Consider the following 56,264-nt stretch of genomic DNA (forward strand, 5'->3'; position numbering starts at 1 on the left):
AACCAACTCTGATACACACACAACTGAAAAAACTCAGCTGTGTCTCACATACAGACCATCGGGCTGTGAGATAACAACATAGGACAAGGAGCTATTTATATCCACCGCATTCAAAATCCAACTCAGAAAAACTGCGTCACAAGACTACCCAATGCAACAATCGCAAGACCAACAATGCACAAAACAATCAGTGCAACCGCAACAATCTTCAGAAAATTATGCTGTTTCCTCACTCTTCGTTGAACAACCATCGGAAATCACCACCCATAGATCACCAAAGAACTCATCCTGCTCCAGATCAACAAGACCATCCAGCATCAGAAACAAGCACGGAATATACACCTGATACAGCGGCCAGTGCAAAGCAGAAACAAGTTCATACAGCGAAACACCCGGATCCCGCGCATCAGGATGCTCGCACACAATTGCATAAATCTGCTGCGCCATCGCATCGTACGCCTCATCATGCGCAATACCCACCACATCCTCTGCATCCGGCTCCGGAAACACCTCATCCTCAGCGCTCACAAACCTCCGCCGCCGCTGACGGCGGCGTTCCGCCTTCTCCGCCAGCTTCAGCTGTGTAATCAGCTCATACAGCGTAACCGGTCTCTTGCGCGCATCCTTGCGCTTAATCCGGCGATCAATCTCGCGTTCCAGCATCTCAATCGGACCAAGGGCACGAGCAGTAACCACATCCTCCGCAAACGGATCCGCATCCCCTGCAAACGGATCCTCATCCGAAAACTCCCCCTCATCTCCATCCTCCTGCGGCACATCCAGATACTCCGACTTCATTCGCAGAAGCACCGACGAATAAAACAGCGTTCTCCCCGAAACACGAAGATCCAGTTCACGGCGCCGCTCTAGCTCCGCAAGGAACCGGTCTGTCACCTCAACAATATCAATATTCCACGGATCAATCTCTCCGCGCTCCGCCATCTGCACCAGAATCTCAACCGGTTCCTCAGACATTCGTCTTCACGCCCGTGACAAGAGTACTCTTATCCGGCCGGATAGTCACCCCCATAATTCTATCCGCAGCCTCAATCATCGGCTTACGAAGCGACACAATCACAAACTGACTCGAAGAACACAACTCCCGCACCATCTGCGAAATACGCTCCACATTCGCCCCGTCCAGCGACATATCAACCTCATCAAACGCATAGAATGGAGCCGGCATATACCGTTGAATCGCAAAAATAAACGACAATGTCGTCAGAGACTTTTCACCGCCCGACATCATATTCAGTCGATGCACCTCCTTATCGCGCGGCCGCACCTCAAACGTCATACCACCAAGGAACGGATCCTCCGAATTATCCAGCACAAGATGACCTGACCCCATCGTCAGCCGTGCAAAAATATCCTGGAAATTCGTGTTAATCGCGGTGTACGCCTCCATAAACGCATCAAACTTCATCTGCGCAAAACTCTCGATCCGCTCAAGCAGCGCCTCGCGCTCGCGGGAAAGCACATCCTTGCGAGCCGTCCGCTCCTCAGACTTCGCAACCGCCTCATCGTACTGCTCAATCGCCAACATATTCACCGCACCGAGTTTCCGGATTGCGCGCTCCGTCGTCGCAATACCCTCCTCAATCTCATCCACCGACAGAGTACACTCAACCTCGTTCGTCACACTGCCGCGAATTTCCTCAATTTCCGCCGCAACCGCAGACGCCTTCTCATCCAAAGCCGCAATCTGCACACGGCATCGCTCAATTTCCGACGACAGAGACAACAGCCGTGCCTGCGACTCATCCACTCGCGCCTGCATCGCTGCGCGTTCATTACGCAGAATCTCAAGCTCACCCGTAAACGACTTCTGCCGCTCCTCAAGAGCGGCAATCGCCGCAGTCGCATCAGCAATCTGCTGGTTACACACCGCAATCTCCTCATCCAGTCTCGCATTTTTCGCCGCAAGAGCATCCTTATCAGCAGTCCGTTCCTCCAGACGCTTCTTGAAATACTGACGCTCGCGATTCACATCTGCGAGATCCGCTTCCTTCGTATCAAGACGGCGCTTAATATCATCAGCATCACGGCGGGCCTTCTGCAGTTTTTCCGTCAGAAGCGTGAACTCCGACTCATCCAGAACACTCCGGATCTCCGCAATCCGCGAGTTCATCCCCGAAATAATATCCGTCAGTTCGTCCTGTCGAACTTCAAGCTCCGCAACCTTTGCCGAAACCTCCTGTGCATCATGCTCCATGCCGGACAGTGACTCAGTAATCGACATCTCCTCATCAGCAATCGCATCAAGACGCCGGTTACACTCCGCAATCGTCAGCTCAAGTTTCGTAATCACAGCATCAACCCCGCTCTTCTCAGCGCGCAGGCTATCCGCAACCGCCTTGTTCCGTGACTCGGCCGCAACCAGATCGCTCTCCTCACTCTTCAATTCCGAAAGCTTCGCCGTAATCTGTGCCGACTCCTTATCAACCGCCGCACCAAACCCGCGAATATCTTTCCGGATAGAACCGCCCGTCATCGCACCAGCTTTCTCCAGCAGTTCGCCGTCCAGCGTCACCATCCGGAACCGTCCCATCAGCCGCCTGCCCGCCTCCAGCGTTTCAACCACTACCGTCTGACCAAACACCAGACTAAACGCATTACGATACTCCTCATCAAACTCCACCAGATTCAGCGCGTAATCGATCACACCGTTCCCCGCAACCGGCGGTAACGGCGCCGCAGGCTTAATTTTATTCAGCGGCAAAAACGTTACCCGTCCAAGCCGCTCCTCCTTCAGATATCGGATAGCATCCGACGCAGTCTGATCCGTATCAACAACCACATTCTGCAAACGGCCACCAGCCGCAATATTCAGTGCCGTCGTATACTCCGATGGCACCTTCCCGAGACGCGCAACCGTACCGAACACCCCGTCCATCTCAAGAACCGCAGAGATCGCACGATTCGACTCGGCAGACACCTGCTGCTGTGCCTCAAGCCGCATCATTCTCTGGGTCAGTCGGCCGATCTCTTCACGGATCGGTTCAAGAGACCGGCGGCACGACATCATCGATCGATCAGCCTCACCGATCTGTTTATCGAACACCAACTTCTCCTTCTCCTTCTCGGAAAGTTCCTTTTCCAGAGTATCAATCTCCGCCTGTTTCTCGGCGCGTTCCTCCACCAACTGACTCTGCTGACGCTTCATCCGTTCGGATTCCTGCGCACGGATACGGCTGCGCTCAATAATACCGTCCCGCTCGGAAAGAATAGATGACCGCTCCGCTTTCTTCCCTTCAATCTGCCCCATAAGAGCAATGAGTTCCGTCTGAGCACCTTCAGAGTCCTTGCTCTTCTTGTCCATCAGCTCCTGAACCTGATCAAGCACCTTTTTCTGCGACTCATACTCCATCGCAAGATTCGCCCGATCAATCTGAAGCTGACGGAAATCCTTGTTTTTATCCGCAATAGAGTTCTCAAACTTCTTCATATCAATGAAGATATCATTCATCGAACTCAGATTGCCTTCCTTCTCCTTCTTCAGACGGCCGATTGTCTGCTCGGCCACGCGGATATTGCCGCGCTCCGCCTCAAGATCCGCCAAGAGCTTGATGTACTCTGGTCCGCTCTTCTCCGAAATCTGCCGGTCAATATCCTTGACCTCCTCTGCCCTGCACTCGCGCTCATGTGTCTCAAGGGCAATCGAATCATTGATGCGGGAAAGTTCGGTCTCCTGATCAGCCTTTGCAAGAGCAATCGTGGAGAGTTCGCGTTCAAACTCCCGCAGCTGGGCAACCTGTCGGGCTGCACGGAAATAATCAAGCTCTCCCTGCAGTTTCTGATATTTGACCGCCCCCTCACGAGCATCCTTCAGTTCCTCAATCCGAACCGCAAGGTCTGCCAGGAGCAATTCCTCGCGCTCAATTCTCGCCCGCACCTGTTCAAGTTCGGTCAGTGCCTGTTCCTTCTTCGAGTCGAACTCAGCAACACCGGCAATCTCATCGATCATCTTCCGGCGGTCAAGATCGCTCATCTCCATAATGCGGGTCACATCACCCTGCATCACCACATTATATCCATGAGGTTTGATACCGTATTTGGAAAGATAAGCAAGCACATCCGTCTGGGTACAGAGGCGTTCATTCAGATAATAATAGCTGTAGTAGCCGCTCGCCGTCCGCTTGATTCTCCGACGTATTTTTGTCTCATCAGAAAATGTCAGGGTGACTTCTGCAGTGTGTTTACCAGAGATGTTATTGATAAGATCCGTCAGTTTTTCTGCACGGAGAGAGCGTGCGCTTGAAAGGGACAAGACAAAGAGTATGGAATCGATAATATTGCTTTTCCCCGAACCATTTGGACCGGAAATTACCGTAAATCCCTCATAAAAAGGGATTTTTGTCTTTCGGGAAAAAGACTTGAAATTATCGATATCAACCTGAACAATATGCACGGGTTCTCCCGGGGTTAGCGGCGTTTCTTGGAGTCGTCCATTACAGTGTCGTCTTCAGCAGCTTCAATAACCGCATCGGAATCGGCGCGGATCGCCATGGATCGGGAAGTGTGACCGGGGTTATATCCGGTTCCGGCAATGATAACACTGTGATCCGTCGTCTTCTTGCGCTTCTGAATCGTACCGTCAGGCTGCATCACGTACTCAAACTCGCCGGCCTTCAGCTGCTCAACAGGAACCTCCGGTTCAGGTACGGGGACCGGTTCTGGTGCAGGAGATGAAATTGCATGGCGTGAAGTCCCTGCGCGCACAGGAGTTGCCGGATGTGCCGTGCGTTGGGGAACAGCACGCGGAGTCGGAGCGCGGACAGGTTCATCCTCAACATCTGCCACAGGACGACGGCCGGGAACTGCACGAACCGGTACCGAGCGCGAGGGAACCGCCTGCACAGGGCGGCCAGTTTCGGAAACGGATTCAGGTTTTTTCTGACCAAATCTGGATTCTGCGTGAACTCTTGACTGACCACCACGCATCTCCTCAAACTGCATCGCAAGCTTGCGGGTCACGGACTTGAGATCAAGCATCTCCTCAGTGAGACCTTTCACCATCGCCTCAAGTTCGCGAACCTTTCTCTCAAGAGCATCGGTATTTTCGGATTTTGCAGGAGTTGCTACGGAATCTGCACCTGCTTCATGCTTAATATTCATTTCACGCTCCTGCTCAGCAAGTTCGTGTTCTAAAAATTTCATTCTGGTATCCATGAGCGCATTTTTCCTTGTAAATTAATTAATAGGTTTTTCTGTGCCTATTCTATAAGAGATTTGCGGCCCCGACATGGAGATACCACGAAAAGATTTCGTTGAATTCTCCAGGAATACTTTTCAGAAAATAACCAGCCGAACCGTATCAGCGTTCCACAGAACAGATCTACGTCTGCACCTGCAGCTAACATCCCGTGAAAAAAACGAGTGAAAAGAAATTATGTTGTTCCCCAGGAGACAAGGGCTTTGGCAAGCTCTGCATGGGTTTTTGCATACTCCTCAGCAGAGACACCGGAAAGGAACGCATCAACCGCCTGGCGCATAGCCATGGCTCCCGCACGGGTACCGTCCGGATGACCGTGAATACCACCACCTGCCTGAAGAATGATCTCCGTACCGAGAGTGGCAAGCTCTGCATGGACCTTGCCCGGATGCAGACCGCCGGACGCAACCGGGAATACCGGGGCAATCGGTCCCCAAGATTCGGTGAGAATCGTATTGTCACCGAGAATCTCCGCAGCGCTACCGCCCATCTTTCCGGATACTGTGCCCGTGTGAAGTTGATCTCCTCCGCAGAGACGAACAAGTTTGGCAATCGGCCGCATAGCAATACCGTGATGCAGATTTCGGGTAAGAGCACCATGCATCGTGCGATGAACATGAATCGGAACAGTGATTGCAGGATCAGCAGCAAGTGCCTGAACCGCGGAAAATCCTGCGGTCAGGACATCAACCATCAGCATGTTTGCCCCGGCTTTCACGGCTTTTTCGCCGATCTCAACAATCTTATCTCCTCCATTGGTGATGTTTAACGCGTAGAGGACCTTATGCCCGGTTTCCTGTTCGACTTTATCAAGTACATCCATAACCGCACAAAGCCGGTCCATCAGCGGACAAAACTGCTGGTTGGTCAGCGTCTCATCGTCCTTGATCAGATCCACACCGCCAACAGCCGCCTCATAAGCAACCGCCGCGGTGTCCTTCGGATTCAGACCGACCTTCGGTTTAATAATAGTACCTACATGCGGACGGCGGGACGTCTCGGTTCCCACAATCTTTCTGACGCCCTCAACACCGAACTTCGGACCGGTGTGAACCGCCCGGAATGCATCGGGAAGATCAATATCCAAAAGCCTGACAGCCTCAAGCTTGCCAAGACCAAACAGGTTTCCGGCAATAACGGAAAGATACTGCGGGATATTACCTGGTTCAAAGATCTCGTAGGGATAGCGGATTCTCGTAATATATCCGCCGTCGCCCATGGAAGCAATATCCATAACCTCTCCATCATAGGCGTGAACGTAGGCAGTGTGGTCGTTAACGGTAGAAAGATGAGTCCAGGTACCGGTGGTCTGCTCCTCCGAGATTGCCTGCGCGGCAAAATCAGCAGTGACACCATCCTTGGGCCGGAAATAGTAAATTGCAATTAAATCATCCATGAATATTGACTCCTTGTTATCTGAACTCAGAACCGGTAAGTGTCCCGAGGAACTGGTTCTGCAGCTCATCGAATCCCCAGCCGAGATATTCCCGCATAATCGTATAGGCAAGATGCGGAGGGAGAGCTCCCGCTTCGGTAATGATCATGTCGATGTACTCGGCAGGAGTCACATCAAAGACCGGATTTTTAACGCGGACGAACGGGAGAGTTGCTGCAATTTCATCGGGCAGCACCTCACTCTGTGCCCGCTCTTCGATCCGGATCAGTTCGCCGAGGATAGTCCGCGGAGCGAACTTATACGTCTCGGCAGTAACAATAACATTCTTGCGCGCCTCATTAGCACAGAGAGCAATTTGTGAGGTACCGATTTTATTGACAACCGCACCGTTCACGGTGATTGCATCAGCACCGACAATGACGAGGTCAACCTCTTTCATCATACTGCGAACCGCAGAGTCAACAATGTAGGTCGTAGGAATCTCATTGTCGTTTAAGGTTTTGATGGTCAGTCTTCCCTGGTTCCATGGCCTGACCTCGGTTGCATACACCTCAATGTCCTTTCCCTGACGTTTTGCCTCAAGGATGCAGCCAAGAGCTGCTTTGGAGTTGCAATGGGTCATGATAACACTGCCGTCCGGGATGTGATTTGCACCCATGGCCGCAATACGGTCAATGGCAGTACGGGACGACCAGATAAACGAGTCCGCCTTTTCACGAAGGATCCGGCGTGCGGCATCCTCTGTTCTGGCAAGACGGACGTCACGCATCACCATCTGGATAGCGTTCGGGAGGGAGACCGCGGTTGGGCGGGTTGCGAGAAGAATGCCGGCCGCATGTTCCATTTCTCGGATAAACAGAGAAGCGTCACCGGTATGCGGAAGTGTTTCGGCGTGATCGCGAAGGGCAGATACTGCTTCACGTGCGATTTTTCCAGCGCCGCGGATCTGCATGGTTTGGATCTGCTCAGCTGTCTGGAGAAGAGTCATATGTAAAAAATGGGGGTGCTACATTATATATGTGCGGGTACCGGAAACAGGGTTGTAACGTATGAAACGTCCCAGGCATTCCGACGAAAGAATATATGAGTATTCACAGCGGATGTAGCAGTAGAGTATGACAGTTGCAGCGGTTTTTGACAGTGCAGGAACACTCCTCAGAACCTATCGGAGTGTTCTGAACGTCGAAGAGCACAGGATGGCAGATGCAAGCATCGAAACAACAACGCTGACCTTCCAGGACCCGGACAGGATACTGGTTCTCCTCAATCTGCACTCCCGCGACATCATGGACAAAAATCCCGAGGGTCTTCTTTCCACATATCTGACGGAGGCAGGGGTTCGTTTCGGTATAAGCTGCGGACGGCGGGTAATCGTATCCGATGTTGTCAGGGATATTTTGTACGAAGATAGTACCGCAAAAATCTCGGACATGCAGGCAGTAATTCGGGACTGCTGGATGAAGGTCTCTCAGAGAAGCGACAACTTCGCGCTCAATGCAGGTGCAATCATCAATCTGCGGACGAAAAAGATTGAGTTCACCATCACAGCCGCCGGATATCCATTTCCAGGGGTACGGGAGATGATTACCATGCTGCATGGTTTGGGCGTCGCCGTGTTCATCGCATCCGGAGACAGAACGGAAAAACTTGCACTAATCGCCGATCAGATCGGCATCCCGCGAAACCGTGTGCACGGCATTGCAACGCCGGTCACCAAAGCGCAGATTGTCCAAAACCTGAAGACCGAGTACGATGTCGTGGTCATGACCGGTGACGGCATCAACGACCTCTCCGCAATGAAGGCCGCAGACGTTGCCATCCTCACCGTGCAGCAGGAAGGAGCGCGGCCTGAAATTCTGTTTGAGACAGCGGACTATGTCATAGAAAATATTTGTCAGGCTGCACGGATTATCCGGGAAATGATACTGAATTCAGAAACAGGATAGGCGTTACCGATCCATCACCCCGTCGCCTGTAATCACAAAATCCCAATAATCCCCTTCCGGCCGGGAGCGGTGCTTTGCCACCACCGCACGCCGGAACCCTTCCCGCTTTTCCACCCGGATAATCGCCTTGGAGATATGTGCAAGCGCTGTTCCCCCAAGCCCGCTCAGCCGGTGGCGGTCCACATCCATAAACACCTGATTCGTAATCACTGCCGGAACATCAAACCGTTTTGCAAGCGCAAGCAGTACCATCATCTGATGAGACAGCATGGACAGTGCTTCTCTGGTTTCCATCTGTTCCAGACGATACAGAGCAGTCGCCGAATCAACCACGATCAGCTGCACCTTTCCCGCACGCAAAAGTGCCTCGCATTCGGCAATCATGCTTCCCTGTTCCGCAAACGTCAACGGCTCTTCAATATAGATACGTTTTGCAAAATCTTCGGTGTTTTCTCCTGCAATCTGCGAAAAGCGCTCCACTGAAAATCCTTCGGAATCAATATACACCACCCCGCCACCGGCCCGCAGTACCGCAACCGCAGCAACAAGGCAGAGAGTACTCTTTCCCGATCCAGCCTCACCCACAAACTGCGTAATCATCCGCGGCTCAAGCCCTCCGCCCAGCAGTCGATCGAATCCCGGAACTGTCGTGGAAACTTTCCCGGCTACTCCTTCTTCCATGCCTCCTCCTCAACAACCCGCTTCATATCCCGGACAGAAACCCCTGCCGCATTCGCCGCATCCCGCACCTGATCAAACTCTGCCTTGCGCAAATAGGGTTTTCCATCCATAAACGCCGCTTTCACGTCAACCGTGAACGTATTCCCGTTTACCACCACCGTCTCGGACGAGATGCGGCGGTCAGCCACAAACCGATGAACCATCGGCATGCACCGGACGCCAAGACTGCCCGTTTCCCGGGCGAGCAGACGTGCCAGCCGTTCGGAGTCCTCCGGCATTGCAATCACCCGGACAATATAGCCGGGCCGTCCCTTCTTCATCACAACCGGTACCAGACACGCATCTCTGGCACCCGCATCCATCAGGGTAGATATCGTATCTGAGAGCAGTTCTCCTGACACATCATCTACATTTGTTTCCAGTACATCAACCGCAGGGGCAAAAAACCGAGTTGCCGCATCAATCACTATCGCCCGCAGTACATTCGGATGATCAGCCGGATCACGGGTCCCAGCCCCGCATCCGGTCGAAACAATCTTACCGGTATGCTCACTCGTTCCAAACGATGCCGAAAACTCCGCAAGAAGTGCAGCCCCCGTCGGCGTGCACAGCTCGCCGGCGAACTCGCCTACCGATACCTGCAAATCCGAATTCCGTAAAATCTCTGCGGTTGCAGGAGCCGGAACCGGCATTGTTCCGTGAGCACAGACCGTTGTCCCAAACCCGACCGACAGCGGCAGAATATGCACCGCGTCCACCCCAAGTGTCACAAGTGCCGTACATGTGCCGAGCACATCCGCAATCGCATCATCAGCGCCTACCTCATGGAAATGCACATGATGTGTCCTGTGCACCTTCTCCTCAGCAGCTGCAATCCGGGAAAAGACCCGTTCGGCCAGATCAATTGCAGCTTCTGGAGCGTCTGCAGCGCGGACAATCTCCAGCACCTCGGCAAGCGTCCGGTGCGCAGGTCCTGCATGTGTCCTGACGTACCACGCAGGTATCCCGCACCGTACCACCTGCGAAACCGACAGTTCCGGCGCTGTCGACCGCATTGCACTGAGAACCGTGTCGCGGTCCGCACCTGCGGCAAGAAGCGCGCCGCACATCATATCGCCCGCAGCACCAAACCCGGGATCAATCACCAACAGACGCATAGAATAACCTTGAATAATACTCTTGCGTTCACGGGATAAATTTCTCCCCATTAGACGGACAAAAACCCTGCATCCTCCAGAATATTATTAATCAATTCCAGAGCATTGTACTACTCAATCATGCCGGAAATATCACTCAAAGTCGACAGTGCCTATCCTGAAGATCAGGGATCAGGAAAAGCACGGCTTGACCCGGACACTATGCAGCAGCTCGGCATCGTCCCCGGCCAGCTCATCATCATCGAGGGCAAAACAAAAACCATCGCCAAAGTCTGGCGCGCCATGACCGCCGACTGGAAACAGGGAAAAATACGCATCGACAAGTTCACGCGGATAAACGCGGGCGTCAACCCGGGAGACCGCGTTGTTGTCCGGCCGGTTGAGGAACAGATTGAAGCTGAATGCGTTTACCTCATTCCACCGGTACACATGCCCCAGAACTTTGATGCCGAACCAGAAGAGATCACCGAGTCCCTGATCAACTTCCCGGTAACGGCAGGAGACATTCTGCCGATCATAACCCGCCTCCCAAATACCTATCTTGAGTTCAAAATAGCAGCAATCGAACCGGAAGGCGCGTGTATCATCTCCCGCAACACCGATATTGAGATCTCCGAAGAAGGAGAACAGGAAGGATTTGAAGGGGCAAAACAGATCAGCTACGAGGACATCGGCGGTCTCAAAGGAGAACTCCGCCGCGTTCGCGAAATGATTGAACTGCCAATCCGCCACCCGGAATTGTTTGAAACAATGGGCATCGATCCGCCAAAGGGAGTGCTGCTCTACGGACCGCCAGGAACAGGAAAGACCCTGATCGCAAAGGCAGTGGCAAACGAAAGCGGTGCACATTTCATCTCAATCGCAGGTCCCGAGATCATCTCCAAGTACTACGGAGAGTCCGAACAGCGGCTTCGCGAGGTTTTTGAAGAAGCCGAGGCAAACGCTCCGGCAATCATCTTCATAGATGAGCTTGACTCGATTGCCCCGCGCCGCGAGGATGTCTCGGGTGAAGTGGAGCGTCGTGTAGTTGCCCAGCTTCTGACCATGATGGACGGCATCGCCGATCGCGGACAGGTTGTCGTCGTAGGCGCAACGAACCGGCCCGACGCAATCGATCCCGCACTCCGCCGGCCCGGCAGATTCGACCGGGAGATAGAGATTGGGGTGCCCTCCGAGGCCGACAGGCAGGAAATTCTGCAGATTCACACACGCGGCATGCCGTTCGAAGGTGCTGCAGAGGTCAAAGAGCTGAAACTTCGCGGAACAGAGAAAAAAATCGAGGCAGCAGAGGCGGAGTACAACCACAACCGGGAGAAACTTCTTGCACGACTCGCCATTCTATCCCGGGGATTCGTCGGTGCGGATCTGGCATCCCTCGCCCGTGAGGCTGCCATCCGTGCGCTTCGCCGTCAGATGAGCGTGATCGATCTTGATACCGACCGCATCCCGGACAGTGTGCTCAGGACTCTTGAGGTAACGGCAAAGGACTTTGCCGAGGCGTCCCGTGAGATTATGCCCTCTGCCATGCGGGAGATCTCCATTGAATCGGTTGAAACCCGGTGGGCCGATGTCGGCGGATGCGGGACAGCACTAAACGAAGTCCGAGAGGCGGTTGAGTATCCTTTCACCCGCAAAGAGTCGTTTGCACAGCTTGGTATCCGCCCCCCGAAGGGTATCCTGCTCTACGGACCGCCAGGAACAGGAAAGACCCTGATTGCAAAGGCAGTGGCGAATGAAAGCGGTGCGAACTTCATCGCAGTCAAAGGCCCGCAACTGCTCTCCAAATGGGTCGGGGAATCGGAACGGGCTGTCCGGGAAATATTCCGGAAAGCCCGGCAGGTTGCGCCTGCAATCATCTTCTTTGATGAGATCGATTCCCTTACGCCGGCCCGAAGCGCAGGCGGTGACGGAAATCAGGTTGTAGAAAACGTTTTAAATCAGATACTGACAGAAATGGACGGCATTGAACCGCTGAACGATGTGGTGATTCTCGCCGCATCCAACCGACCGGACATCATTGATCCAGCGCTTCTCCGTTCCGGCCGATTCGACCGCCTCGTCTATATCCCTGAGCCGACAGCAGCAGACCGCCGTGCAATCCTTGCGGTACACATGCGGAATATGCCGCTTGAGAACTCCTCCCTTGATGAGGCGGCAGAAGCACTCGCAGGATGCAGTGAGGAGGGGGTGCGTACCCTTGTGGAAAAATACGCAGGAAAGACCGTGACACTCCGGCAGATCAAAACCGCGGCCAAAAAGATCGAAACTGAAGAAGATGGACCCTCCGTATCACAGCTTCGCTGCATTCTCGCAGATGCGTTTGCCGCACAGAACGTAACGTTTGAGGATCCTGTTCGGGCAGCGTTCATCGAAAAGATCGCCGGAGCAACAGACGGGTTTGTCGGTTCTGATCTTGAAAGCCTCTGTCGCGAAGCGGCAATGGAGGCGCTTCGCCGGAATGGTCCAGCAGTCACTGACGCAGACTTTACCGCGGCAAAACTCCGGATACATCCGACCATGAACGATCGTGTCCGTGAGTATTATGAGGGAATCCGTCTCCGGTTCAAAGGCGGGCTGCCCAAACAGGTTCAGAGTCTGGTGGAATATCAATAAAATAATTCCCTCTTTTTTTCACGGATTCTTCCGGGAGGTTTCCGGCTCTTGGAAACAACCCCCACATTAAAATGGAAGCATGCCGAAATAAAAGTACTAATGTACTTCCACGCCCTGATTCCTTACAAACCGGTCAATCCCAAGACCCGTCTTGCCTCTGTTATGACACAGGAGGAACGCGAAGAGTTTGCAGAGGTAATGCTCGGCGATGTCATCTCTGCAGTCCGCAAGACCGGCTGCACGGCAACCCTCCTCTGTACCTCCAAATACACCTGCAGAGAAGCACTGGTTGCAATTCGCAAAGAGGGACTAAACGAAGCAATTAACTGGGCACTTCCCCAGTTCCACTGCCCGGCACTTATTATCATGTCCGATCTGCCGATGACCACGCCCGGCAGCCTTCAGCGGGTACTTTCCACCAAAGCTGACATGGCCATTGTACCGGGACTCGGCGGCGGTACCAACGTCATCTTTGTCAAACATCCGGAAACCTTCCATGTGGAGTACTACGGGTTTTCCTACCGTCGTCATCTTCAGATCGCAGAAGAACTTGGTCTCACGGTTGAGATCATCGACTCCATGCGAATGTCAACCGACGTGGATGAACCCTCGGACCTCGTGGAGCTGATGATTCACGGGCACGGCAATGCCCGTGAATGGCTGTATGAACACGGCTTTGCTCTTTCGATGGAGAACGGCCGGGTAAGTGTCACGCGCAACGGTGAGAAAATTGCCTGAAACCGCCGACCTCACCATGCAGGCCGAAGAGCTTGCGCTCACCGGAAAACTCGACGAGGCGCTCCGCATGTATGACGCGGCAGTTGCAGCTGATCATACAAACCCCCTGGCATGGATAGGGAAAGCTTCGATTCTCAAGGCACAGGGAAAATACACCGAGTCCGCCGAATGCTTTGATGCGGCGCTTGCAGGAATTCCCGAGTGGGAACATGCGGCGGCAGGTGAAGAGGAGCGGATGGCGGCGTTCGTATCCATGCTCTCGGTTCTGAAAGCCGAAGCACTCCTGTATGCAGAAAAACCAAACGAAGCTCTTGCAGCAGTTGACGCTGCCGATGCTGTCCGGGGTGCAGACGCCGCGTCTCTTGTGATCAGAGGACAGGCGCTGGTCCAGAAGAAGGAGTATGAAGCAGCAGGCGACTGTTTCTATCGTGCGGAGGAGTGGTGCAACACGCATGAAGACACCATGCTCACCCAGGTCTGGCATTGTAAGATCCAGCTCGCAAAGGAGATCGACGGAGTTCTTGCCCCGCCGTATGCAGCGGAGATGTATGCCGGAGGGGTTGGTTTTCGCCCGCCTCAGGGAACACCCGATGCGATTCTTGAACGGGGAAATAATCTCAGAAGCGCGGGGCTCCTGTATGATGCCCTCCGATATTATGACGCGGCAGTTACCGCAGGCCATCAGAACAAAGCCCTCATACTGTTCCTGAAAGGAGTTGTCTTTGAACAGCTCAAGCGAAGCACTGATGCACTTGAGGCCTACAGCGACGCCCTCAAAGCAGATCCGGCGCCAGACGATGCGTTCCGCATCCGCATGCGGTGGGCAGCCCTTCGGGCGGAGCGGAAATAGACACGCCCTCACAAAACCCTTATGCCTTTTTTTCACCCATATATATGGAATACCTATGGACGCAACTGCTACTGAATTCGGACTGCTGCAGCTCACAGAGATCGTTCTGACAGCAGAGGTGGTAAATGGAAACCCTGTGCTCGGTGTAAACGATCTCCCCGTAGCGCTGCGTCCCCTCTTCTGCCCGGACGTACCCGGTGTCATTGCACGGCCGGTTGCCATCAAAGAAGGACAACTGAAAACCTACTTCCCGAATCTTGCCGCACGCAGCCTCATTGCCGACGGTAAAAACTCCTATCTCGTGGTAAACGATCTCGGACAGTTCGCTGTAACCACCTTTGCACCTGCAATGAAATGGTATCTGCGCCATGCAGGGGCGGAAGCGGTTATGAAAAATCCTGCACTTTCCCTCTCACTGGAGACTGCGGGAGAGACATGCGTCTCCTACAAAAAAGCGCGGGAAGAAATCCCGCTGTTTGAGGACACCGCTGCATCCCTTACAGGAAAGATAGGTGCACTCACCGCGAAATCCGATGCCTACCGCGAAGCAGCCGATCTGATAGTTGCATACGCTCCCGAAGAGATCGAGTTCTCCTTGGATGACCTTGTCTGCACACCTGACCAGCTTGCAATCGTCCGGAAGGTTCAGATTTCCCTGGAGAATCAGGAATTCCTGCGCAGCCACAGAATTTATGAATTGGGAAGAATTCTTCTCGTCGGCCCCCCGGGAACCGGCAAAACCTCCTTTGCACTCGCACTGTCACGCTCCGTACATATGCCGGTGCTGGAAGTCAGGCTGTCCATGCTGACCTCACAGTATCTGGGAGAAACCTCCAAGAACATCGACAGAGTCTTCGATCTCGCCAAAAAGATTGCGCCCTGCATCCTCTTCATTGACGAGTTTGACTACATTGCAAAGACCCGCATCTCCGACGACAACGGTACTATGAAGCGTGCGGTGAACACACTCCTCAAAAGTATCGATCACATCAATCTGATCAAAGATCAGGTGCTTCTCATTGGTGCAACAAATCATGCAGGAATGCTGGATGAAGCAGCCTGGCGGCGGTTTGACGAAGTCGTTACCTTCACCCTGCCGGACGCAACCATGCGCGAAGCAATTCTCCGGCACGTCGCATCCGATATCCCCTGTACGATGGACTTTGCAACCCTTGCAGAGCGGACAGACGGATTTTCCGGAGCGGATCTCCGCATGATGCTGACGGAGGCAATCGTCTCGGCACTTCTTGCAGGCCGTAAAGAAATTAACGAAGAGGACGTGAACGCCGGAATGGATCTGGTAAACCGCCGGAACATTGCCCGGAGCGGCTGCCTGTAACCATCATGAAGATAACAGCACTTGGTACCGGCGATGTGGTTGGAACACCGAAAATCGGCTGTGATTGTGATGTCTGCCGCGAGGCGCGGCAGACCGGAAAGCAACGGCTCCGCACCTCAATCCTCGTTGAACACGAAGACAAACATCTGCTGATCGATACCGGCCCGGACATGCGCGCTCAGCTGCTTGCCGCAGGTTCCCCGCATATCGACGCAGTTATCTGGACACACGGCCACTATGACCACTTCATGGGATTCGGCGATTTCTATCGTGTACAGCGTGAACTTATCCCTGTCTATGGTGCAGCCGAAGTTCTCACCTACTGCGGCGGCATCTTTTCATTTATGCGCCACCGTAAGGTGGTTATGACCCCGTATGAACCAATGGAGATCTGCGGAATGTCGGTAACCCTCTTTCCGGTGATGCACGATACCCCCACCTATGGTGTGCGGATTGAAGCGGACGGGGCGGTGTTTGTCTATTCCTGCGACACAACCGATCAGTTATCTGTGCAAACCCTCGAAACAATGAAAGGTGCAGACCTTTTACTGCTTGACGGCATCTTCCCCCCGGAAGTACACATCTCCAAACACATGAACATCCGTGAAGCCGAACAGCTGGCAGAACGGCTTGCGCCAAAAGAGTTCTGGTGTGTGCACATGAGCCACAAAATCCAATGGAGCTACAGATACGGGGCACGGGATATGCAGACTTGGAATATTTCCAAAAACCACAGATAACTTTTTTTAGACATCGCAGACGAAACTTACTACACACTCCCGCACCAATACATACGCAAAGGATGAAAAGGGACATCTACTATCGTGTGGACAGACGGGTACAGAACGGTGTCGTAAAATATTATCTGATGCGGGAGGTCAACAGCGACTCGCACAAGTTCCGCGCATCCAAACTCATCAAAGCCGGAACACCACCGACAGATCCGGAAATTACACGCGCAATTCTTCTCTACGGATTTGATCTTGAGATGAAATGCTGCGAAAAAGTTGTTTCATATCGGGTAAAAAACTTCAAATATGAGCATGAAGAAAACGAAAAAAATCTACTATCATCTGGAAAAATACCGATACCTTGATCTGCGCTACCATGACTACCTTACCGAGGAGGAGTATACCAGACATGTAAACGAGCGTGAATACCACTACATTCACGAATCCGCAAAAACCGTCGGATGTACGTTCACCTTTCCCGAAGTTGTCCAGATGATTGAAACCGGGAAAATCCCAAACGGAAAGTATCTGCGCGATGTAAATGAGATTCAAAATCTTTATCGCTGTGTTGTTCTCCGCAATAAAAATCCCCGCAAAGTCACACTTGCCCTCGTGCTCCAGATCAGAAGGATCATCCTCCAGAATCTGGAGGAGCCCGAGACTATCAGCCGCGAAAAAGAGATAGCGATTCAAAAACTGCTCAATACCTATTATCAGAAGATTGGTGACGGATACCATCCTGTGGAACAGATTATCTCCCTGCACAAAAACTTCCGCAAACTCAAACCCTTCAAAATCGGATCCAAGCGAACGATCCGTGAGGTCGTGCAGTACCTGGTCATGCCGCTCGGCTATCCGCTCAGTTCCCAGTCAAGCCAGCAGATAGTACATACCTCCGAGATACTGGCCGAACAGCAGACTAAAAACAGTATTCCCCAGGTTATTGAACAGTATACAGGATGTAAAATATCAAATCTGGAAGATCAGCTTCGTAAAAAAATTGCCGAACATTGGGATATTCAGAAAAATAAGAGTCAGAAACAGCTGGACCTCTACCTTCCCGCCAGCCGCTGATTTTTTACCGTCTATGTTATGTATTTATATCATTGTGTGTGAAATACATAACATGCAACTATGATAAACAAACTCAGTCTCATGGGCCTGGTCGGATTACTCGGCTTTCTTGCTGTACCGACCGGTGAAGTACGCTACTGCGCCTTCTTTGCATTCTTCGTGTTCTTCGGCTACCTCTTCACTGTTGAGGATGAACTGTTCACCGCCTACGTCAGAAAAGCAGCAACCGCCGCATTCTTTCTTCAGACCGTGCTCTTCTGCATCGTGTATGCAGCAGTCGTTCTCATCGGGGATGCAGCAGTATTTACCGCCGCATTCCCGCTGACATTTGCCGCTGGCATGATTGTCTTCATCTGCATGCTGGTCATCCATGAATTCCGTGAACTACAGGGAGTGGAGAGTGGCGCTTAAGACAAAGATTCGCGAATACCGCGCAAAACACAACATCACCCAGGAAGAACTTGCCAAAGCTGTCGGTGTCCGGCGTGAGACCATCGGCCATCTGGAAAACGGAAAGTACAATCCGTCGCTAAAACTCGGATTTGATATTGCAAAAGTTCTGAGAGTGCCCGTTGAGGAACTCTTCGAGTTCACCGACGACTAACACTTTTTTCTTGTTTTCAGCAGCACCAGATGCAGCGTCACGAGAACCCCTACCACGCAGAGAATCACAATGACAAACGATTTCTGCACGATCACCATGGAGACGCCAAGCATCACCCACAGAAAGAGGATGCCGCCAATTTTTTGCCGGAGAGGAATACCTGTTTTGTTCCGGTAATGGTCAATATAGGGCCCGAAGTACCGGTTTTGTTCCAGCCACGCGGCAAGATGCGGGGAACCTGCCGAAAAACAGAGTGCGGCAGCAATGACAAACGGTGTGGTCGGAAGAACCGGGAGAACAACACCTGCCGCACCAAAGGCAAGGCAGATGATGCCGAGAACCTTCAGACACCACCGTTTCCCGGGCATCTCAGCACTTCACCGTATCGCGCGCAAGCCGGGACGTGATCAGGGCAATCACCGCAACCGCAAATCCTGCAGCGCAGGCAATCGCAACACCCGCCGGAGTATAGACATCGGCACTGCCGGAACCGGCTGCCGCCGCAACCGAGAACAGGGCAACACCCAGCACGCATCCTACGTTCATCACCGTGAAAATCAGACCGCCGGAAGAACCCTGCAGCTCAGGCGGACTGTGAATGGTGATCCGCTGAATACTGGGCCCCTCGTTTAAGCCCATACCAAGACCGACCAGCACAAGACCTGCAAAGATCAGAAATATGTTCGACAGAATAACGGCGGCACCCAGAAGTGCCATCCCTGCAGCAAGGAGATACGATGCACTGTTACAGAGGAACATGCAGCCGTATCTGCGCACAAATGCTCCTGCAGGGATGCCTATCAAGGCCATTGCGACCGGTGGAAGAAGCATGATACCGCCAGCGACCGCGGTCGGCAGCAGATACTCTTCGGTCAAGAGGAACGGCATCACATAGATAACACCAAGATACACGAGCGTGATGCACAGCGTTGAAACTGCTGCCCACATGACCGTCCGGTTATAAAGCAGACGGGCGGAAAGGATAGGATCGGGATGTCGGAGCTCACGGTGCAGAAACAGATAACCGAAGATCGGCGAGAGTACAATCAGCAGGATGACCGGACCAGTCCAGCCTTCGGAGACACCAAGCTCAAGTCCGGCAAGAAGGGACACAAGCGTGACGGCAAGATATACCGCGCCAAGCGAATCAAACGGTTTGGGCCGCGCGGGAAGATCCGCAGGATCCGGTTTTGGAATCAGAAACAGGGCAACCAAAATCCCCACAATACCCACCGGGATGTTAATGAAGAAGATCCAGTGCCAGCTGATGAACTGGGTAAGAACCCCGCCGATTCCGGGACCGAGTGCGAGTGCTGCACCGCCGGCGGTGGCGATAACACCCATGCCGATGGGCTGAATCTGTTTGGGGAGATGCAGGGTAATCAGCATGGTAGCCGTTGCAACCATCATGGCGGCGGCCACCCCCTGGAAAACCCGGAATCCGATCAGAGAGACGATGTCTGTTGCAATACCGCAGAGGAAAGAGGCAAAGGTAAACAGTACAAATCCTCCGGTAAAAATTACCCGCTGCAGACCGGTACGGTCAGCAAGTTTGCCGAAAAGAAGAAGGGTACTGCCGAGTGCAAGCAGATACGAGGTCATCACCCATGACGACAGGGACGAACCGGAACCGAAATTCTCGGAGATCGCAGGCAGTGCAATGGACACAATACTTGTGTCAAGATAATCCATGAAAACAGCCGCAGCTGCCAGAATCATCAGAAGCTTTTGAGAGAGAGGACGTTCAATCAGCATCAGTACACACCGAACAGAGGGGGAAAACAGAGGAGGAATACGGCAGGTATCTCACCCCTGTTTCGGCAGGATAAGAGTTTATTGGGACGGCAGACACGTATCGGCCGCAGTCCCCCTTTTCAAGGGTACGAGGTGGCGGGAGAGTTCGGACAGCGGATGACCTTTGCAGGTAACGGTGAACTTTTTGTAGTATCCAAACGGCGCACGCCGGACTTCCAGAGAAGAATCAGCCGCAAGCACACGGGTAACCTCTTTCAGAACGGACACGGCGGCGGCAGGCCGGGCAAGATCGTTTGAGAGATGGGCATACGGATAGATCATGACCCGGACAGCCCCGACTTTTGCGGCAACCGCGAGGATCTCCGCGGCAGTTTGAGCAACAATGTCCTCCGGGTCCGTTTCGTCCGCAGACTCAACAGCACAGAACGCCACAAGCGCATCCTGCATAGCATCCTTTGCTACAATATCCGTCTCCGCCATCTTTGTCCCGGAGAGAGTCTCATACGCAATGATATCTGCATGAATAAGGAGAAGCCGCATAACTACTCAGTCTCTTCTGTTTTTTCATCCGGTACCCGGGTGAATTCTGTGTACATGGGTGTTAAACCCATATTAAGGTAAAGCAAGAAGCGACGTTGTACCTTTATTCCTGAGCATCCCATGGAAAACACAGAACACGCAGAAATTCTCAACATCATGGAATAAACAAGAAACCCACGGAAACAGATTAATTTGGGATTCCATGATGTTCAAGAACTGTTTCGTATCTTCTCGCAGAGCGGCGAGCACGGCTCTGCCATGAGAATCGCGGGATGAAATTCGATCGATGACGATCATTCATAGGTAAGCAACGAATTCAGATGCAACACCGTAAGAGGCAGCGCTGGGAAAAAGCCAGGGTTCAGACCAGAAACATCGTCAGCCCGAGAAGGACGACGACCTGAATCAGCCAGATAAGCGATGCAAACGGAAGCAGAGTTTTACCGATGGAAAGTGTCTCCCGCAGGTTCATGGAAAGGCCGACTCCGGCCATTGCAATGGTGAGGATGGTCACAGAGATATTGACGAATACCGACTGCACGGCATGTCCGAGATCCGGCCATACAGTGATAAACGCAGTCATACCAATGGCCATAAGCACGAAGAGAATCAGGAACCCCTGTACTTTCGCCTTCACACGGTCTGCGGGGCAGGAAGCATGCGCTGCTTCCTGACGTCTGCACCACAGCCAGCCGAACATCGATGCAACCACGACCAGCATGGCGACCCGTATCATTTTGTACGCAAGGGCAAGAGCACCGACATCCTCGCCGCCGGAGATTGCAGTGTAGAGATCCGCTGCCGGAATGACATTGCCGATTTCATGCAGCGTTCCGCCGATGAACACCTCCGCCTGCGCATCGGTCATGCCGACACCGAACGCGATTGCAGGAATGAGAAACACGCCGACGATTCCCAGGAGACTGATAACACCGACAACTGCATGAACATACTTCTGATCCGCTTTGATCACCGGGGCAACAGAGAGCGTGGCAGACACACCACAGATGCCGTTGCCGGTGCCCGTCAGTGCGGAAGTTTCCCAGTTGTGGCCAAGTTTTTTGCCGAGCAGCATTGCAAGAACAATCGTCATTGCAAGAACAGCGAGTATAATTACAAGACCACTCGCAGATGCGCTCATCAGCACGTCTGCTGTTACCCGGGCACCCATCAGGATAATTGCAATGCGCAGAATGTATTTTCCGGCGTAGGAACCCCCCGCATCAAAGAATTTGTAGTTGATGAAAAGACAAATCACCAGAGCAAGAACAATGGGACCTATCTTGGAAAGCAGGGAGAAAACCGGAATATCCTCAAACAGATCGTGAGGAAGCAGTGCAACCCCGCCGTCCCAAAGGGTCCCCCTGGTCAGCAGGAAAGAAAGCAGCGTTACGGCAACACACACAAGAAAACCTGGAATCACTGCACGATCCGCTGACTTCACGTAATCAAAAAAATCCTCACGATAGGTAGTCATAGGATATCTGTTAGTGAACTGTCAAATAAAGCATATTGATCCAAACACATTCCGCACGTGAGACAGATTGAATATGGCAGACACCCAATGTACTTAGCATATTCCCAAAAGTGGAGAACTACATTAATGACAGATACACCATCAGCCGGAGGAAAGGGTACGATTGTTCTCGCCTTTTCCGGAGGACTTGATACCTCCGTCTGTGTGCCGATCTTAAAAAACATGTACGGCTATGATCGTGTGGTCACGGTTGCCGTGGATGTCGGTCAGCCCGCAGCCGAAGTTAAAATGGCGGATGACAAAGGAAAACTCATCGCCGACAAGCACTACACCATCGATGCAAAGGATGCGTTTGTGCAGCAGCACGTGTTCCCCGCAATCAAGGCAAATGCTCTCTATGAGGGGTACCCGATGGGTACTTCCCTTGCACGTCCGCTGATTGCTGAGGAGATTGTCAAGATCGCAAAAGCCGAGGGAGCAACAGCCATCGGTCACGGCTGTACCGGCAAAGGAAACGACCAGCTGCGTTTTGACTTCATCTTCCGGATGCACGGCTTTGACATCGTCGCACCGATGCGCGAACACAACATGACCCGTGACTGGGAGATCGACTACGCCGAGCAGCACGGAATTCCGATTCCGGTCAAGAAGTCCACCCCGTGGAGTGTTGACGAGAACATCTGGTCCCGCAGTATTGAAGGCGGCAGACTCGAAGAGACGGATTATCACCCGCCGGAGGAAATTTACCACTGGACAACCTCGCCAGAAGCAGCTCCCGATAAACCGGAGATCGTCTCCATCACCTTTGAAAACGGTGTTCCGACTGCACTGAATGGTAAACAGATGAACGGTGTTGATTTAATCGTTGAACTGAACACGATTGCAGGTCGCAACGGTGTTGGCAGAAACGATATGGTGGAAGACCGTGTCCTTGGTCTGAAGGCCCGCGAAAACTACGAACACCCGGCGGCAACCGTCCTGATCGCAGCACATGCAGACCTTGAAAAACTGGTGCTTTCCCGCTTTGAACTGAAATTCAAGCACATCGTTGACGACCAGTGGTCCGAACTTGCCTACATGGGTCTTGTGCACGAACCGCTCTACCATGATCTGAACGCATTCATCGACGAGACACAGAAACGCGTGACCGGAACGGTGGACGTCCAGCTGTTCAAAGGCGGGCTGCACATCCTCGGCAGAAAATCACCGAATGCGATTTACTCACAGGACATGGTCTCGTTTGATACAACGACCATCGACCAGCGCGATGCCATTGGATTTTCCAAATACTTCGGACTGCAGGGCAGAATGGTCTGGCAGCTCCAGAACAAATAATCTTTTTTTCTCCTTCAGACCTGCAAGACTGATTACAGAGAACATCCAAAGAATATCATAGAATGGACTTTTCCAAAGACGACGTCTGTGTGTTGATCCCGACACTCAACGAAAAAGCTACCATCGGGTCTGTCATTGAGGAGTTGCAAAGAGAGGGCTATCACCAGATACTCGTCGTGGACGGCCACAGTACAGACGGAACACCTGAGATAGCAGAAAAACTCGGCGCAACCGTCATGACACAGGAAGGAAAAGGAAAAGGCGCCGCCATGATCGAGGCGTTTGAAAAGATCACCTCACCCTACATCCTGATGCTGGACGGAGACGGTACCAACCCGCCGGAGTATGCAGACGCTATGATCGAACCGCTTGCAAGCGGCCGGGCAGACCATGTCATCGGCAACCGGCTCAACCAGTACGAACGCGGTGCCTTAACCCGCCTCAACCTCTGGGGAAACCGCCTCATGAACACACTGTTCAAATGGGCACACGGCGTTTACATGACTGATATCCTCTCCGGATACCGGGCATTCACCTTAGATTCCATCCGGCAGATGAACCTCAAGGAAGCAGGATTTGAGATCGAGACCGAGATCAGCTCCGCAGTCATCCATCGCGGTCTCCGCTTCGAGGTCGTTCCGACCTTCTACAAGAAACGTCCGGGATCCCCGACAAAACTGCACCCTGTTCGGGACGGATACAAAATTCTCCGGGCAATCAACAAATACGGCAAGATGAACAATCCGCTCTTCCACTTCAGTGTCATCGGCGTTCTGATGGGTATCTCAGGATTCTGTCTCGGACTCTACGTGCTCTTTGAATGGCTCGCAGGAATCGAGCATCTCTTCATGGGAATTCTGACCATGCTTCTCATCATTGCGGGAATTCTTACCTTCATGATCGGATTCATCAGCGATATGATCCTCGGCTACCACCGCGAAGTGATGCGGGAGATGCGCATTCTCCGCACAAAACTCGACGAGATGGAAAAGAAAGAGTAAACGGTTTTTTCTGAGGAAGAAAATCCTCACATTCAAATTTTTGCGGGTTGATTATTATACACTATGACCACCCCCCGGATCGAAAAAGTACTCCATGCCTCGATAGATAATCTGTATGTCGGCAGTGAAGAGTTTTTGGCAGAAATCGAAGCGGGGCTTGGTGCCGCAGCAATATCCGCGCCAAAGGTAGGCTACCAGGGGGTTGCCGGCTCGTTTGGCGAACAGGCGGCACATGAGTACTTCGGGGGAAACGCATCAGCAATCACCAATTACAAAGAGTTCGACGATGTCTTTACAGCGCTCGAACATGGCGAGATCGATTACGGTGTCCTGCCGATAGAAAACTCTACCGCCGGAGACGTGCTTGAGGTTGCCGATCTCATCACGCGGTGCAGTCTGTATGTGGTCGGCGAACACATCATCCGCGTCCGCCATAATCTGCTCGGGGTATCCGGCGCATCAACCGGAATGATCCGCGAAGTGTACTCCCATCCGCAGGCCATCAGTCAGTGCCGCGACTTTTTCCGGCATCATGACCGGATCAACGCCTACCCGTACGCAAATACCGCCCTTGCCGCGAAATTTATCGCAGAGACAAACGATCCCGCAAAAGCATCTATTGGCAGCCTACGGGCCGCAGAACTTTACGGCCTTGAAGTTCTGGAAAAAAACATCCAGACCGCAAAAAACAACTATACACGGTTCGTCATTCTCTCACGGCATATGGAGATCACCAGACAGTCCGACAAGATCAGTCTCGTCTTCTCCACAGCCCACAAAAGCGGAGCACTCTACAGCGTGCTTGCCCACTTCGCCTACAACGGCCTGAACCTCCTGAAAATCCAGTCACGTCCCAAACTTGACACTCCCTGGGAGTATATCTTTTTCCTTGATGTTGCGGGAAATCTTGAGGATGCAAACGTTCTGATTGCCCTTGGAAAAGTCCGTGAGCAGAGCAGCTGGTTCAAACTGATCGGAAACTACCCGCACTGCCACCACACCGACCGGCAATGAACCACTTCCTGCACCGCACACCTCTGCCGCTCTCCGGCGTTGCCCTCGGAGTCGCAGCACTCGGGAATCTTCTGCAGAACTACTCGGATATCATCCCTCCCTTGTGCGGAGCGCTAGCTGCCGTGCTCCTCTCGTTCGTCTTTCTGAAATATCTCTGTTTCCCCGCAGAATTCCAAAAGGACATGAACGATCCTGTGCTTGCAGGTGTTGCAGGTACATTCACCATGGCACTGATGATCCTGAGCACATACCTTGAACCATACAGCAGCGCAGCGCTCGGCATGTGGCTTGCCGCAATTCTTTTGCACAGTGCACTTATGGTGTATTACACCCTGAGATTTGTTAGATACGCCGGGTTGCGGGACGTCCTTGCAAACTACTTCATCGTGTACGTAGGAATCGCTGCAGCAGCGGTTACCGCCCCAGTTTTTGGTTCACAGGAGATTGCAGCCGCGGCGTTCTGGATCGGCTTTGCCGCATTCCTCATCGTGATCATCCCGATAACCATGCGCTATGCGCGGCTGCCCGATGTACCCGAACCGGTAAAACCCCTGATCTGTATCTACGCAGCACCGGCAAGTCTGTGTCTCACCGCTTATATCGAGACCATAACGCCGGTATCCCCGGAATTTTTGATTGGGCTGTATATTGTTGCCTGCCTGTTCTACCTCTTTGCTCTGTACAAGGTCATCAGCTACCGCAATCTCCCCTTTTATCCAAGTTATGCCGCATTCACCTTCCCGTTCGTCATCGCAGCGACCGCGTCCACGCAGGTCACCAGCTATCTGGAAACCTTTACGGGATGCGCACTACCGCTGATGGAAGGGATTGTGCTGATGCAGACGGGAGTTGCCGTCGTGCTGGTGGGGTATGTGCTGCTGCGCTACCTGCAGTTCTTTTTGAAACGAACACCGGTCGGGAACAAATAACGCAGTGCCAATCCAGGTTTTTTGCGGATGCAAAAATCTGTTACCGGTCTATCAGTTACAAAAATACCATCTAAAACCACCTAAATGCGAAATAACGGGATATCCACAGATATCCGGAATTTTGTTACCTCTGTTACCTCAAAATCAGTACTCTGTACAAAAACAAAACAAAAAACAGGAACAGAATGTCAAACCACCGGTAACAAAAATAAAATACCTCGGAAAACAGTTTTAAACACAAAACAAATCTCAGAAATCGAATGGTTTTGTTACCTCACCCATCGGTAACAAAATCACCGATCCTCGCCAAGACGCCCAGTTCATCTCAGTACCAAAAAAAGTTAGAGCGGAATCTCGCCGACAAACACCGTCTCGGCAGGCCCCGTCATTGTTGCACGCTCGCCGACCCCGATATCCAGCGGACCGCCAACCGTCTCAACATGCACCACATCACCCGATACCTTACCGATCTTTGCCGAGATCAGGGCCGATGCCGTGGAACCGGTTCCGCAGGAGAGTGTTTCTCCCTCAACACCGCGCTCAAATGTCCGGATGGTAATTGCAGACGGTCCGGTCACCTGCACAAAGTTCACATTCGTTCCCTTCGGGAACAGGGCATTGTGGCGGATCTTCGGCGCAACAGCATCAAGGTCAACCGCCTCGACATCCTCCACAAAAATAACCGCATGCGGAACACCGGTGTTTGCCGCATACACCGTCATGCCCTCAATTTCGGCGGAGAAATCGCCGGAGCCAATTGCAGGAATCGCCGCAGAATCATAGGCCGGAACACCCATATCGATCGTGGCGGAGAAGTCGCCTTCACTGTCGTATCCGGCACGGACAGTCAGAACACCGGCAAGCGTTTCTACCGAAAACGACTTCGTCTTTGCGTAGTTGTTGTCAAACGCATACTTTGCCAGACACCGGATACCGTTGCCGCACATCTCCGCCTCGCTTGCGTCCGGCTGGAACAGGCGCATCCGCACGTCGGCCTTCTCCGACGGTGAGATAAACAGAACGCCGTCACCACCGATACCAAACCGGCGATCGCAGTAGCTCACCGCAAACTGCGCTTTCATATCGTCCGGGATAACCGTGCCCGCCATCTCATCAATCAGAATGAAATCATTCCCGTTGCCGTGAAGCTTCGTAAACGCGATCGTCATTGTACTTACAGTATTAACCTTCAGAAAACTTGAAGATCACACATCAGCGCCGGCGGACGAGAGGCGGGCGGCAAGCCATGACGCGCCTTCCGGCGTTTTGAAAAGCGGCAGATCCTCATCAATCACCGACACACGGCGATGTACGCGCACCGCCTCCTGAGACACCGGATTGTATCCGTCCTTCTCCACAACCAACCGGTACACCGCCGTCCCGCGCCGCTGCCATGCCGGAGTCTCCGCAAGGTTCACACCAAAGGAAAAAGCAAGTTCATGCAGATCACAGGACTTCATGCCGTCCAGTTTCCGCTGGGCGGCGGTCGCGGACAATCCCGTATCCATCAGCAATTTATGCGCATAGCCGTTGATGTGATTCCGCCATGCCTCAGCCTGCCTCCAGGCAAAATATGCCGCAAGCCGGCTTTCATCGATTGGGACAACGCGGCAGTCAAACGAAAGTGGATTTTGTACATCGGAAAACAACGTAAATGCTGACGAGGCGAAACCCGCTGCAATCGAGACAAGCTTTTCGACCCGGCAGTCAAAGACCGGGGATGTGATGTAGAGACTGATTTCATCCGAAAATGTATAGGCAAAGGACGGCGCAAGACCGCTGTTCTCAAGCAGCGCCTGCGTAGTCTTTGTCATACTCCTGGAAAACGCCGGATCATAGGGTTTTGCATATCCGGCGTCCCGGGACAAGTGGTGGAAGGATCTCCCGTCCAGCCGCAGAACAAAAGGAACGGTGGTGATAAGGCCGGAAAAAATCTCGCGATCCTTCATTATTCTATTGTAGATTATTCTCCAAAGAGCGGCTCGGACATCTTGAAGGCTCCGGGAATATGGCGGACAAGAATTATGTCTCCTACCTCTTTTACAATACGGTAGGGTATGACAACACCCTGATAGTTCTTAATGTCGAGCACGTTCTGATTCACACCGGTCAGTGCAAGGCCGCTGATTTTCTTATTGGTAACATCCAGAACAACATCCTCGACCTTACCAAGGAAAATTGCTTTGTCTGAATAGACGTTCATTCCAAAGAGATCCGAGATCTGCCACTTCATCATACTTTTGAAAATTATACTCTCGCAAGCATAAGTATGTTTGCATGTCTCACGGCATGCCTTGAGATATGTTCAACATCTCCAAACCACATATACTTCTGAAAGTATGGAATCCATCCGTGTCCGCCCCTATACCACCGCAGACTATCCCCTCATCTGCGAGCTGGATGCCCCGCTGTTTTCGGGGATGGGAGGACCGGTACTGTTCCGCCACATTGAGGAACTGTTCCCATCCCTGTTTTTTATTGCTGAAAATCCTGATGGAAAGATCATCGGGTATATCCTTGGCGGCATTCATCTTGATGATGCGGCAACAGGAAAACTGATTCGGATCGGCGTTGTCCCAAACTATCAGCGCATGGAATGCGGGACAAAACTTACCGAAACACTGTTCTCCACAATGAAACGGCGCGGCGTTGCAGCAGTCCACCTGACAGTAGCAGAGACAAACATACAGGCAATTGCATTTTACCAGAAGATCGGATTCACGCAGAAAGAACGCATTCAGAACTATTTTTATCCTGATACTGCCAGGCTTGTCCTCTGGAAAACGCTTTAAAATCGCATCAGGCCAATCAGCGGGTCAACGGCATCTGCAGAAACCACCAATCGGAATGCCGCTGCATCCGCATACGGTCTTTTTGCTGCAACGTTCACCGCAGCTTTTTTTGACACGCCCGGCAGCCATTTCAGCGCGGCGGCATTCATCCGGTTTATCTCAATCGGTACCGGCAGTGCTGTCACCGACCGCTGACCATGGGAAACAACAGCCGCGTCCAGTACCGTCCCCGTCGGAATCTGCATTGGAATACCGCAGAGGATCGGATACGTTCCCATCTGCCTGCCAAATGACACCGTTCCTGAAACCTCAATGATAACGTCACGCAGAACGGTACCTATGGGAAACACACGTTCAAGCATAGGCACATCAAATGTTTCCCGGACGCGTTCTTTGAACTGATGGAACAGTTTGTCATGTTGCCCGAGTGTGTTGTCCGCATACGCGCGGGTCCCTTCAAACGGCATCAGCTGACGGATATTGACACGGCGGACCATCAGTCCGGCAGCAAAAATCCGCTGCAAAAATGCATCGTTCAGCGCAAACGTCTCTGCCGTCTCACCGGCAAGACCTGAAATAAAGTTGAGGCCCGGCAGAAGTTCAGGTATCCCGTCCCTGCGTATAGCCCCGATCTCGTTGACGATCTCAACCGCCCGAAACACGGCATCGGCATCGCCTTTCAGATTGTTTGCCGCAACCACTGCAGGATCGGCCGATTCCATGCCAAACGCCGCAATGTCTCCTGCAGTATGGCCCGCAACGATTGCTGCGAGAGCCTCACGGGACGCCTCTTCGTGCCGGGCAATGGTTCCCGGATTGATGTTGTCGATGTGCAGCGTCTGAAGCGACGGGGCAGCAGATCGGATCTCCGCAAACAGTTTCCGCAGTGCGTCCGGGTCGGGCGTCGGAAACTCTCCTCCGCCTGCTGACCCGAATGCCAGAAGATCCGGCTGGCGGCCGAGCCGAAAGTGTGCAGCACCCGCCACCGCAAGTGCCCGAACCTCATCAGCGACTGCCCCGGCATCCCGTTGTTTCGGCAGCCCGTAGAACGGCTCGGTACAGAAGGAACAGCCGCCGGAAACCGCCCGGGAACAGCCCTTCGCGGTCTCAAGTTCACACATCACAAACGGATAGAACGGATGCTTACGGATAATATCAGCCCCAAGCACCGCCCAGCGATCAAAGTCCGCATACCGGCAGACACCCTCCGGTTCACCTCCGGAAAGGTACGCATCAAGTGCTGCCGCAGGTTCGCCGTGCAGCATTGCCGTCCAGCCGGAAACCGCCTGTATAACCGCTTTTGCTCCGCCCTGCGGTGAGTAGCCAAACCCGATAGGCCCGCCGAGAAGGGACACGGTTCTCCCCCGCAGCATGAAACCTATCTGCTGCAGTTCCGTCAGCGTTGCAGGCGTTCCCGCAAGATACTTGCCGGGAACGGTAACTCCGGCGATCATCACCACATATTTGTAGGCGGAAAGACCCGCGACCCTCATTGGATCGCGCCGCAGCTGATCAATGGTTGCATAGTCAGTGGTGATGCCCCGTTCGGCAAACACACCGGCAACCGTTCTGATATACGGTGAGATGTACGGCGGGACACCAAGACAGGCAGGCTCGTCTACATATCCGTCAATGATAATCGCATCAGACGTCATGACCGCAAAGCTGCAGAAGTTTTCGTGCAATCATCAGTTTTCCGTGCTTCACCGGATCCACCGAGCGATCATCCAGATCAAATCCGATCAGAGTAACACTTGCAGCGCCAAGTTCGTAAGCACAGAACACACACCGGTCACCGTCCGAAAAACCGCCGAAGTTGTGTACATGCGCAAGCGGTGCCGCCTGTGTTGTCCCGACAACCGGACCTCTGACCTTCGGCACCCACGAACGCACCAGCGGGATATTGTCACCGTGCGCATGCAGTACCAGAATCGTTCCAAGGTCGTTCATTGCAAGAAAGTCATCATCCATTCCATCGATGTCGGAGAGAATCACATCGGGACGATGACCGGCACCCAAAAGAACACGCGCCGCAGCGTCAGCAGCAATGACGACCTTGCCGGAAAAGTCCGTTGTGAGGATATCAGTGGCAAGAGACGGCGCATTGCCGCAGACGATGCAGTCTCTGCCCTGAATGGTACTTCGGAGTATCTCAATATCGTCACGGGGCAGAAGCTCTGCAAGAACTTGCGCCGCACGCTCGTCATCCTCACGCGAAAATCCAAAAAAATCGAGGATTTCAGAGTAGTAAGGCTCCCACTCCTCAGCTTTCATCCCCTTCAACCTCGGAGATGCCGACAAGCTTCATGAAGTTGGACAGGACCGGATCGATGATCATATTGAGCAGCTCATCCTTGTTCCTCACCAAAGAGAATGCATTCAATGGAATGGACAGGGCCGCCATTGTTGCGTGACCGCCCGCAGATGCACCGGGGATAGGAGAGAACGCCTCTTTCATCACATCACCGACATGCAGGCGTATGTCTTTGTTGCGGGCGGAAAGCGTGATGGAGGTGTCGGTGATACCATACACCATTGCGGTTGTCACACCTTCCAGATTCAGCAGCATATCTGCTGCCTGCGGAATTGCATCACGGTTTCTGACATAGCCGACATTCGAGAACAGATAGCCGTGCTTGACCTCGCGGTTGACGATTGCATGACCAAGAACATCCAGCGTCTCCTGCGAGACCGACGGTGCCATGATAACCTCAAGAAGCGACCGGTCCGACAGGGGAAGAAGATAGGCGGCGTTGTGCAGATCCTGCGGCGAGAGATTGCGCTGGAACTCCTTGGTATCCGCGCGGATACCATAGAATAGGGCTGTTGCAACCTTTTTATCGATCGGCAGATACAGTTCCTGCAGGTACTGCGTCATAATGGATGCCGTTGCACCGACATTCGGACGGGAATCAAGGAATTCCGGCTTTCGCAGACGGGTTACGCCTTCTGTACTGTGGTGGTCGATGATGATATTGACCGACGTATCCAGCGGGAGGTCGTTGTTCATGCCGGGGGCGACGCAGTCCACCAAGGCGAGATAGTTGCATTCGCCGAGAATCTCCGGCGTCAGCTTTTCCATCTTGATTTCAAGCAGATTGACGAATGCACGGTTTTCCTGATGACCGATATTTCCTTCATAAAGAATGCGGGTTGCAAGCTTGCCGCCGGAAGCATTCGCAGCGATTGCTGAAAGTGCCATTGCACTTGAAATTGCATCCGGATCAGGGTTTTTGTGCGTAATGATACCAAGGGTTCCGGTCCACGAACTTAAGAGTGAGAAAAGTCTCTGGGCGTTTCTTGACGCAACCAGATTGTTCATGTGATTGACGGCGGACTTTGCAACAACCTGCTGCGGATACAGCACAACATCCGCACCGTGATCCACCAGCTGATCTGCCGAGAAGAGATCCACGGCACGGGCGATCACATGCGCCTGCGGATAGGCACTCTTGACGTTCTGCACTGCCGCAAGGTTTGCATCCTTATCAGCTGCAAGGATGAAGACCACTTCGGGTTCGGGAATCTTGGAAAGCAGACCAGGATCAGTGATGTCACCCATCATCGCCTGATGACGATGGTCACGCAAATCCTCCACACGTTTTTCATTCACATCAACAACGAGGACGTTCTCGTCATCCTCCTTGAGCTCCTCGAGGACATTGTAACCGATACTGCCGCATCCCAGAATGAGATATTTTATTTTTTTATGGGTCTGGTTATTGTTCGGCAGAATCCCATCACTCTCAACCATGTACCAATATTCGTGTTGTTCGGATATTAATGTAGATACCCGCAGGATCCAAAATTCCATCGTGAAGAAATCTATAAATATTGAGATGACTAATCTAATTAGGTCAACAGACATCACAAATGGGCCTATAGCTTAGTCAGGAATAGCGACGGACTCTTAATCCGTAGGCCAGGGGTTCAAATCCCTTTAGGCCCGCTTTTGGTGTGTGGGTTGAATGTTTTTATTGGGCCTATAGCTTAGTCAGGAATAGCGACGGACTCTTAATCCGTAGGCCAGGGGTTCAAATCCCTTTAGGCCCGCTTTTGGTGTGTGGGTTGAATGTTTTTATTGGGCCTATAGCTTAGTCAGGAATAGCGACGGACTCTTAATCCGTAGGCCAGGGGTTCAAATCCCTTTAGGCCCGCTTTTGGTGTGTGGGTTGAATGTTTTTATTGGGCCTATAGCTTAGTCAGGAATAGCGACGGACTCTTAATCCGTAGGCCAGGGGTTCAAATCCCTTTAGGCCCGCTTTTGGTGTGTGGGTTGAATGTTTTTATTGGGCCTATAGCTTAGTCAGGAATAGCGACGGACTCTTAATCCGTAGGCCAGGGGTTCAAATCCCTTTAGGCCCGTTTTTGGTGTGCATTATTCAAAATTTTTCGTTGTGTGATGTACACGAAAAGATTTCGTTGGATTTTTCAGGAAAAGGGAAACAATTGAGTGACGAGCACAGTTTTGATTGGGTTACTTACTCTGAGTACATTCACTCAACCGGAGATATTTTTCAGAAAAAAATCACCATGAAATACGTTCGCGGCATCACAGTGTACCAAAATACATATCCTGTAAAAAACCAAAACATGTACGGTTATCTTGAGCTGCACGGCACAGAGCAGTCCTCTGCAGCATACAAGAAGATTATATATCCGCTGAAACGGAAGAACTGCAGGAACTAATGTTCATGAAAGTAATTTACAATGACGGAAATGTGGGCGAGTGCCCAAAAGAAGAAGAGCTGCATGTTATACGCCACACCGCAGCCCATGTACTTGCCCAGGCAGTGAAACGTCTCTATCCCCACGCATCGTTTGCCTACGGACCGGCAACCGAGAAGGGATTTTACTATGATGTCGATCTGGGAGACACGAAACTTTCGGACGCCGATCTTCCTGCCATTGAACAGGAGATGCGGGAGATTGTCAAGGCAAACCTGCCGATAAAACCGTTCATTCTCTCACGTGCCGACGCATTAAAACTCATGGAGGAACGGCATGAGCCGTACAAGGTTGAGCACATCGCAGACCTTGATGAAAATGAGCCGCTGAGCTTCTATGAACAGGGTGAATACATCGATATGTGTGTCGGCCCCCACCTGACCTACACCAAAACCCTGAAAGCCTTCAAGCTTACCGGTCTTTCCGGTGCATACTGGAAAAACGACAACAAAAACAAGATGCTGACGAGAATCAACGGGACCGCATTCGCCTCGTCCAAGGAACTTGAGGATTTCCTGAAACTGCAGGAAGAGGCCGAACGCCGCGATCACCGCAAGATCGGCAAAGAGATGAAGCTGTTCATGTTTGAGGATGTTGGTCCCGGGTTCCCGTTCTTCCTGCCAAACGGGATGGTTATCAAGAATGCGCTGATCGAGTACTGGCGTGAACTCCATGTGGCCAATGGATATCAGGAGATCTCAACACCGCTCATTATGAACCGCTGTCTCTGGGAAACAAGCGGCCACTGGGATCACTACAAGGAGAACATGTATGCAACCCGCATCGATGACGAGGATTACTGCATTAAGCCGATGAATTGTCCGGGCGGTGTCATGGTCTATGCAAACGAACCTCACAGCTACCGTGAACTTCCGATGCGCCTTGCAGAACTCGGTATTGTGCACCGCCACGAACTGAAGGGAGTTCTCCACGGTCTGTTCCGCGTCCGCAGTTTCACGCAGGATGATGCCCATATCTTCATGCGTCAGGATCAGATTGCCGAGGAGATCAGTGCGGTTATCCGGCTGATCGATCAGGTGTACTCCAAGTTTGGCTTTGAGTACGCTCTTGAGCTTTCTACCCGCCCCGAGGACAGTATGGGGAGCGATGAGGACTGGGAGGCGGCAACGAACGGTCTGGTGAATGCACTGGAACAGCTGAATCTTCCCTATACGATCAATGAGGGAGACGGTGCGTTCTACGGCCCGAAAATCGATTTTCATCTGCGTGACTGCCTCGGGCGTACCTGGCAGTGTGGAACAATTCAGCTAGACTTCCAGATGCCGATCAACTTCAACTTATCTTATGTGGATGAAAACGACGAACGTCCCCGTCCGATCATGATTCACCGGGTGTGTTTCGGATCGATTGAACGGTTCATCGGTATTCTTACCGAGCACTTCGCCGGTAAATTCCCCGTCTGGCTTGCACCGATGCAGGCAAAGATTCTGCTGGTCTCCAAGAAAAGTGAGGAGTATGCAGCCGAAGTCTATCAGATGCTGAAAGACGCAAAAGTCCGCTGCGAACTGGACAACCGCAATGAGAAGATCGGCTATATGATCCGTCAGGCGCAGTACACCGAGCGCGTGCCCTACATGATTATCATCGGAGAAAAAGAGCTTGAGACAAAGACCATCTCAATCCGGACACGCGACAGTAAGACAGTGTCCATGACGCCGGATGAGTTCCTGACAAAGATTGCCGCAGAGATTGCAAACAGAGACTAAGATTTCAGAACACTTTTTAGAAAAAAAATATTTTTTTATTTTTTATATCTGACCCGCGCCATGTCAAGGGCGTAGCCGCGGAACTCCGTCTCCAGCCGGTCGCCACACAGCCGGATGTCATGTTCATGGCCGGCGGCACAGATGTGATAGATGCCGTTCCCTTTACACGTCCAGGTAAACGGTTCATTGATGTTATATCCCAGAACTTTACCGATGGCAACACCGGTATTGTCGGGATAGAACCGGCAGTGCATTTGTCCGGCGAACATCACCGATTTTTCCCAGTCACCGACGATCGGATCAGTCAAAGCCTTCTCCCCCAAAAACACCGCAGAGCTCCTCTCTGAGATATTCTGTTCCGCGAACACGCATCTTCCATGAAACTCTGGTTAGCGCTCCTCTGCCAAAAACTTCGTGGAGTTCGACGTCCGCAAAATAGTGGGTGACAATGCCGTCACCCCGGAGATACGAGTACGGCGCAACTTCTCTGCCCTTCCCGCATCTCATATCGCTGCGCGAGAACCCTTTGAAAAAAATGCTGCCGGAAGGCCGGAGAACACGCCGCATCTCTGCTGCAGCTGCCGGCCAAAGGGATGCGGGGAGATGTCCCAGCACATGCCAGCAGAACACCGCATCAAACGAACCGTCCGAAAACGGCAGCGCGGCAAGATCGGCACAGACTGCAATACAGTTCCGCGAGTGTACCAGAGAGATCGCCGCAGGGGAGATGTCAACTCCAACAGCGTTCCAGCCCCGTGCTGTCATGGCGGCGAGTGTCTTGCCGTTGCCGCAGCCGCACTCAAGCACACGGCAGCCCGCAGGCAGCGGCGGCAGTTCCGCCGCTCCCCCGCCCCACCGGTTACCGCGCAGTGTATAGTCAGCGTCCCAGCCGGTCACAGCCGCACCGCAACACCGCGGGAAGCAAGATACTCCTTCACCTCACGGACGGTCATTTCACCATAATGGAACACGCTTGCCGCAAGACAGGCGTCTGCTTTACCTTTCACAAATCCGTCATAGAAGTGCTCAAGCGTTCCAACACCGCCGGATGCGATCACCGGAACATCCACATTATCCGAAATTGCTGCCGTGATCTCCAGATCAAAACCGGTCTTGACTCCGTCTGTCTCCATCGAGGTAAGAAGAATTTCACCCGCACCGCGGCTGACCGCCTCCTGCGCCCAGGCAATGGCGTCCATGCCGGTCGGGTGGCTGCCGCCGTAGATGACAACCTCATACCAGCAGGTACGGCCGTCTGCAAGATGCACGGGAGTTACGCCGTCACGCATCGCATAATTTCTGCGCACATCCTCGGCAAGCACAATACACTGATTGCCAAACAGTTTCGCACCTTCAGTAATAACCTCCGGCGTTTTCACCGCCGCCGTGTTCAGACTTACCTTATCGGCACCTGCACGCAAAATCTCCTGAATGTCCTTTACCGTCCGGATGCCACCGCCAACCGTCAACGGCAGGAACAGCTGGTCAGCAGCGCGGCCGATGACATCAACCATCGTCTGGCGGTCGTTCTTGGAAGCAGCAATATCCAGAAACACCACCTCATCGGCTCCCTGCTCGTTGTAGGTCCGCGCAAGCTCAACGGGATCTCCCGCATCGCGGAGACCCTCAAAGTTCACGCCCTTGACAACCCTTCCGTCCTTGAGATCAAGACAGGGAATAATCCGCCGTGTAAGTCCCATGTCTGTATAGTTGGCGGGCGGGAAAAATTATCATTGCGTATTATAGGCTTGCAGAACCAACACTTTTGGATATGACGCATACCGGCGAGCAGAAAATACAGTGGGCACAGCAGTATATGCCCGTCTTAAATGCCATCCGTGAACGCTTCGAGAAGGAAAAGCCCCTTACCGGTCACAGAATCGGTATGGCACTGCATGTGGAGGCAAAGACCGCCTGTCTGGTCAGAACACTTGCCGCGGGAGGAGCGGAGGTGTACATCACCGGCTGCAATCCTCTGTCTACACAGGACGATGTGGCAGATGCCCTTCGCGAAGGCGGCATCGCCTGTTATGCACAGCGCGGATGTAACACCGAGGAGTACTATGCGGCAATCGACAAAGTGCTTGATGCACACCCGACCCTTACCATCGATGACGGCATGGACTTAATCAACCGTGTCCACCTTGACCGCCGTGATGCCCTGCCGGGAATCGTCGGCGCATGTGAGGAGACGACGACCGGTATTCACCGGCTGCGCGCAATGGAGGCCGACGGAAAGCTGGAGTTCCCGGTCATCGCCGTCAACGACACGCCGATGAAGCACTACTTCGACAACGTCCACGGAACCGGTGAGAGTGCGCTGGCCTCGATTATGCTGACGACGAATGTTCTGCTTGCAGGCCGCCATGTGGTTGTTGCCGGGTACGGCTACTGCGGCCGCGGTGTTGCAACCAAGGCGCGGGCACTTGGCGCACGTGTTATTGTGACAGAGATCGATCCGCGCAGAGCACTGCAGGCACACTTCGACGGATTTGATGTGATGTGCATGGAGGAAGCGGCAAAGGTCGGGGACCTGTTCATCACGACAACCGGCAACTGCAGTATCATCACCGGCCGCCACTTCCCGCTGATGAAGTCCGGCGCAATTCTTTCCAATGCAGGTCACTTCAACAACGAGATTGAGATCCCGTGGCTTGCGGAACACGCATCCGCGGTTGAACACCGCGACGGCATCGACACGTATGTGATCGACGGCAAAAAGATTCATCTGCTTGCAGAAGGAAGACTGGTCAACCTTGCAACGCCGAAAGGCATGGGCCATCCGATTGAGGTTATGGACCTCAGCTTTGCGGTACAGGCGCTGTCGGTTGAGTACGTGGCAAAACACGGACGTGAACTTGCAGCCGGCGTGCACGATGTGCCGACCGAGATTGATGAGTACATCGCCCGCCTGAAACTTGCGGCGGTCGGTGCGACGCTTGACGCACTGACGGCAGAACAGGAAGAGTACATGTGCAGCTGGAACCACGGCACATAAAATAAAAAAAGATTTTTTTTATTTTTTATTCGGTTTTCTTCCAGATGAGCCGCTTCTCCGTGACCTCATCCGCAAAGATCAGAAACGCATGGGCGGCATAGGCAAACACATTTGTTGTCATGAGATAGGTATCCGGAATTTTTCGTGCGTGAGTATTACCAATGATACGGACGAGATCCAGCGCATACAGTCCTTCAGGGGAGAGGACACCAGTTCTTCCGATCGCACCGCAGACCGTGCCGAACTTTTTGTTGTCAATGCGAATTTTCTGCGTCCGGCAGATCAGCTCTGCGACCTCCGCCGTAATATCACAGAGCCTGCGGGTTGCCGTCTCGGATTTTTTCTGCCGCGCAATTACTGCAAGTTCGCGAAAGATTGGGTGGACACCGGCAAGTTCCTCGAAGCGCCGTGTCCGTGCCTCGGCACCGGAGTTCACCTGAGCCGGGGAGTAGATACTTTTCTCCAGCATCAATCCTTTGTCGCGGGGCAGTGAGTAACTGATAAGAAGGGTCGAACCCACACCGCCGGATGGAACGTTCAGGATGACGTCACCGATGTTCTGCATGTCGTAAAGACAGTTGCAGCACAACGACAGACGGTTTGCCGCCTTCAGGGTTTTGTGCAGTTCGCCTGCACTTACCTCAAGAACAGCCTCACCGTCTGCGGCAGCCGCATCAAACCTGCGGTAGAGAGCATGATAGAAGTCAGCCGCAGTCAGGTTACCACTCTGTTTTTCCGCCACTGCAACTCACTTCCCAAAGAGACCGGAAAGGAAACCCTTCTTTTCCACAATCTCGATCTCGATCACCAGATTGCCGCGCTTCTTCGGTGACATCACGCCAAGACCTTTCCCTTCCGGAGGAGAGAAGCGATCGCCGGTTTTGACACCTGCAGGAACCGTTACCTTAATCACTTTATTGAACAGCAGCTGTACCGGCACCGGGCCGCCGCGTTCCGCCTGCTTTGGCGTAATTTGCAGTGTATGAATCAGGTCATTCGTTGCATCATCGATCTCCCAGTTCTCCTGCGGAACAACCTTCAGATTCACGTACAGATCGCCCCGGGGTTTGCCGGGTTCAACCGGAACACCGTATCCCTCAAGGCGGTAGCGGCGGACACCCGGATACACTTTGATCACGACACGTTCTCCTGCAACCTTCATCGGGATTTTACCTTTGCCGTAGGCGGCAATGGCCATTGAAATTGGATAGTCCGTCTCAATATCTCCGCCCTTCACCGGCATACCGCACATCTTTTTCCCGCGCGGGGTTCCTGCGGCCGGTTCATCACCAGACAGATCCGCATCGTAGGCTGCACGTTTTTCCGGGTTGGAAAGGATCTCATAACTTGCCATGATTGCAAGCAGGCGTTCATTGTACTCATCCTGTTTTGCCTCGTCGGTTCCTGCACGATCCGGATGATACTGTTTTACTAACGAGACGTAGGCCTTTTTGATCATCTCGGGCTTCGCATTCTGCGGGACACCCAGAATAGTATAGTGAGTTATGGTTTCGGCCATGAAGATGTAATCATGTTGGAGGGATGAAATCATAATCTTACTGGGAAAACACGGGAGACCAACAATTATCATAACTTCCTCCAAATATAATTCCCATGTACATTGGGATTGATCACGGAACAACATCGCTCCGGTTTGCCGCAGATAACGGAAAACGGTTCAAGATGTCCCGTGAGGCAGCAAAGGAATTCAACATTGACGATCTGCATAAACTCGGGCCTGTGGATGAAATTTCCGGAATCGCACTCTGTTACTCAATGGGCGACAACTTTACGCAGATAACGCCGGTTGACAGACTGAAGAACCGCGGCGTCATCACCCGCGATGGTGCGGGAGAACATATCGGCGGAGGGACATGCGTCTTTGATGCGGTAAAGGACTCGGGGATCCCCGCAGTTGCAATTCCCGGAATTCATCGCAGTTCAGACACCGATCCACGATTTAAAATCTACTCGCATCAGACCAGTCCGGAAAAACTCGGCATTGCCTATCTCGCAGCAGAAACACTTGGCGACACCTTCATCGTCTCTGATATCAGCTCAAACACGGTCTCTCTTCTGGTGGCCAAAGGAAAAGTTGTCGGTGCATTTGATGCATGTGTTTTTGCGCCCGGCACGAGACACGGAGCCCTTGATGTCGATGCGATCCGCAAAGTGGACGCGGGGGCATGTACCGCAAACGAAGCCTTCACCACCGCGGGCGTGATGTATCATCTGGAAGAAAAATATCAGATGCCGACCGTTGCCATGTGGGCCGCAATGGAGTGTGCCTCACTTGCACTTCTCGCACCTGATGCATCAGTTGCTCTTGCCGGAAGTCTCGCACCCGATCTTGCCGAGGAGATCTCCGCGCTCCTGCAAAAGCCGGTCATCGTTTATGATGAGTGGGCGGCGTCCGACGGCCTTGCACGAATCGCCCGCGACGTCTTTTCCGGAGCAAAACAGATTCTCGGTATCCCTGTTTCTCCGGCACTCAGAAGATAACATTTCGCAAATCGTCGAATTCATTTTCGACCACAAGAAAGATAAGCCGAATAGAACAACCAATCCTAAAAAACAGAATATTCAAACCCATTTTTAGAAAATAACTTCGAATTGGCGGTATCGGGGGAAACACTAAATTCATATTGATTAATCGTGATAAATTATACTGGTTATTCACGTGAAAGAACTACGCATCCATGGAAGAGGCGGACAGGGTTCCGTCACGGCTGCGGAACTTATTGCAACCGCAGCCTTTGCCGGCGGTGTGCACGCCCAGGCGTTTCCGGCGTTCGGTGTCGAACGCCGCGGTGCACCCGTTCAGGCATTCGTGCGGTTCAGCAACGAGAAGATTCGGCTGAGAAGCCAGGTCTACGAGCCGGATTATATTATTGTACAGGACAGCACCCTCATTCGCGACGTCAACGTATTCGCAGGCATGTCGGAAGGCGGAATTGCAATCATCAATACCGAAAAGAAGGGAGACTACACCCTTCCCGCAGGTGTCAGACTGATTATTCTTGATGCTACACAGATTGCCCTTGAAGAGATCGGGCTTCCGATCACCAATACCACGCTGATGGGAGCATTTGCCGCAGCAAGCGGTGAGATTACCCTTGACGCACTCAAAGATGCAATCGCAGAACGGTTCCCCGGAAAACTTGCGGAGACAAACTTCGCCGCAGCAAAACGGGCATACAATATGGTTTTGGAGGGAGCAGTATAATGCCGCTTGGAATAGGATGTACCGCACGACCCGGCCAGTCCAGAAACAACAAAACCGGATCCTGGCGGGTCTTCTACCCGGTTCTTGACAAAGAAAAATGTACCAAATGCGGAACATGTCAGCTGATCTGCCCGGAAGGCTGCATCAGTCAGATGCCGGACAAAACCTACGAGATCGATCTCGATTTCTGCAAAGGATGCGGCATGTGTGCTGAAGAGTGCCCCGACAAAGCAAAGGCAATCACTATGCACAAGGAGGAAAAATAAATGACTCTTCAGATTATGGAAGGATCCATTGCCGTTGCAGAGACCGTCCGGCTCTGCCGCCCGCAGGTCATCTCCGCATACCCGATCACGCCGCAGACCCATATTGTGGAAGGACTGGCGTCCATTGTTGCCGACGGACGGCTTGACGCCGAGTATATCTGTGTGGAATCCGAATTTTCCGCACTGTCCGCCTGTATCGGTGCATCCGCCGCAGGCAGCCGGGTGTACTCCGCAACAACATCCCAGGGTCTTGCACTGATGGGCGAAGTTGTCTTCAACTCCGCAGGAATGCGGCTCCCGATTGTGATGGGTATTGCCAACCGTGCAATTTCCGCTCCGCTCTCCATCTGGAACGATCAGCAGGACTCCATCATGATGCGGGACTCCGGCTGGCTGCAGTTCTATGCGGAGGACAATCAGGAGGCAGTTGATCTGCACGTTCTCGCCTATAAAATCTGCGAGGATCACAACATCCTGCTTCCGGCATTCGTCTGCTTTGACGGATTCATCCTCTCACACGTATTCGAGCCGGTTGATATCCCCTCACAGGAAGAGGTGGACGAGTTCCTCGGCCCCTTCACCCCGTATCAGAGACTTGATGTCAAAGATCCGATCTCATTCGGTATGTATGCAACGCCTGAGTACTATCTTGAGTTCCGGTACGAACATGATCAGGCCGTCCACCGTGCAGCAGACGCGATGCGCAGGTACGGCAAAGCCTTTGGCGAGAAGTTCGGTCGCGACTATTCCGAACTCGTTGAGGGATACAAACTCGAGGATGCAGATGTTGCGATCGTTGCCATGGGTTCCATCTGCGGTACCACTAAAGATGCAATCGACGAGATGCGTGCGGAAGGCAAGAAGGTCGGTCTCTTAAAGATCCGCTGCTTCCGTCCGTTCCCGGCAGCAGACATTGCAAAGGCACTTGCCCACGTCAACACCATCGCAGTGCTGGACAAGAACGTCAGCCTTGGTGCAAAAGGTGCAGTCGCCATTGAGGTCAAGGAAGCCTGTTACGGCTCCGGCATTCCGGTCTATGACTACATCCTCGGTCTTGGCGGACGCGATGTGCGCAAGAAGGACATCAAAAAGATTGTAGAACTTGCCGAGAAAGGGTCCGGCGATATGTTCTACGGACTGCGCGAGGAGTTGTTATAAATGGTAGATCGTACAATTGAAAACTTCGACTGCGGTCACCGCGCCTGCGGCGGCTGCGGAGCATCGTCTGCGGTCCGGATGATCCTGAAGGGAGCAGGAGAAAACACCATCGTCGTGAGTCCGACAGGATGCCTTGAAGTGTTTTCCACACCTTACCCGGAAACTGCATGGAAGACGCCCTGGATTCACTCACTGTTTGAGAACGCATCCGCGGTTGCATCCGGTATTGAGGCATCCCTGAAAAAACAGGGACGGCTTGGGGAAGAAAAGATTCTCGTCATTGGCGGAGACGGTGCAACCGTGGACATCGGTATGCTCTGTATCTCCGGAGCATTTGAGCGCGGCCATGACTTCACCTATGTCTGTTACGACAATGAAGCCTACATGAATACCGGTATCCAGCGTTCCGGTGCAACCCCGTATGATGCGGACACCACCACTTCACCGTCCGGCGCATGCTCAACCGGGAACAACCGGCCCAAAAAGGATCTTCCGCAGATTCTCGTTGCCCACGGTTCCCCCTATGTAGCAACAGCCACGATGGCATACCCGATGGACCTGATGAAGAAGGTTGAGAAGGCCATGAACACCCCCGGTCCCTGTTACATTCAGGTGCATGCGCCATGCTGTACCGGATGGGGATTCGACGGCGCGAAGACGATGGAGATCGGAAGAATGGCGGTTGAGTGTGGTCTGTGGCCGTGCTACGAAATGGTTGACGGCCAGTTGACATCCGTCAAGAAGGTCAAGCGTGTACCGGTCGATGAGTATCTCAAAGCCCAGAAACGGTTCCGCCACCTCTTTAAGCCGGCCCGAAACGATGCAGAGATTGCAAAGATTCAGGCAATCGCCGATGCCAACGCCGCAAAGTACGGCATTGACATTGCATAAATTCTTTTTTTCCAAGCGCTCATATCCGAAGACAACCAATATAGACTGCAATGACCTTTGCAGCAGACATACTTTCCCTGCTTTTCCATCCAAAGGAGTTCTTTGCAGATGGATCCCGCACGCAGTCCTTCAAACTGCCGGCTCTCTATACCGCGGTGTACGGAGTCTTCGCCGCAGTTGCCGGGTATCAGGCATCCGTAGCTTCCGCGGAGCTGATCGGCATGCCGGACGCTGCCGGAGTGCTTGGCGCGATTGGTGCAGTAACCGGATTCATCATGGCCTTTCTCATATGGGTCATCGTCGCTGCATTCTTCTTTGTGTTCGTCAAGTTCATCACGCATACCACTGCCGGATTCAAACCCTTCCTTTCCGTTACCGGCTACGCCTCACTCCCGATTCTTATAGGAGCGGTTCTCATGCTTCTTGCGGGCATGGTATCTCCCGGAATATTTGACGGATGGACGGGCTATCTGCTGAATCTCGTGGTGCTGTTCTGGTGCATGCCGATCTGGATCTACGGGTTTGCAGCTGCCGGCAACGTTCCGGTACGCGCAGTTTTCACGGCACTGCTGATTCCGATCATCATCATGGCTGCCTATACTGCATACGAAACCTACACAACCATCGAATCACTGAAAACCCTCGCAGAAACAGGCGGCATGCACATCTCAATGCGGCCTCACCGTTTGCATACTCAAGGATGACACGGTTCTTACAACAACAGGCGGTATGCAGATGTCAGTGCAGCCGCCGCGATAACCCATCTTTTTTTCGACTGTCCCGGATACCGGTCGCTACATTAATACGCAGTGTAAAATAAACATTACAATTAGTAATATGAAGATTACTAATGCAACAAAAACACTGTTGTTCGAACAAGAGAAGTTCTTCCAAAAAGAGTCCTTCAGCGGACGGCTTCTCTTGCCGGCATTCCTGACCCTTCTCTATGCCTGTGTTGCTGCAGCGTTCACTTCCGTCAGCTCTGCCGTGATTATTCTGATTGCCTGGATCGTGATCGCCGCAGTATTTTACCTGTCCGTCAGAGGGATCGGTCATGCCGCATGTACTTACCTCCCAATTCTTGCAGCCACCGGATATGCTTCGGTCCCGCTACTGATTGGAACCCTCATTACCGGCATAATCAGCACAACAGTCGGCGGATTTTCCACAATTCTCACCGCATTGATGAGTACTGCTGTCCTTCTCTGGTGTATCCCCATCTGGGTCTATGCAGTTGGTGCAGTAACCGATCTTTCATCAAAAGCTGTACTGCATATACTGATCGTTCCGATTCTGCTGATCCTCGCAGTTGAACTATGGAGTACCTTTGCAACCGGATCATCGCTCGTATCCGGAATTTCCGGCACCAACGGAGGAATAGGAGGAGTATCTGCTGCAACCGAACCGGGAAGCAGTACGGGACCGGGAGGCGGCATGTCAGTTTCCATGAGCGTTTCCGGAGGCGGACCGGGCATGGGAGGCGGAGGCGGTCCAAGATAATTCTATTTTTCAAAAAAAATTAGAAATACTGATTTGCTTTCCGTTTTAGCCGCCAGTACCGGTATCCTACCGCACAGAAAAGAATGAACCACAGACCCATACAGATCACGAAGTACTTTTCATAACTTGCAGGATAAAACCGCATCTGAATCTCTTGCCTGTCCGTCCAGACAACAACCGTTTCATACTGTGTTCCATCCGCGATAATTCCCAGATTGTGCAGCTGTACTCTGTCCTTTTTAAGATTGTACGTCACACCCCCGTTACTGACAGGACCAAGAAGTACATTGTTTGTGTGAAAGCCTGCCGGAAGAAACACCGTGGTATTGAACGGTGAGAGATACTGCGCATACATCAGATAGCCGTCAAGCGGAGCGTCGTATACAAGTGTATAGTTTCCTTCCGGAAACGCGATCTGCGTGGAACTCTTTTTTGTTGTGTTTACGACTGTTCCGTTCTCCGCCGTAAGCGTAAGGTTGGTCACCTTTAATTCCGCACCCTCACCGATAACTCCGGGGGAGATCAGCAGATAGCCGCTCTGGTTTACCAGAGTGATCTCTGCCGAAAAGGATGTCCCGTTCTCCGCAATATAATACGTCGCCGTGTTCGCGGATGCAGGGACGATCAGCAGTATGCCTATCAGCAGTACTGCAGTTACAGCACGGAGAGCAGTGCCTCGATGGTCGGGTCGATCTCGATTGGCGGAGCGCATTGCTTAATCACCGTCTCCGGATCCTTCAAGAGGTGGCCGGTAACCACACAGACAATCTTCTCCTTTGGATCCAGCATGCCCTGCTCAGCAAGCTTGCGGATGCCGGCAACCGATGCGGCGGACGCCGGCTCAACGCCGATACCCTCATAACGGGCAAGATCGCGCTGCATAGCAAGAATTTCCTCGTCTGTCACAAACTCTGCGCATCCCTTTGTTTCGCGGATTGCGCGAAGCGCCTTCTCCGCATTGACCGGTGCACCGATACGGATGGCGGATGCAACCGTCTCCGGGTTCTGCTCAACCACAACTTCCGGCAGGTTGCCCTTGATTGCGTTGACAACAGGCATTGCACCCTCTGCCTGAATTGCCGTCATCATCGGCAGCGTGTCAATGTAGCCGACATCGCGCCACTCACACAGACCTTTGTACACCGCAGAGATGTTACCGGCATTCCCGACCGGCAGAACAATTCTGTCCGGAACGCAGCCGAGCTGATCAACCGCTTCAAAACCGATGGTTTTCTGACCTTCAAGCCGGTACGGGTTGATGGAGTTTAAGAGATAAATTCCGTGACTGACACAAAGTTCATGCACCATCTCAAGAGCACGGTCGAAGTTTCCGCGAATCGAGATGACCTTTGCACCATGCATGAGTGCCTGCGCAACTTTGCCAAGCGCAACGTGACCGGCGGGAAGCAGGACAACCGCCGGCATTCCTGCCTTTGCTGCATACACTGCCATCGAAGCTGAGGTATTACCGGTGGAGGCACAGGCAACAATATTCTTGCCGAGCTGCTTTGCCATCGAAACACCGAGCGTCATGCCGCGATCCTTAAAGGAACCGGACGGGTTCATACCCTCGTGCTTTGCATACAGATTCGGCAAACCGAGCTCCTCACCGATCTTTTTCAGATGATAGAGAGGGGTTCCGCCCTCCTGCAGGGTAACAGGTTCAATTCTGACCGGCAGGAACTCCTTGTATCTCCAGACGGAGATCGGGCGTTTCTGGAGTTCTTCGTGGCTGACGGTGATCTCATCGAGATCATATTTAACGGCCAGGAGATGGCCGCATTTCTCACAGTTGTATACAATTGCGTCCGGAGGATACTCCGCACCGCAGTGGACACAGACGAGACGATACATGGTTTATGTATTTGGTGTTGAAACCTTAGAATGTTATTCCCATACGACTTTTTTCGCAGGTACTCCGGAGATTTTCAGAAACACAATCCAGAGAGCCGCGGGCACAAGGAATGCCGCCCACTTCGCATACCCGGCAGGAATTTTTCCTGTGAAAAATCCGAGAAACACCACAACGGCAACAACCGCGAGGGCAACCGCAAACATCTTTGGTCTGAGATCGGATCCATCCCCGACGACAGTTCCGCGGACTCTGCGGAACCGGAACGGATAGAGATAGTGGATGCCGGAGTTGTCGCAGGTGTCCTCCAGAAGATGGAGGAAGCACCCGAGCAGAAACGCGGCACCGAAGATCCAGATGAGAATATTGTCCCGCAGAAATTCCAGATGCGGAATAAACGAAAGCGCGTAGCAGAAGAGCCACAGCCAGAGGGTCAGCAGTGCCGACATACAGACGATGCCGATCGGCGAGTGCGGCAGTTCGCGGTGTCCCTGTTTCGGGAGAATTTTCTGACCGAAGATGCCGACAAAGATGATCGAGAGCGGTTTGTAGCAGAAGAGGTAGAGGAAGTAGCCAATTACCGGCGTCAGGAAAAACTTCCGGCCTTTTGCGCCGGGAATGGCCGAGTGGAAGATTGCAGAACCGCGGCCTTTGTCCACATCCGGTGCAATCGAGCCAAAGAAGATGCCGAGCAGAATCACAATTGACCATGACCAGTGGATGAGGCCTGCGACCGGGGCGAGGATGACAAGACCGGTCAGGAGGCTGAGCAGTATATGGGTTGAGCCTTTCACGAATACGTATTGACGTGGTCGGAAAAATAATCAACGGTTATCTGTTCCAAAAGAGAAATACCATACTAACATGACTGCGAAAAAGTCAGGACGTTCCGGCGGACGGCGCCGGAAAAAGTCACAGAAGATGCAGAAACAGATTGTGGGAATCCTTGTGGTGATCGTTGCTGCCGCATGTGTTCTGATCTTCGGCGGCGGCGTTCCGGGATCCGTCCCGGAACTTGCACCGCTGATCACGGATGAACATGCGTTTGCGATGCATGCAATAGATGTGGGGCAGGCGGATGCAATCCTGCTTTCCAAGGACAACACATATGCATTAATCGATGCGGGCGAGACGATGTCCCCCTCAGAACGCGAGGCGCGGGAGAAACTGTTTGCCTATCTTGATTCTCTCGGAGTGAAACGGCTTGAGTTCCTGCTGCTGACGCATCAGGATTATGATCACATCGGCAATGCTCTTGATGTGCTGAAACGATACGAGGTCGGCACCGTCTATGACAATGGTGTGACTCACACTTCGGCAACCTACGAGAAACTGATGCAGTACATTTTCGATGAAAATATTTCCTACCGTGTCGTCTCGGCAGGAGATACCATTCCCTCTCCGTGGAACGACGTTACGCTGAGCGTTCTCTCGCCGCAGAAGGATCTGATTCTGTCGGGATCGAAACCGGACATCAATGAAAACTCTGTGGTGATGAAGGCGACTTACCGGAATGTGTCGTACCTTCTGACCGGGGACGCAGAGAAGAAGGCTGAAGAGGCAATGCTTGCCGCAGGAGAAGATCTGAACGCAGATATTCTGAAGGTGGGGCACCATGGAAGTTCCACGTCATCAACGAAAACGTTCCTGAATGCGGTACGTCCTGCGGTGATTGTGATCAGTGTCGGGGAGGGAAATGAGTACGGCCACCCGCACAAGGAGCCTATGGAGCAGTTCGTGAAACTGACGAAACACATCTACCGGACGGATATGGACGGGGATGTGGTGGTGACAAACGACGGCGAGGTCTATTCGGTTGTGACACGCAAACCCCATGTGTATGAGAATGTGATTGTGCCGAACCAGCCCGCAACGGAGGCATAATGGAAAAGCTGCTGGTAACGGTTGATTCTGTGGAGAGCGGGAAGGCGTCGCTTCTCCTCCGGATGCCGGAGGAGGAGCGGCCGCTTGCGGTTGTTCCGCTTTCGCTGCTGCCGAAGGATGTTTCAGCGGGAGATATTCTCTCCCTTTCTTTCCATCCAGAACCGGAACTGACGGAGGCCGCACAAAAGCGGATGGCAGCGCTGCATGAAAAACTTCTGCGAAGGTAACCGGATGCAGCCGGCTCACGCATGGGATGATCCGCGACTGAACGAGGAGGCACGGGCATTTCTCAGAACACGGGAGGAAGATCTCGGCGACCGGTGGGCAAAAATTGTGCGGGACGCGGCCTCTGGCAACTCAGCAGAACTGCAGCGCGTCCGGAACGGACGGGCGACAGATACTCCCGTTCCGGAAGGTGTGGTTGTGGTGGAAGCAGATGCGGCAGGTGTTCCCGTGCGGCTGTATGTTCCCGCATCCGCTGCATCGTCCAAAAAGATCGTTCTCTATTTTCACGGAGGAGGCTGGGTTATCGGCAGTGTACAGAGCTGTTCGCGGTTCTGCGGGGAACTTGCCCGCACGGCAGATGTGATTGTGGCGGCGGCTGAGTACCGGCTTGCCCCGGAATTTCCCTATCCTGCGGCAGTCGAAGACTGCCAAAGAGTATTTTTGTGGATGCAGGAGAATGCAGGACATTATGGAGGGGATGCGACGCAGATCTATGCCGGAGGAGACAGTGCAGGAGGGAATCTTGCGGTTGTGCTGGGACTCCAGCAGCAGCTTCACGGACTGCTGCTGTTCTATCCGGTGGTAACACTGTTGCCCGAAGAATACGGAGAATCGTGGAATGAATTTGCCCGCGGCTATGCACTGGACGCGGATCTGATGGAGGCATTTGCTGAGGCGTACGTTCCGGATGCCCGGCGGAGTGAGGTGTTTGTGTCACCGCTTTCACGTGCGGATCTTTCCCGGCTGCCGCGAACACTCTGTATCACGGCGGAGTGTGATATTCTGCGGGATCAGGGGAAAGTGTTCTGTGCCCGACTTCGTGAAGCGGGTGTGCCTGTTACGGAACGGTGCTTTGCCGGGGCCGTGCATCTGTTTGTGACAGTTGAGGGGATGGATGGGGACTTTTGGCGGGTGGTTGAGATGTGCAAAATGTTTCTTGAAAAAGAGTGAACGTTATTCCCGAAGATCACTATCTATTGATATGGACGTAAGCTGTCTGGAAAGACGGGGAACATCAGTCTGCAACATTTCCCAGACAAGCAGGAGACTTACATTAAAATATCCGTGAATCAGACGATTTCGGGTATCTGTTATTTTTTTACCATGGAATTTCCGGATACGTACACTTCCCGTCAGGTGAAAGATTCCTGGATGCTTCCCCCATGACTTCAAGACTTCGGATAATTGCACGCTGAAGAATAGGATCCTGAAGCAGTACTTCGTACGTGAGGTTTTTGGAGGCAGTCAGAAGAAAATTCACCTCATCACAGATATGCTGAAAGTAAATTGTGTCACTGCGCAGAGAGATGTCATGCTTCACACCAGACCACCTCATTCATGACAAACGGCCGGATATAGGGGCTGAGACCATCATCAGGGATCAGATCAACTTTTCGTCCAAATAATGATTCCAGATAGTCGGCAAGCTCCAGATATCTGTCCAGTGAAACTTTCCCAGGACAAAAGGTGAATACTACATCAACATCACTGCCATCCTGATCCTCACCACGAACGGTAGATCCAAAGACACCGATTTTATCCACACCAAATTTTTCGTGTAAATACGAATATTTCAAACGAATGAGTGCAAGATATTCATTTCGCCGGCTACCTGACTGTATATCGGACATGGGATATCTCCTTACACAAAATTAGGGATGTTCAAGATGATGAACGTTTGGATGATCATAACCAGCGCGGCCAGGGAAGCCCGAACTGTTTTGCAAGACCCGCGATTTCGTCGTGAATTCCTTTGTCAAGTTTGAAGAGGACAACAAAGTAGATGACTGCCCCGACGGCGACGGGGATGAGGACAAGGAAGACGTTTGTCAGCGGAATAAGCTGTTTATAGATGAAAATGAACGCTGCCATAAGTACCGCACTGAAGACGATGTGGGATGCGGCATGAAGATCGCAGCGGACGTCGATATAGTGTTTGAGGTAGTGTCTGAGGAGGACCGCATTGAGCGTGATGCTGACAAGCGAGGCAACCGCTGCCCCTTCGATGCCGATGACGGGAATCAGAAGAACATTGAGGACAACGTTGAGGACGGCTGCCGAGCCGCTTGCATAGAAGGACTGGCGGGCGTGGTCGATGGCGCTGAGGGTTGTTCCAAGAAACACCATGAAAACGTTAACGATCTGCAGCAGAAGCAGAATGGCGCAGGCCGTCCCTCCGACAGCGAAGTCTGCTCCGTAGAAGAAGTAGAGCAGACGCTCAGAGAGCAGGATGCCGCCGGCGGCGGTCGGGACGGCGAGCAGAAGCCCGTAGGTGATGCTTCGTGTCAGGATGCCCGGTATCTGGGTAAGATCGCCTTTGGCGCTCCAGTTGCTGAACTTCGGGGTGAGTGTTCCGGCAATTGCGGCGGTGATGAACGTTCCCGCGGTGGTAAGCTGCAGCGCTACGCGGTAGACACCGACATCCCCGTTTTCCATGAAGTAGCCGATGAAGATGGTGTCGGCATAGGAGAAGATAAGAGAGCCGCTGCCAATGAGGAAGATCCAGAGCGAGTAGGTGATGAGACTTTTGAGGTGGCGGGTGGTGAACCGTGCGGGCCGGAAGGTGAAGTATTTGAGGCAGAAGATGCCGGAGATGATGATTGCGATGATGAAGCCGCCGAATAGTCCCGCCACCGAGTAGCCGAGGAGGACGGCTATGATCTGAATGAGGATGCGGACAAATTCGTTGACACCGGTCGCGAGGTTTCTGATGCCGACATGGCCGAGACCGTATACTCCCATGGTGATGGTGCCGCCAAAGAATGCAGCGGCGAGGGCTGCGATGATCCAGGGGACGAGTTCGTACTCTTTGAGATCAACGAAGTACGGGCTGACCGCAAGAAGAATCAACGTGGAGACGATGATTAAGAGGAACCGTAGTGTTGCGTACGCGGTGAGGTACTCGTTCTGATCGTTTCCCTCGGAGATACGCTTGACGGCTGCCCCGCCGAATCCGGCATCGCCGATCATGTTGAAGACGCCGTAGTAGGCGAGGAAGAGGTAGTAGACGCCCATCAGGTCTTTGCCGAGGATGTGGGAGAAGAGCATGGTGGAGGCGAAACCGAAAAGGGTGACGGCGATGGTTACGCCGAGCTGGATCATGCTCTGGCGCTGAATGGGTGGTATGCCTGAGATGCGGTTGACGATGTGTGAGGGCATCTTTGTTGCGGATTAGTGTTGGTGTTAGGGAGTTAAGAAGGAGACGGGGGAGATCACAGATTATGGTTTTTCCTGTGTGATGACGACCCATTTCCCATTTTTGTCGATGGATTTGATCTGTGCTCCGGGATCGTCGACAAGCTGCATCCAGTCGGCGAAGAGCTGACTGCCTTTTTCGCCGAACTCTTCTTCGAGGTTCTGGGCCATCCATTCCATGTAGAGGGTGCGCTTGCTTTCTTTGAGGCTTGCACCGCATTCGTTGCAGTATTTTGCGGTGGAGATGTTGATGGTACCGCAGGCAGGACAGACGTTGAGGAGGCTGATCCGGTAGGATACTGCTTTGCGGATCCATTCCTGTGTGGTCATGCCTTCGAGTTTTGCGGCGGTTTCAATCTGGGTTTTGAGGGTTTTCGGAAGACGGAGAAGGATCTGGTCGTCATTTTTTTCTGCGGTTTCGGTATCCATGGAGAGATATATTTTCACCACATTAGATATATCTTTCCATCAAAGATATACAAGATATTATTTATAAAAATGAGATGAGTGGTTCTGAGGAGGGATAGTTTGATGTAGGTGTGTGCAAGAGATATCACCAGAGATCGTTTTGGAAAAATATCCTCTACTACTACTACCTACTATGTACTGTACTTATGAGTACAGTACAGTAAGATAAGAAGAGGAGTATCTTTTCAAAAAAAAGATGGAGATGTACGCATGCCAAGACAGAATCAATATGTGAAGGACGGGAGGAGCCGGACGACATCAATCCGGGTGAATCCGCTGCTGTACGATGCGGTGCGGCAGCGGGGAGGGAATGTGGAGGATCTTCTGGAGACGGCACTGTCTGCGTTTCTGCATGTGCCGTCGGAGGTTCTGGTGCGGCTGCATGGGGAGCAGGAACTGCTGGAACACTGTTACGCGGAGATTTACGCAGGACGCGAGGCAGCACTTGCCGGGGAGCTCAGACGACTGGAGGAGGAGAGACAGGAGCAGTCAGAGGCGGAAAAGGAACGAAGGGAGATGCTTACGGCAATACACGCTGAGATGTGTTCGTTTCCGGAGTCGGGACGAAGACGTGTTGAGATGGATATTGCGGCAGGCGGGGAGTGTGTGTATGAGGAGAAGCTGGTGATGCTTCTGCTGCGGAGGCTGCATTATCCGGAGAATGCTGTCCGGGAGGGAGTGCGGGTGATTGTGCGGAACGGGTGGGTGGTGCCGGAGGAGTGAGGAGGAGTTTTTTTCTGCCGGAAAAACGAATTAATGTACTCCCCGATTGCGGATAATTTTTTTGGACATCTATATGGAGAACGAGAACAAGTTTCTCTGCGACGTACCAGACATAGGGAAGGTTTACGTTAATGTAGTTGGTGACGCTTCGGTTGAAGCAACTGCAGTATCCAGAGACTATCGTCCAGGAAATATTGGGAGTAATCATGAGGAGCAGGTAGAAGACACTGGAGAAATAAAAATCCTCGAATAGACGAAATGAAATACAAAGAATAGTTAATTTAACAAAGAGAGCAGTACCTCATAAACATCATCCTTACCCAACACAACAGGATTATTATCCATCCTTCCACTGCCAAAGGATGCGGCAACAATTTCGTCTAAATCATCTTTCCGAATTCCATAGAATTTCAATGATAACGTTACGTATGGATCACATGTGTTCTTCAGCCACGTTTCAAGACCTCCGTATTGTTCAAAAAGGCAGAATAACTCATCATCATTGGGAAAATGTCCCTTGTTGACAATGCTTACCCCATTCAGTGTAAGGGCAGCAGCGATTCCATGCGGAACATCATACAGTTGCGTTAGAGGATAGGAAATTGCATGGCAAGCAGTGGTTCGGGTTTGGGAAAATGCCAATCCAGCAAGAACAGAAGCCCTGCACATTTTCTCACGGTAAAGGAGATTGGATGGAAATTGGACTGTTTTTTTGAGATTTTCCAGAATAATCTCTATTGATCGACAGGAAATTTCCTGAACAAGAGGTGTCGTATGCTTAGACCAATATGCTTCAACAGCATGACTTAATGCATCCAGACCTGTGGAAAGGGTTATGATGGGGGAGAGACTTAGAGTAAATTCCGGAATAATTAGAGCGAGTCGCGGTTTTAATTCCGGGACATCAATGGAATATTTTCCCAGTTTATTTGCATCCCAGATGGTGGCCCATTGCGTAAGTTCCGAACCAGTACCAGCCGTTGTTGGAACAGCAATAATATCAATACAGGAATCAGTAACATAGGATTTATTCCGAATGCATGCAGAAATCTCATCAAGCGTGTAGATATTATTCTTTTCTGGGTTTGAGAAAACACTAAGAGCCTTGGCAAGATCAATAGCACTACCTCCACCAATAGCGATCATGGTATCTATATACTGCCCCCCAATTATTCTAAGTACCTGCAAAATGTCATTTTGTGTTGGGTTGGCGGGTACAGATTTCACCCATACATAGATATTTGACTGTTTTTCCAGTGAATTTCGGAAATTTTTCAGACCCCATCGTATGTCGGCACTCTCACTCAGAAGCAGGACGACATTCTTCCCAGTCCGGGAAAGAAGAACATCTTCTGCAGTTGATGTATCTGAAAATAGAATTTCAGTAGTACAAAATGAGTTCATATTCCCCTCATCGTATCTCTTCCTCAAATACACTTGATGGGATCAAGGTAAGTATTTCGGAAATAGGCATACACATATCATCAGCTTCTTTTGCGCGATGGTGAGTGAGAATTGTTTTTGCGACATTTTCCATGACCGGAATACCACTCCGGGTTAACTGATTGGCATAAATCACAATATTTACTCCGTGCATCGAGAATTCTTCTTCGGTTACGGTGTTGAAAGACGTGGGGACAACCACTAATGGTGTTGTTGCATCTTTTTCCCGAAACAGGTCACAGAAGGTGAAAATTTCCGTAGGATCTTTTTTTCGGGAATGGATCATGATTCCGTCTGCACCAGCAGCAACATAGGCAAATGCACGCGTAAGGGCATCAGTCATTCCTTTTTCCAAGATCAGACTTTCAATTCTGGCGATCAGCATGAACTCTTTTGTTTTGAGAGCACGTTTTCCAGCAGCTATTTTTGCAGAAAAATTCTCAATGGTATCCTGAGTTTGATCTACATCAGTTCCAAACAGGGAGTTCTTTTTTAACCCGGTTTTGTCCTCAATAATAACTGCAGAAACACCTACACGCTCCATTGTACGGATATTGTACGTAAAGTGTTCAATCAATCCACCGGTATCTCCATCCAGAATAATCGGCTTTGTGGTTACCTCCATGATATCGTCAATGGTCCTCATACGTGAGGAGATATCAACAAGTTCAATATCCGGTTTTCCTTTTGCGGTTGAGTCACACAGGCTGGATACCCACATTCCATCAAACTGGTATGCTTTTCCATCCTGAAGTACGGTGGTATTTTCTGCGATCAAACCAGTTATCCCACT

The 56,264-nt window shown here is 52.3% G+C and carries 61 protein-coding genes and 5 tRNA genes (1 of these 66 running past the window's edge); 34 read left to right on the forward strand and 32 right to left on the reverse strand.

Going from position 1 to position 56,264, the window contains the following annotated elements:
• Positions 1-216: 216 nt before the first annotated feature.
• The 5 genes from O0S10_RS05850 to O0S10_RS05870 all read right to left on the reverse strand — a co-directional run bounded on the left by O0S10_RS05850 (position 217) and on the right by O0S10_RS05870 (position 7,599).
• A complete protein-coding gene (locus O0S10_RS05850) occupies positions 217-975 on the reverse strand; it encodes a segregation/condensation protein A (protein WP_268924958.1) in 759 nt (252 codons plus the stop codon).
• Positions 968-4,411: a chromosome segregation protein SMC gene (gene smc / locus O0S10_RS05855; protein ID WP_268924959.1), complete on the reverse strand. Its 3,444-nt coding sequence runs from the start codon at positions 4,409-4,411 to the stop codon at positions 968-970. Before smc ends, O0S10_RS05850 begins: the two co-directional genes overlap by 8 nt.
• Before the next feature lie 14 nt (positions 4,412-4,425).
• Positions 4,426-5,172: a DUF7518 family protein gene (locus O0S10_RS05860; protein ID WP_268924960.1), complete on the reverse strand. Its 747-nt coding sequence runs from the start codon at positions 5,170-5,172 to the stop codon at positions 4,426-4,428.
• A 218-nt stretch (positions 5,173-5,390) separates the two neighbouring features.
• The gene (locus tag O0S10_RS05865; RefSeq protein WP_268924961.1) at positions 5,391-6,611 is read right to left on the reverse strand and encodes a RuBisCO large subunit C-terminal-like domain-containing protein; all 1,221 of its coding nucleotides are present in this window, start codon (positions 6,609-6,611) and stop codon (positions 5,391-5,393) included.
• Between the two features lie 16 nt (positions 6,612-6,627).
• A complete protein-coding gene (locus tag O0S10_RS05870) occupies positions 6,628-7,599 on the reverse strand; it encodes a ribose 1,5-bisphosphate isomerase (protein WP_268924963.1) in 972 nt (323 codons plus the stop codon).
• Between the two features lie 127 nt (positions 7,600-7,726).
• On the opposite strand from O0S10_RS05870, the gene O0S10_RS05875 reads away from it, so the two are divergent.
• A complete protein-coding gene (locus O0S10_RS05875) occupies positions 7,727-8,557 on the forward strand; it encodes an HAD-IC family P-type ATPase (RefSeq protein ID WP_268924964.1) in 831 nt (276 codons plus the stop codon).
• 3 nt (positions 8,558-8,560) lie between these two features.
• On the opposite strand, the gene radB is transcribed toward O0S10_RS05875, so the two are convergent.
• Entirely contained in the window at positions 8,561-9,238 is a 678-nt protein-coding gene (radB, locus tag O0S10_RS05880) for a DNA repair and recombination protein RadB (RefSeq protein WP_268924965.1), read from the reverse strand.
• Positions 9,223-10,395, reverse strand: a complete 1,173-nt coding sequence (gene larC, locus O0S10_RS05885) for a nickel pincer cofactor biosynthesis protein LarC (RefSeq protein WP_268924966.1) — start codon at positions 10,393-10,395, stop codon at positions 9,223-9,225. The genes radB and larC overlap by 16 nt, the downstream gene beginning before the upstream one ends.
• Positions 10,396-10,515: 120 nt before the next feature.
• On the opposite strand from larC, the gene O0S10_RS05890 reads away from it, so the two are divergent.
• From O0S10_RS05890 to O0S10_RS05930, 9 genes are all read left to right on the forward strand, one after another.
• Positions 10,516-13,008 (forward strand): CDC48 family AAA ATPase, encoded by a 2,493-nt coding sequence (locus O0S10_RS05890; protein ID WP_268924967.1) that lies wholly within the window; start codon positions 10,516-10,518, stop codon positions 13,006-13,008.
• A 48-nt stretch (positions 13,009-13,056) separates the two neighbouring features.
• Positions 13,057-13,746: a 2-phospho-L-lactate guanylyltransferase gene (gene cofC / locus O0S10_RS05895; protein ID WP_268924968.1), complete on the forward strand. Its 690-nt coding sequence runs from the start codon at positions 13,057-13,059 to the stop codon at positions 13,744-13,746.
• The gene (locus O0S10_RS05900; protein WP_268924969.1) at positions 13,739-14,596 is read left to right on the forward strand and encodes a tetratricopeptide repeat protein; all 858 of its coding nucleotides are present in this window, start codon (positions 13,739-13,741) and stop codon (positions 14,594-14,596) included. Before cofC ends, O0S10_RS05900 begins: the two co-directional genes overlap by 8 nt.
• A gap of 55 nt (positions 14,597-14,651) precedes the next feature.
• Positions 14,652-15,935: an ATP-binding protein gene (locus O0S10_RS05905; RefSeq protein ID WP_268924970.1), complete on the forward strand. Its 1,284-nt coding sequence runs from the start codon at positions 14,652-14,654 to the stop codon at positions 15,933-15,935.
• Positions 15,936-15,940: 5 nt separating this feature from the next.
• The gene (locus O0S10_RS05910) at positions 15,941-16,675 is read left to right on the forward strand and encodes an MBL fold metallo-hydrolase (protein WP_268924971.1); all 735 of its coding nucleotides are present in this window, start codon (positions 15,941-15,943) and stop codon (positions 16,673-16,675) included.
• 62 nt (positions 16,676-16,737) lie between these two features.
• A complete protein-coding gene (locus O0S10_RS05915; protein WP_268924972.1) occupies positions 16,738-17,031 on the forward strand; it encodes a hypothetical protein in 294 nt (97 codons plus the stop codon).
• A complete protein-coding gene (locus O0S10_RS05920; RefSeq protein WP_268924973.1) occupies positions 16,979-17,740 on the forward strand; it encodes a hypothetical protein in 762 nt (253 codons plus the stop codon). Before O0S10_RS05915 ends, O0S10_RS05920 begins: the two co-directional genes overlap by 53 nt.
• A gap of 60 nt (positions 17,741-17,800) precedes the next feature.
• Positions 17,801-18,151: a DUF3796 domain-containing protein gene (locus tag O0S10_RS05925; RefSeq protein ID WP_268924974.1), complete on the forward strand. Its 351-nt coding sequence runs from the start codon at positions 17,801-17,803 to the stop codon at positions 18,149-18,151.
• Complete coding sequence (locus O0S10_RS05930; RefSeq protein WP_268924975.1) at positions 18,141-18,344, forward strand: helix-turn-helix transcriptional regulator; 204 nt, start codon at positions 18,141-18,143, stop codon at positions 18,342-18,344. The genes O0S10_RS05925 and O0S10_RS05930 overlap by 11 nt, the downstream gene beginning before the upstream one ends.
• Here O0S10_RS05930 and O0S10_RS05935 read toward each other — a convergent pair.
• The 4 genes from O0S10_RS05935 to O0S10_RS05950 all read right to left on the reverse strand — a co-directional run bounded on the left by O0S10_RS05935 (position 18,341) and on the right by O0S10_RS05950 (position 22,116).
• Positions 18,341-18,712 (reverse strand): YbaN family protein, encoded by a 372-nt coding sequence (locus O0S10_RS05935; protein WP_268924976.1) that lies wholly within the window; start codon positions 18,710-18,712, stop codon positions 18,341-18,343. The genes O0S10_RS05930 and O0S10_RS05935 overlap by 4 nt on opposite strands.
• A gap of 1 nt (position 18,713) precedes the next feature.
• Positions 18,714-20,099 carry an MFS transporter gene (locus tag O0S10_RS05940; protein WP_268924977.1) on the reverse strand — a complete coding sequence of 462 codons (1,386 nt, stop codon included), beginning with the start codon at positions 20,097-20,099 and terminating at the stop codon, positions 18,714-18,716.
• Positions 20,100-20,177: 78 nt separating this feature from the next.
• Positions 20,178-20,639 carry a threonyl-tRNA synthetase editing domain-containing protein gene (locus O0S10_RS05945; protein ID WP_268924978.1) on the reverse strand — a complete coding sequence of 154 codons (462 nt, stop codon included), beginning with the start codon at positions 20,637-20,639 and terminating at the stop codon, positions 20,178-20,180.
• A 361-nt stretch (positions 20,640-21,000) separates the two neighbouring features.
• Positions 21,001-22,116 (reverse strand): YeiH family protein, encoded by a 1,116-nt coding sequence (locus O0S10_RS05950; RefSeq protein WP_268924979.1) that lies wholly within the window; start codon positions 22,114-22,116, stop codon positions 21,001-21,003.
• Positions 22,117-22,242: 126 nt separating this feature from the next.
• On the opposite strand from O0S10_RS05950, the gene O0S10_RS05955 reads away from it, so the two are divergent.
• The 4 genes from O0S10_RS05955 to O0S10_RS05970 all read left to right on the forward strand — a co-directional run bounded on the left by O0S10_RS05955 (position 22,243) and on the right by O0S10_RS05970 (position 26,395).
• Positions 22,243-23,451: an argininosuccinate synthase gene (locus O0S10_RS05955; protein ID WP_268924980.1), complete on the forward strand. Its 1,209-nt coding sequence runs from the start codon at positions 22,243-22,245 to the stop codon at positions 23,449-23,451.
• Positions 23,452-23,513: 62 nt separating this feature from the next.
• The gene (aglJ, locus tag O0S10_RS05960; protein ID WP_268924981.1) at positions 23,514-24,452 is read left to right on the forward strand and encodes an S-layer glycoprotein N-glycosyltransferase AglJ; all 939 of its coding nucleotides are present in this window, start codon (positions 23,514-23,516) and stop codon (positions 24,450-24,452) included.
• A gap of 63 nt (positions 24,453-24,515) precedes the next feature.
• Positions 24,516-25,466 (forward strand): prephenate dehydratase, encoded by a 951-nt coding sequence (locus tag O0S10_RS05965; protein ID WP_268924982.1) that lies wholly within the window; start codon positions 24,516-24,518, stop codon positions 25,464-25,466.
• On the forward strand, positions 25,463-26,395 hold the full coding sequence (locus O0S10_RS05970; protein ID WP_268924983.1) for a TDT family transporter: 933 nt from the start codon (positions 25,463-25,465) through the stop codon (positions 26,393-26,395). Before O0S10_RS05965 ends, O0S10_RS05970 begins: the two co-directional genes overlap by 4 nt.
• 341 nt (positions 26,396-26,736) lie before the next feature.
• Here O0S10_RS05970 and dapF read toward each other — a convergent pair whose 3' ends face one another.
• From dapF to O0S10_RS05985, 3 genes are read right to left on the reverse strand one after another with little or no spacing between them, the layout of a single operon-like run.
• Positions 26,737-27,564: a diaminopimelate epimerase gene (gene dapF / locus O0S10_RS05975; RefSeq protein WP_268924984.1), complete on the reverse strand. Its 828-nt coding sequence runs from the start codon at positions 27,562-27,564 to the stop codon at positions 26,737-26,739.
• A gap of 36 nt (positions 27,565-27,600) precedes the next feature.
• A complete protein-coding gene (locus O0S10_RS05980; RefSeq protein ID WP_268924985.1) occupies positions 27,601-28,344 on the reverse strand; it encodes a tRNA(His) guanylyltransferase Thg1 family protein in 744 nt (247 codons plus the stop codon).
• 14 nt (positions 28,345-28,358) lie between these two features.
• Entirely contained in the window at positions 28,359-28,631 is a 273-nt protein-coding gene (locus tag O0S10_RS05985; RefSeq protein ID WP_338148559.1) for a PRC-barrel domain-containing protein, read from the reverse strand.
• A 103-nt stretch (positions 28,632-28,734) separates the two neighbouring features.
• On the opposite strand from O0S10_RS05985, the gene O0S10_RS05990 reads away from it, so the two are divergent.
• Entirely contained in the window at positions 28,735-29,187 is a 453-nt protein-coding gene (locus O0S10_RS05990; protein WP_268924986.1) for a GNAT family N-acetyltransferase, read from the forward strand.
• Here the strand turns inward: O0S10_RS05990 and O0S10_RS05995 are convergent.
• From O0S10_RS05995 to O0S10_RS06005, 3 genes are read right to left on the reverse strand one after another with little or no spacing between them, the layout of a single operon-like run.
• Positions 29,184-30,842 carry a radical SAM protein gene (locus O0S10_RS05995; RefSeq protein WP_268925037.1) on the reverse strand — a complete coding sequence of 553 codons (1,659 nt, stop codon included), beginning with the start codon at positions 30,840-30,842 and terminating at the stop codon, positions 29,184-29,186. The two genes, O0S10_RS05990 and O0S10_RS05995, sit on opposite strands and share 4 nt — an antisense overlap.
• Entirely contained in the window at positions 30,832-31,461 is a 630-nt protein-coding gene (locus O0S10_RS06000) for a 6-hydroxymethylpterin diphosphokinase MptE-like protein (RefSeq protein ID WP_268924987.1), read from the reverse strand. The genes O0S10_RS05995 and O0S10_RS06000 overlap by 11 nt, the downstream gene beginning before the upstream one ends.
• On the reverse strand, positions 31,451-32,941 hold the full coding sequence (locus tag O0S10_RS06005; RefSeq protein WP_268924988.1) for a DHH family phosphoesterase: 1,491 nt from the start codon (positions 32,939-32,941) through the stop codon (positions 31,451-31,453). Before O0S10_RS06005 ends, O0S10_RS06000 begins: the two co-directional genes overlap by 11 nt.
• A gap of 121 nt (positions 32,942-33,062) precedes the next feature.
• On the opposite strand from O0S10_RS06005, the gene O0S10_RS06010 reads away from it, so the two are divergent.
• The 6 genes from O0S10_RS06010 (at position 33,063) to thrS (ending at position 35,642) form a co-directional block, all read left to right on the forward strand.
• Positions 33,063-33,136: transfer RNA gene (locus O0S10_RS06010), tRNA-Lys, on the forward strand.
• Between the two features lie 30 nt (positions 33,137-33,166).
• Positions 33,167-33,240 (forward strand) — tRNA-Lys (locus O0S10_RS06015).
• A 30-nt stretch (positions 33,241-33,270) separates the two neighbouring features.
• Positions 33,271-33,344, forward strand: a tRNA-Lys gene (locus tag O0S10_RS06020).
• Positions 33,345-33,374: 30 nt separating this feature from the next.
• Positions 33,375-33,448, forward strand: a tRNA-Lys gene (locus tag O0S10_RS06025).
• A gap of 30 nt (positions 33,449-33,478) precedes the next feature.
• Positions 33,479-33,552 (forward strand) — tRNA-Lys (locus O0S10_RS06030).
• Between the two features lie 329 nt (positions 33,553-33,881).
• Positions 33,882-35,642, forward strand: coding sequence for a threonine--tRNA ligase (gene thrS, locus O0S10_RS06035; RefSeq protein ID WP_268924989.1), 1,761 nt, complete (start codon positions 33,882-33,884; stop codon positions 35,640-35,642).
• Positions 35,643-35,677: 35 nt separating this feature from the next.
• Here the strand turns inward: thrS and O0S10_RS06040 are convergent, their stop codons facing one another.
• From O0S10_RS06040 to hisF, 3 genes are read right to left on the reverse strand one after another with little or no spacing between them, the layout of a single operon-like run.
• A complete protein-coding gene (locus tag O0S10_RS06040; protein WP_268924990.1) occupies positions 35,678-35,950 on the reverse strand; it encodes a hypothetical protein in 273 nt (90 codons plus the stop codon).
• Complete coding sequence (locus O0S10_RS06045; RefSeq protein WP_268924991.1) at positions 35,943-36,539, reverse strand: class I SAM-dependent methyltransferase; 597 nt, start codon at positions 36,537-36,539, stop codon at positions 35,943-35,945. The genes O0S10_RS06040 and O0S10_RS06045 overlap by 8 nt, the downstream gene beginning before the upstream one ends.
• Positions 36,536-37,342, reverse strand: coding sequence for an imidazole glycerol phosphate synthase subunit HisF (gene hisF, locus O0S10_RS06050; protein ID WP_268924992.1), 807 nt, complete (start codon positions 37,340-37,342; stop codon positions 36,536-36,538). Before hisF ends, O0S10_RS06045 begins: the two co-directional genes overlap by 4 nt.
• 71 nt (positions 37,343-37,413) lie before the next feature.
• On the opposite strand from hisF, the gene O0S10_RS06055 reads away from it, so the two are divergent.
• The gene (locus O0S10_RS06055) at positions 37,414-38,640 is read left to right on the forward strand and encodes an adenosylhomocysteinase (protein WP_268924993.1); all 1,227 of its coding nucleotides are present in this window, start codon (positions 37,414-37,416) and stop codon (positions 38,638-38,640) included.
• A 25-nt stretch (positions 38,641-38,665) separates the two neighbouring features.
• On the opposite strand, the gene O0S10_RS06060 is transcribed toward O0S10_RS06055, so the two are convergent.
• Positions 38,666-39,382: a hypothetical protein gene (locus O0S10_RS06060; protein ID WP_268924994.1), complete on the reverse strand. Its 717-nt coding sequence runs from the start codon at positions 39,380-39,382 to the stop codon at positions 38,666-38,668.
• Positions 39,383-39,388: 6 nt separating this feature from the next.
• A complete protein-coding gene (locus O0S10_RS06065; RefSeq protein ID WP_268924995.1) occupies positions 39,389-40,159 on the reverse strand; it encodes a DnaJ C-terminal domain-containing protein in 771 nt (256 codons plus the stop codon).
• Positions 40,160-40,254: 95 nt separating this feature from the next.
• On the opposite strand from O0S10_RS06065, the gene O0S10_RS06070 reads away from it, so the two are divergent.
• From O0S10_RS06070 to O0S10_RS06100, 7 genes are all read left to right on the forward strand, one after another.
• Entirely contained in the window at positions 40,255-41,142 is an 888-nt protein-coding gene (locus O0S10_RS06070) for a methanogenesis marker 12 protein (RefSeq protein ID WP_268924996.1), read from the forward strand.
• A gap of 178 nt (positions 41,143-41,320) precedes the next feature.
• Positions 41,321-41,866, forward strand: a complete 546-nt coding sequence (locus O0S10_RS06075; protein ID WP_268924997.1) for a pyruvate ferredoxin oxidoreductase subunit gamma — start codon at positions 41,321-41,323, stop codon at positions 41,864-41,866.
• Positions 41,866-42,132, forward strand: coding sequence for a 4Fe-4S binding protein (locus O0S10_RS06080; RefSeq protein WP_268924998.1), 267 nt, complete (start codon positions 41,866-41,868; stop codon positions 42,130-42,132). The genes O0S10_RS06075 and O0S10_RS06080 overlap by 1 nt, the downstream gene beginning before the upstream one ends.
• On the forward strand, positions 42,133-43,290 hold the full coding sequence (locus tag O0S10_RS06085) for a transketolase C-terminal domain-containing protein (RefSeq protein WP_268924999.1): 1,158 nt from the start codon (positions 42,133-42,135) through the stop codon (positions 43,288-43,290).
• Complete coding sequence (locus O0S10_RS06090; protein ID WP_268925000.1) at positions 43,291-44,181, forward strand: thiamine pyrophosphate-dependent enzyme; 891 nt, start codon at positions 43,291-43,293, stop codon at positions 44,179-44,181.
• A 50-nt stretch (positions 44,182-44,231) separates the two neighbouring features.
• Positions 44,232-44,885, forward strand: a complete 654-nt coding sequence (locus O0S10_RS06095) for a YIP1 family protein (RefSeq protein ID WP_268925001.1) — start codon at positions 44,232-44,234, stop codon at positions 44,883-44,885.
• 133 nt (positions 44,886-45,018) lie between these two features.
• Positions 45,019-45,681: a YIP1 family protein gene (locus O0S10_RS06100; protein WP_268925002.1), complete on the forward strand. Its 663-nt coding sequence runs from the start codon at positions 45,019-45,021 to the stop codon at positions 45,679-45,681.
• 19 nt (positions 45,682-45,700) lie between these two features.
• Here the strand turns inward: O0S10_RS06100 and O0S10_RS06105 are convergent, their stop codons facing one another.
• From O0S10_RS06105 to O0S10_RS06115, 3 genes are read right to left on the reverse strand one after another with little or no spacing between them, the layout of a single operon-like run.
• Positions 45,701-46,393 (reverse strand): DUF5803 family protein, encoded by a 693-nt coding sequence (locus O0S10_RS06105; protein WP_268925003.1) that lies wholly within the window; start codon positions 46,391-46,393, stop codon positions 45,701-45,703.
• Entirely contained in the window at positions 46,336-47,535 is a 1,200-nt protein-coding gene (gene thrC / locus O0S10_RS06110; RefSeq protein WP_268925004.1) for a threonine synthase, read from the reverse strand. The genes O0S10_RS06105 and thrC overlap by 58 nt, the downstream gene beginning before the upstream one ends.
• Positions 47,536-47,568: 33 nt before the next feature.
• Positions 47,569-48,327, reverse strand: coding sequence for a metal-dependent hydrolase (locus tag O0S10_RS06115; protein WP_268925005.1), 759 nt, complete (start codon positions 48,325-48,327; stop codon positions 47,569-47,571).
• A gap of 70 nt (positions 48,328-48,397) precedes the next feature.
• Here O0S10_RS06115 and O0S10_RS06120 point away from each other — a divergent pair, with 70 nt between their 5' ends.
• From O0S10_RS06120 to O0S10_RS06130, 3 genes are read left to right on the forward strand one after another with little or no spacing between them, the layout of a single operon-like run.
• Positions 48,398-49,417 (forward strand): ComEC/Rec2 family competence protein, encoded by a 1,020-nt coding sequence (locus O0S10_RS06120; protein ID WP_268925006.1) that lies wholly within the window; start codon positions 48,398-48,400, stop codon positions 49,415-49,417.
• A complete protein-coding gene (locus O0S10_RS06125; RefSeq protein ID WP_268925007.1) occupies positions 49,417-49,644 on the forward strand; it encodes a DUF3006 domain-containing protein in 228 nt (75 codons plus the stop codon). The genes O0S10_RS06120 and O0S10_RS06125 overlap by 1 nt, the downstream gene beginning before the upstream one ends.
• On the forward strand, positions 49,622-50,593 hold the full coding sequence (locus tag O0S10_RS06130) for an alpha/beta hydrolase (RefSeq protein ID WP_268925008.1): 972 nt from the start codon (positions 49,622-49,624) through the stop codon (positions 50,591-50,593). Before O0S10_RS06125 ends, O0S10_RS06130 begins: the two co-directional genes overlap by 23 nt.
• 3 nt (positions 50,594-50,596) lie before the next feature.
• Here the strand turns inward: O0S10_RS06130 and O0S10_RS10575 are convergent, their stop codons facing one another.
• The 5 genes from O0S10_RS10575 to O0S10_RS06150 are packed head-to-tail and all read right to left on the reverse strand — an operon-like array spanning position 50,597 to position 53,266.
• Positions 50,597-50,833: a HepT-like ribonuclease domain-containing protein gene (locus tag O0S10_RS10575; protein WP_425438308.1), complete on the reverse strand. Its 237-nt coding sequence runs from the start codon at positions 50,831-50,833 to the stop codon at positions 50,597-50,599.
• Positions 50,742-50,963, reverse strand: coding sequence for a HepT-like ribonuclease domain-containing protein (locus O0S10_RS06135; RefSeq protein WP_268925009.1), 222 nt, complete (start codon positions 50,961-50,963; stop codon positions 50,742-50,744). Before O0S10_RS06135 ends, O0S10_RS10575 begins: the two co-directional genes overlap by 92 nt.
• Complete coding sequence (locus tag O0S10_RS06140; protein WP_268925010.1) at positions 50,953-51,273, reverse strand: nucleotidyltransferase family protein; 321 nt, start codon at positions 51,271-51,273, stop codon at positions 50,953-50,955. The genes O0S10_RS06135 and O0S10_RS06140 overlap by 11 nt, the downstream gene beginning before the upstream one ends.
• A 55-nt stretch (positions 51,274-51,328) precedes the next feature.
• Positions 51,329-52,801 (reverse strand): flippase, encoded by a 1,473-nt coding sequence (locus O0S10_RS06145; protein WP_268925011.1) that lies wholly within the window; start codon positions 52,799-52,801, stop codon positions 51,329-51,331.
• Between the two features lie 60 nt (positions 52,802-52,861).
• The gene (locus O0S10_RS06150) at positions 52,862-53,266 is read right to left on the reverse strand and encodes a zinc ribbon domain-containing protein (RefSeq protein ID WP_268925012.1); all 405 of its coding nucleotides are present in this window, start codon (positions 53,264-53,266) and stop codon (positions 52,862-52,864) included.
• Between the two features lie 249 nt (positions 53,267-53,515).
• Between O0S10_RS06150 and O0S10_RS06155 the strand changes: the two genes are divergently transcribed.
• Positions 53,516-54,028, forward strand: coding sequence for a hypothetical protein (locus O0S10_RS06155; RefSeq protein ID WP_268925013.1), 513 nt, complete (start codon positions 53,516-53,518; stop codon positions 54,026-54,028).
• A 73-nt stretch (positions 54,029-54,101) separates the two neighbouring features.
• A complete protein-coding gene (locus O0S10_RS06160) occupies positions 54,102-54,281 on the forward strand; it encodes a hypothetical protein (protein ID WP_268925014.1) in 180 nt (59 codons plus the stop codon).
• A gap of 23 nt (positions 54,282-54,304) precedes the next feature.
• Here O0S10_RS06160 and O0S10_RS06165 read toward each other — a convergent pair whose 3' ends face one another.
• Both O0S10_RS06165 and aepX read right to left on the reverse strand, forming a co-directional pair.
• The gene (locus O0S10_RS06165; RefSeq protein ID WP_268925015.1) at positions 54,305-55,432 is read right to left on the reverse strand and encodes a phosphonoacetaldehyde reductase; all 1,128 of its coding nucleotides are present in this window, start codon (positions 55,430-55,432) and stop codon (positions 54,305-54,307) included.
• Between the two features lie 7 nt (positions 55,433-55,439).
• A protein-coding gene (gene aepX, locus O0S10_RS06170; protein WP_268925016.1) for a phosphoenolpyruvate mutase crosses the window boundary here: on the reverse strand, positions 55,440-56,264 show its 3' end. Its footprint extends 1,203 nt past the window's final position; the window shows 825 of its 2,028 coding nt (coding positions 1,204-2,028); its start codon lies beyond the right edge, outside the window; the stop codon is at positions 55,440-55,442.

Source organism: Methanocorpusculum petauri (assembly GCF_026891975.1).
Taxonomy (GTDB): Archaea; Halobacteriota; Methanomicrobia; order Methanomicrobiales; family Methanocorpusculaceae; genus Methanocorpusculum; species Methanocorpusculum petauri.

Excerpts from the sequence above, each read along its gene's own strand:
- O0S10_RS05850 (WP_268924958.1), bottom strand. The coding sequence starts at position 975 with ATGTCTGAGGAACCGGTTGAGATTCTGGTGCAGATGGCGGAGCGCGGA.
- O0S10_RS05860 (WP_268924960.1), bottom strand. The coding sequence starts at position 5,172 with ATGGATACCAGAATGAAATTTTTAGAACACGAACTTGCTGAGCAGGAG.
- O0S10_RS05865 (WP_268924961.1), bottom strand. The coding sequence starts at position 6,611 with ATGGATGATTTAATTGCAATTTACTATTTCCGGCCCAAGGATGGTGTC.
- O0S10_RS05870 (WP_268924963.1), bottom strand. The coding sequence starts at position 7,599 with ATGACTCTTCTCCAGACAGCTGAGCAGATCCAAACCATGCAGATCCGC.
- O0S10_RS05875 (WP_268924964.1), top strand. The coding sequence starts at position 7,727 with ATGACAGTTGCAGCGGTTTTTGACAGTGCAGGAACACTCCTCAGAACC.
- radB (WP_268924965.1), bottom strand. The coding sequence starts at position 9,238 with ATGGAAGAAGGAGTAGCCGGGAAAGTTTCCACGACAGTTCCGGGATTC.
- larC (WP_268924966.1), bottom strand. The coding sequence starts at position 10,395 with ATGCGTCTGTTGGTGATTGATCCCGGGTTTGGTGCTGCGGGCGATATG.
- O0S10_RS05890 (WP_268924967.1), top strand. The coding sequence starts at position 10,516 with ATGCCGGAAATATCACTCAAAGTCGACAGTGCCTATCCTGAAGATCAG.
- O0S10_RS05905 (WP_268924970.1), top strand. The coding sequence starts at position 14,652 with ATGGACGCAACTGCTACTGAATTCGGACTGCTGCAGCTCACAGAGATC.
- O0S10_RS05910 (WP_268924971.1), top strand. The coding sequence starts at position 15,941 with ATGAAGATAACAGCACTTGGTACCGGCGATGTGGTTGGAACACCGAAA.
- O0S10_RS05915 (WP_268924972.1), top strand. The coding sequence starts at position 16,738 with ATGAAAAGGGACATCTACTATCGTGTGGACAGACGGGTACAGAACGGT.
- O0S10_RS05920 (WP_268924973.1), top strand. The coding sequence starts at position 16,979 with ATGAAGAAAACGAAAAAAATCTACTATCATCTGGAAAAATACCGATAC.
- O0S10_RS05925 (WP_268924974.1), top strand. The coding sequence starts at position 17,801 with ATGATAAACAAACTCAGTCTCATGGGCCTGGTCGGATTACTCGGCTTT.
- O0S10_RS05935 (WP_268924976.1), bottom strand. The coding sequence starts at position 18,712 with ATGCCCGGGAAACGGTGGTGTCTGAAGGTTCTCGGCATCATCTGCCTT.
- O0S10_RS05940 (WP_268924977.1), bottom strand. The coding sequence starts at position 20,099 with ATGCTGATTGAACGTCCTCTCTCTCAAAAGCTTCTGATGATTCTGGCA.
- O0S10_RS05945 (WP_268924978.1), bottom strand. The coding sequence starts at position 20,639 with ATGCGGCTTCTCCTTATTCATGCAGATATCATTGCGTATGAGACTCTC.
- O0S10_RS05950 (WP_268924979.1), bottom strand. The coding sequence starts at position 22,116 with ATGACTACCTATCGTGAGGATTTTTTTGATTACGTGAAGTCAGCGGAT.
- O0S10_RS05955 (WP_268924980.1), top strand. The coding sequence starts at position 22,243 with ATGACAGATACACCATCAGCCGGAGGAAAGGGTACGATTGTTCTCGCC.
- aglJ (WP_268924981.1), top strand. The coding sequence starts at position 23,514 with ATGGACTTTTCCAAAGACGACGTCTGTGTGTTGATCCCGACACTCAAC.
- O0S10_RS05965 (WP_268924982.1), top strand. The coding sequence starts at position 24,516 with ATGACCACCCCCCGGATCGAAAAAGTACTCCATGCCTCGATAGATAAT.
- O0S10_RS05970 (WP_268924983.1), top strand. The coding sequence starts at position 25,463 with ATGAACCACTTCCTGCACCGCACACCTCTGCCGCTCTCCGGCGTTGCC.
- dapF (WP_268924984.1), bottom strand. The coding sequence starts at position 27,564 with ATGACGATCGCGTTTACGAAGCTTCACGGCAACGGGAATGATTTCATT.
- O0S10_RS05980 (WP_268924985.1), bottom strand. The coding sequence starts at position 28,344 with ATGAAGGATCGCGAGATTTTTTCCGGCCTTATCACCACCGTTCCTTTT.
- O0S10_RS05985 (WP_338148559.1), bottom strand. The coding sequence starts at position 28,631 with ATGATGAAGTGGCAGATCTCGGATCTCTTTGGAATGAACGTCTATTCA.
- O0S10_RS05990 (WP_268924986.1), top strand. The coding sequence starts at position 28,735 with ATGGAATCCATCCGTGTCCGCCCCTATACCACCGCAGACTATCCCCTC.
- O0S10_RS05995 (WP_268925037.1), bottom strand. The coding sequence starts at position 30,842 with ATGACGTCTGATGCGATTATCATTGACGGATATGTAGACGAGCCTGCC.
- O0S10_RS06000 (WP_268924987.1), bottom strand. The coding sequence starts at position 31,461 with ATGAAAGCTGAGGAGTGGGAGCCTTACTACTCTGAAATCCTCGATTTT.
- O0S10_RS06005 (WP_268924988.1), bottom strand. The coding sequence starts at position 32,941 with ATGGTTGAGAGTGATGGGATTCTGCCGAACAATAACCAGACCCATAAA.
- thrS (WP_268924989.1), top strand. The coding sequence starts at position 33,882 with ATGAAAGTAATTTACAATGACGGAAATGTGGGCGAGTGCCCAAAAGAA.
- hisF (WP_268924992.1), bottom strand. The coding sequence starts at position 37,342 with ATGGGACTTACACGGCGGATTATTCCCTGTCTTGATCTCAAGGACGGA.
- O0S10_RS06055 (WP_268924993.1), top strand. The coding sequence starts at position 37,414 with ATGACGCATACCGGCGAGCAGAAAATACAGTGGGCACAGCAGTATATG.
- O0S10_RS06065 (WP_268924995.1), bottom strand. The coding sequence starts at position 40,159 with ATGGCCGAAACCATAACTCACTATACTATTCTGGGTGTCCCGCAGAAT.
- O0S10_RS06070 (WP_268924996.1), top strand. The coding sequence starts at position 40,255 with ATGTACATTGGGATTGATCACGGAACAACATCGCTCCGGTTTGCCGCA.
- O0S10_RS06080 (WP_268924998.1), top strand. The coding sequence starts at position 41,866 with ATGCCGCTTGGAATAGGATGTACCGCACGACCCGGCCAGTCCAGAAAC.
- O0S10_RS06085 (WP_268924999.1), top strand. The coding sequence starts at position 42,133 with ATGACTCTTCAGATTATGGAAGGATCCATTGCCGTTGCAGAGACCGTC.
- O0S10_RS06090 (WP_268925000.1), top strand. The coding sequence starts at position 43,291 with ATGGTAGATCGTACAATTGAAAACTTCGACTGCGGTCACCGCGCCTGC.
- O0S10_RS06095 (WP_268925001.1), top strand. The coding sequence starts at position 44,232 with ATGACCTTTGCAGCAGACATACTTTCCCTGCTTTTCCATCCAAAGGAG.
- O0S10_RS06100 (WP_268925002.1), top strand. The coding sequence starts at position 45,019 with ATGAAGATTACTAATGCAACAAAAACACTGTTGTTCGAACAAGAGAAG.
- O0S10_RS06105 (WP_268925003.1), bottom strand. The coding sequence starts at position 46,393 with ATGCGCTCCGCCAATCGAGATCGACCCGACCATCGAGGCACTGCTCTC.
- thrC (WP_268925004.1), bottom strand. The coding sequence starts at position 47,535 with ATGTATCGTCTCGTCTGTGTCCACTGCGGTGCGGAGTATCCTCCGGAC.
- O0S10_RS06120 (WP_268925006.1), top strand. The coding sequence starts at position 48,398 with ATGACTGCGAAAAAGTCAGGACGTTCCGGCGGACGGCGCCGGAAAAAG.
- O0S10_RS06125 (WP_268925007.1), top strand. The coding sequence starts at position 49,417 with ATGGAAAAGCTGCTGGTAACGGTTGATTCTGTGGAGAGCGGGAAGGCG.
- O0S10_RS06130 (WP_268925008.1), top strand. The coding sequence starts at position 49,622 with ATGAAAAACTTCTGCGAAGGTAACCGGATGCAGCCGGCTCACGCATGG.
- O0S10_RS06140 (WP_268925010.1), bottom strand. The coding sequence starts at position 51,273 with ATGTCCGATATACAGTCAGGTAGCCGGCGAAATGAATATCTTGCACTC.
- O0S10_RS06145 (WP_268925011.1), bottom strand. The coding sequence starts at position 52,801 with ATGCCCTCACACATCGTCAACCGCATCTCAGGCATACCACCCATTCAG.
- O0S10_RS06150 (WP_268925012.1), bottom strand. The coding sequence starts at position 53,266 with ATGGATACCGAAACCGCAGAAAAAAATGACGACCAGATCCTTCTCCGT.
- O0S10_RS06155 (WP_268925013.1), top strand. The coding sequence starts at position 53,516 with ATGCCAAGACAGAATCAATATGTGAAGGACGGGAGGAGCCGGACGACA.
- O0S10_RS06160 (WP_268925014.1), top strand. The coding sequence starts at position 54,102 with ATGGAGAACGAGAACAAGTTTCTCTGCGACGTACCAGACATAGGGAAG.
- O0S10_RS06165 (WP_268925015.1), bottom strand. The coding sequence starts at position 55,432 with ATGAACTCATTTTGTACTACTGAAATTCTATTTTCAGATACATCAACT.